The sequence below is a fragment of the Bradyrhizobium sp. USDA 4472 genome (assembly GCF_054058595.1).
In genome coordinates this window covers 1-57,165 of record NZ_JBSSAM010000002.1, presented here as the reverse complement: position 1 = coordinate 57,165, position 57,165 = coordinate 1, and the positions used below count along the sequence as shown (strand labels likewise).

Sequence of the window (57,165 nt, the reverse complement as noted above, 5' to 3'; positions counted from 1 at the left end):
GCGGAAAGCCGGCTGCGCCCGCCGGCTAAGTAACGTTCGAACCGAAATCGAGCCCGGCAGCCGATCTCTGTTGACGTCGATCGTGCTCACAACCCGCACCAATGCTGTGGCGTTGCAACCCGCACGCCGAGCTTCGTTCGATCGCGCGTGCCGGCGGAATCACCCCGGACTCGGCGGCCGGCAAGTCCAGCGACGCTACCATCTGTCTCACGCCTCGCCGGGCGGTCGCATGGATGCGTAGAGCGGGGCGTTGAATCCACCTGGCGAGACAGGTCACTAGCCTCTTTATCGATCTTGCGACGGCAACTTCGACAGGGGCGCCGACGTTGCTGACAGCGACAAGCTCCATCGCGGGTGATGACTCGGCGCCGAGCTGGCCTGCTCAGGGTGATCTGCGCTTTGTTACTACGCCGTTGCCTTGAAATCCGAATGGCCGGACCGACTCGGGCCGCCTGTTTTCATTCCACGTGTTTTCGCGAAGGGCGCACCCATCTGCGTCCTCGATGGAGGCTGGTCTGACCGAAGGTCGATCCCGCTTTGCGGGCTCTCGATCTTGTCCCTGCAACGCCCGCCCTCGACTTTCTTCCCCTGGCGCTGCCCGCCATTCCTCGCGGTCCAAGAAAGTCGCTGCCGGCCGCCCTCCATTCATTTCGGCCCTCCGGGTGCAGGTCGATCGCCTCCGGTCTCACGACCGCCATCGAGGACGCGATAGGCGCGCCCGAGAAAACCAAGGGAATGAGACAATGGCTACCATCGGCACCTTCACCTCCACTGGCAATGGCTTCTCCGGCGCGATCAAGACGCTAAACCTCAACGTCAAGGCCAAGCTGATCCGCGTCGAAAATCCTTCTGACAAGGGACCGCACTTCCGCATCTACTCGGGCAACGTCGAGTTGGGTGCGGCCTGGCAGAAGACCGCCAAGGACACCGAGCGTGACTACCTCTCCGTCAAGCTGGACGATCCGAGCTTCCCCGCTCCGATCTACGCCACCCTGACCGAGGTCGAGGGTACGGAACGCCTCCAACTGATCTGGTCCCGGCCGAACCGGGACTGAGCCTCCCAAGAGGGCTCCGCTGCGAGGCGGGGCCTTCTTCCCTTCGAATGGAGAGAAGCTCATGACGGTCGACACCATCGAGGAACTACGCGCCGAACTGCGCGACTGCCTGTTCGGTCCCGCGGAGCGCAAGGCGCTCGAAGCGCAACTCGTCGAGCTGATCCGGCAACGCAACCAGCCAACCACGTCCGGCGACGCATGGCCCGCCGATCAGCGGTTTTCCACCGCCGGGGCATAGCCACGGCGTCGCTTTGTTCGCTCGAGCCGGTCAAACGCCTCGCCGAGCATCAGCAGGTTGATGTCGCATTTGCGCCCGAGGGCGCCGCGCGGTTCTTACCGTCGTCCAGCTTTGGTCGGCGTCGGCTCCGTCTCGTCTCCCAAACTATACGGAGATTGCGAGGTGACGCTGCCTCAGAACGTGTTGGTTTGAACCAACAGGGCTAGTGGCACACGCATTTGGCTTTCGTTGTCTTGCGTCAACTCCGGTGTGCGCCTGTCCAATCATGCGAACTGACTGCGCGCCCGATGTGGCTCGGTCCCACCTGACTCTTCTGGCAGGGGATTTTGTGCCTGCTTTCAGGATTCTGCTGGTTCGCCATGGGCGTTGGTTCAAACCAACACCCAGGATGAAGAGGCCGGTCAAGTCAGGACCGAGCCGGCAGCCGAAGCACGGTCTGGAGGAACATGGATGGAACGGGCGCAGATGGTTGCACCAAGGTCGGCCCGGTGAACACGATCGTCATCAACAACCAAAAGGGCGGCGTCGGCAAGACGACCCTTGCCGTGCATCTGGCCTGGTTTATGGCGGAAGCGGGCCGCCGGGTTCTGATGATCGATGTTGATGCGCAGGGCAACGCGACCGACACGCTCAAGCAGCATACAGGGTCGATTTCGGCGGCCGCCCTCTTCAAGCCGGCGACCCGGTTTGTCGCTGGGGAAAACAACGGCATCACACTGGCGCCGGCCGACAGCTCTTTGACGGATATCGATCGCGGCAATGCTGCAGCTGTCATGACCCTGCAGCAGAATCTCGCTGAGGCCGCCGGCCGCTTCGATGTCTGCGTGATCGACACCCCGCCATCGCTTGGCCTTCGCAGTGTCGCTTGTTTGGTCGCCGCCTCGCATGTGTTGGCGCCGATTTACCTGGAAGATTATTCCGTAAAGGGCGTCAAAGCCCTGATGCAGACCGTGATCGGTGTGCAACGACGCTACGCTCGTCAGGACACGCGATTCCTCGGCCTGCTGCCGTCGAACTTTAATACCAAGTCGCCGCGTCAACGAACGCACCTAGAGCAGTTGTTGCGCGAAGCGGGCAAGTACGTGTTCCCAGGTCAGATCGTTGCACGGGACGGCTATGCCGAAGCCGTTGCGGAGCGGGTGCCGGTGTGGAGCTTGAAGCGTCGCTCGGCGCAAGAAGCCGGTCGGGAAATCCGCGCGGTTCTCGCCAAGATCGTGGAACGGCTTGATCAGGAGACGACGAATGACGCTTGATCTCAGCTTCAAGGAGCTCGTCGACGTCGCTGCAAACCCTGGCGGCGTAACCGGACGGCCGCTTTTGGTCGCAATCGGCTGCATTGACGAAGACCCCGATCAACCACGCCGCACCTTCGGCGAACAGGAATTGGAGGAGCTCTCCCAATCGATTGCCGAACATGGCGTGCTGCAACCCATCGTGCTTCGCCGTTCTAGTCAAGATGGACGCTACGTCATCGCCATGGGCGCGCGCCAGTACCGCGCCGCGCAGCGCGCCGGGCTGCGAGAAATGCCCGCGTTCATTCAAGACGTCGATTTGCCAGACCGATACGCTCAGATGATCGAGAATATCCAGCGCGATGATTTGCGCGTGCCTGAGATCGCGAGGTTCATCGCAGACCGATTGGACGCCGGCGATACCCAGGCGGAGATCTCGCGCAAGCTCGGCAAGCCAAGAGACTGGGTGTCGCGTTACGCATCGGTCCAAGGTATGCCGGACTTCCTTCGGGCACGGCTTGAGGGCAGTTCGATCCGTGCTCTTTATGAACTCTATCAGGCCTGGCGCACGCACCCCGACGAGATCGAGCGCCGATGCGCGACGCAGGACAGCTTTACCGACGCACAGGCTCGACAACTGGCCCGGGACGTTCGCGGGGAGGGCGTCCGGGCCAATCCACGGAACGAATTACCGGGTGGGCGACTTCGATCCGAAAACTCCGCTCCCCTCCCGGAAGCACTGCTCACGCGCAACGTGGCGGACGACCGCGAAGCGGCAACGGAGCATCAGCCAAAAACTCGCGTCGTTTCGCAATCGAAACCGGCAGCGTCGCTGGCAATCAGGGTTCGGTATCAGGATCGGACCGGGCAGCTCGTTGTCGATCGACCCGCGACCCAGGGCTCCCGTCACGCCGTGGTGTTGGTCGATGGTGCGGACAAAGAAGAGGAGTTTCCGGCGTCGGCGCTCAGCATCGAGGAGATCCTGTCGAGATGAACTCGTTCGACACTTTCGCTGCCGCGGCGACAGACTATCGGCGTGCGCCGGCGGAGCGACTTTCCGATCCGAAGGATGGCGCGTTAGCGCGGCAGCCGAAGGCCGAACGCGCTCCCCACAGCGCCGTAGAGAGGCCGCAGGCTGCTGGAAAGTCGCGGTCCACAGTGCCGGTGTCAGTTAGTGCCTTCGTTTCCTGGCTTGCCGGCGGATCGGTCTTCGCGATGCCTACTCCGCCAAACGAGCGCCCCGAGCAGAGTTCGGCACAGAGGGCAGGGGCCCTCGATCGCCTTACATTGGCGAGCGTTGAATGCAGAGAATGTTGGTTTGAACCAACATCAAGGGACAAATTTTTTGGCTTTCTAGTGCAGGATAGGCTTCGCGCCAGCGATGTATTACATCGCAATTGGGATTGAAGTGCATGGCTCTGATCTCGCTTCGCGTCTCCGACGAAGTCGCGGCGCAGTTCTCCGCTTTTGCGGCTACCCAAGGCGGCAAATCCGCGCTGCTGCGGCGTCTCATTGCTGAGGCCCTAGCTGCACCAGCGCCGCGCATCCTGGCGTTGCCTATCGGACGACCGGAGAAGGTGACGGTGCGGTTTCGCGAGAGCGAGATGCGGCAGCTCGCGGAAGTCTCGCATCAGCGCGGCATGACGCGAACCGGTTGGATCGTCGCGCTGGTGCGCTCACGGCTGGGGTCGCCCGTGCAGCATTCCCCGAACGAGCATGAGGCGCTCCGCGCGATCGTTCGCGAGCTCAACCGGATCGGCGGCAACATCAACCAGATTGCGCGTGCCGCAAACACGAGTGTGCTGCAGGGCAAGGCGGTTGAGCCGGATCTATCAGCAATTCAAGAGGCCAAACTGGTCATCGAAAGAGAGCTCGCGCAATTGCGTGGCACGCTGCACGGCAACGCCGATTATTGGGATGGACGGCGATGAGCCGGCGCTCGCCGCGGCCGACCGGGCTAGCCTCCGATCTTCCGCCGATCTCGTATGTCTGGGAAACGCCCAATCGGCGCCCACGGCGGGCCGAGTGGGATATCCCCGATCCGGCGGTTCCCGGCCGCTTTACGCCGGCGATGCGTGCAAAGCTCGAGCGCCTCGTGCGCCGAGCACCAGAGGTGATGGTCAAGATCACCGGTCGCACCAAGGACGTGGCGCATCTCAAGTCGCACCTTGCATACATCACGCGAAACGGCGAGCTCGATGCGGAAACAGAACAGGGCACGTCGCTGACGGATCGTGCCGGATTGAAAGACCTGCAGCAACGCTGGGAGGATGATGCCGGTCTCGACGACAAGCGCCGCCGCGATGGATCGCTTTCGATCAACATCATTCTGTCGATGCCGGCCGGTACTGATGCCATCGCACTCAAAGATTCGGCCCGGGCGTTTGCCATTGAGACATTCGGCTATAATCACGACTATGTCTTCGTCCAGCACCTCGACAACAAGCATCCCCATGTGCACTTGACCGTTCGGTCTTTGGGCCAGGACGGCAAGCGCCTCAACCCCCGGAAGGCGGATCTTCAGGCCTGGCGGGAACGGTTTGCGGGCGAACTCAGGCTTCGAGGGATCTCGGCGGAGGCAACGCCGCGGCGCACCCGTGGACGGATTCGAAAGGCCGATCGCGGGGCGGTCCGCGCGATGCGCAAACGTAAGATCACGCCCGAGGTTGATCGGCTCGCCCGTAAGGAGGTGCTTTCGGAAGTGAGGGGTGGCAGGGCCGCCAAGCATCCTTGGGACGAACAGATTAAGTCCCGTCAGGACGTCATCCGGCGTCGATATCTCGATTATGCCGCCGAGCTGCAGCGCTCTGAAGCGCCAGCAGATCACGAGTTGGCTCGCCAGGTTCGCCAATTCGTCGACGACATGCCTGCTCTCGAAACCCGACGACATGCACTGAAGAACGAGCTTTCGGAGTTGGCCGCTAGCCGGCGTCGAGACGCGAAGCAGGACGTTGATGCAGTGGGGCACGACAAAACACGAGGCGACGAGCCGACCCGATAGGCGAGTGGGGGAATGATAATCCGGGGTAGGAGGTTCCGGTCCCTCCCCGACCAGATCCAGCGTAATCCCTTGATTCCCAGACTTGGTCGCGATCGACGCTTCGATGCGAGCGATGTCCGTTGACGTTCCGGAAGCTTGGTCAACCAATCGCGCTTAAACCGCGGTCAGTGTCTTCCTATGCGGGGAGGACTTGGGCGGTGTTAATTCGTCAGGCTCATAACCTGAAGGTCATAGGTTCAAATCCTATCCCCGCAACCAAATAACCCACTGATACAACTGGATTTCTTGAGAAGGCCGCTCAGAGAGCGGCCTTCTTGTGTGTGGGCGGTAGCCACCGAGTAGCCACGGAGCGGGTGTGCGAGCCATCTGCCCCCGTCCTCACTGCTGCTTATGGGGTATTGGGGCTCGGCTCGTTCAGGATTTGAGAGCCACGTAGTCGTCGGAAAATCGCCTCTGGTTGCCATTCCGCTCGCAAGGCGAAAGCTTCGAGTCTCAGTTTGAATTTATGCCGTCCAAGTGCGGTGGCGCCTTTCCGGAGGGACGGCAAAGGAAAGCAGCTTTGGCTCGCACTCCGAAATTTTTACGTGAACGAATTTCAGGCAAAAATCGAGCTTGTCTAAAAGCTCTTCCGCCGCTGCTACTACGTCCGACATCCCGGAAAGTGAGCGATGATGGTAAACCGCGTTTCTTGCCTCGCGCACCTTCTCAAACTTCGCACTGAAATCAGCGGTGCTGAGGGGATGGAATCTCGATGAAAAAACTGACCAATGGTCCTCAACAAGCTGTCTGATATGGTTCAGATGGCAATCATGCATGAACTCATATCCATTCAACATCCCGTCGATAGGGCCATTTGGGAATTTCTTCCCTTCAATGTCCAAGATTACGGCGCCAATCCGGAACGCTGCATGTCGCGCCAGCGGGACGGTTCCGATGTGGGTAATATTTTTAGCCCGACCACCCCGCTTAAGCTCTTCGTAAATGGCCCGCCACCATCTGGCATGCTTGTAATGATGCTCCAAAGTAACCGCGACGGTGGAGCGCAGCGCGTTTTCAAACGAATGAAAGACAGGGAAAAGCTGCGCATGAACGTCAGCTCCGGCGCGCTCTCCAACTGCAACGCCTCGAGGAGCTGCTCGCGATCAGCATCATCCGGTATTGTATTTTGCGCTACAATCCCTTATCTTGGGCGTGCATGGAAGGAGGTGGCAATGGCTAGTAGCGTAGAGCGTAAGGAATACCCGATCTCGATGCGTCTGCCGGAGGCAGACGTCGCGATGATCGACCGTGCTGCGAGCTTGCGTGGACGCTCGCGCACCGACTTCGTGCGCGATGCTGCGGTGAGGGCCGCCGAGGAAGTCGTGATGGAAAACCGCCTCATCCGCATGACCCCCGAAGGGTTCGAGGAATTCATGGCGGTCCTGTCTGCCCCCGCCGTGCCGGTTCCCGAAATGGTGGAATTGGCCAAGAGGCCTGCGCCCTGGGAGCCCGGCTACATCGCAAAGCAGTGAGCCGTGGTCCTATCGGCTCCCGAACCACTGACTGCCAGCCACGATGTATCCGAATTTTCGTGCGGCAAGCCGACACTCGACCATTGGCTTAAGACCCGCGCGCTCTCCAATCAGGAGAAGGGTTTCACCGCCGTGCTTGTCGTTCATGAGGCGGGGCGTGTCGTTGGGTACTACGGTCTTGCACCGACGGCGGTCGTACCATCGGTGCTTCCACGAGCCATTCGCACCGGACAGCCGCCTGATCCGGTTCCGTGCCTGCTGCTCGGACAGCTTGCCACTGACACCCGCTGGGCTGGACTCGGCATCGGCACGGGTCTCGTAAAGCACGCGCTCCAACGCTGCGTGCGGGGTGCAGCGTTGGTCGGCGGTCGCGCGCTCATGGTCAACGCCGTCGATGCCGAAGCCGCCGAGTTCTGGAAACGGCGCGGCTTTGTCGCGTCGAGGGACGATGCTCTCATCCTTTTCCGATCGATCGCAGCGATCGCCGCTTCGGTTGCGGCTGAACAGTCATAGGAGCGCAGATTGAACGATCCAATCGTGCGGGGCGACTATGGGACATCATGAGTCCCATGTTCGCGTTCAATATCGGCATGAGCCTCTTTCTTGAACGCAAGCAGCGGAAGCTAGTCCTGATCGATAACAAGACGGACACGCCATTCCATCACCGGGGATCAGCCAATCATAAACTTGCGCGGAGACGGCATCCGGCCTCCGACTGAGCTCTGTTTTTATTATCCGGTCTCTCCCCGTTCGGCCCTTCTGCTGCCGGAAGCCAATGAACAGCCCGCCTTCTCGTCCGCGAGCCTGACTGCGGCGCAGGTTGGAGAGCTAAATCAGGAGATGCGTCGAGCCTCTCACAGTCAGCTCTTTGGGCAGACCAGGGATTCGTTGCTTCTCGTAAAGGCCTAGCATCGTTGTTGGAGCTGTTTAAAAGTGAATGACGAGAGGGCAAGGTTCGGCGTGCAATGCGACCGCGAACTGCCCGCTTCTGGTTACGCGCTTGACGTGAACAGCCGGCCGAAGTCTGCATGCGATCCTGGGCGGCTCGCGCGCGGATGCACTGTAAACAGGCTGGGAGAGGGATCATCCAGCTTTTCGTTCGACCTCAACAGCGTTCTCCAACAACGGAGTATCTAGGCTGGGAATATCCGGCATGGCCTTACCGGCAATTGCCTGCAGGTCGCCGACCATGCCTACGGTCGAATCGATGACGGCCAGGATTTGAGTTTCCCGCTTGGCCCATTGCCGGCCCATAAACTTGCGCTCCTTGTCGAGATCCTCGCGCATATCGTTGAATTTCTCGACGACAGCTTCGACCCGCTGCCGAAACTTCGTGCCGGTCAAGTAGTGATAAACCTGCTCCATCTTCGTCTGTTGTCCCTGCTGCACCATGCGGGAACTGCAGACATCGATGAGTGCCTGACGAAGAGCGACCGCTACGGGGAGGGCGCAGCGTGGATGCGCAACCCACACACCGTCGACCAAGTCGAATTGCTCGACATGCTTCGGCAACGTATGCGAGATGATCAGAGCGACGTCGGCGCCGGAACGACGCTGGTCGTCGCGCAATTTGGCGAGCCACCCGTCACTCCACGCCTTGGTGCGCTTGGTTTCCCAAAGGATGATGCCGGCAGATTGGCCAATAGCACCATTCACCTGTTGGATAACGTCCGCCCCAAGCTCACCTTTGCCAACCGGCTCAATCGAATCGGTTGGAAAACGTCCGCGGAGAAGCTCTTCGAGCTCGACCTCGAGAACCTCCCCTTGAGATTGCTGTGATCCCTGTTCGGCCTTGCGCTTAAGCTCCTCGATCGTGCGTGTCATCGACTCGATGGTCTGGTCTTTTTCGGCAACGCGCAAGCGCGCAGCCTCGTCGGCTTCCTGCCTGGCCTTGATCTGGATTTCACTGATTGAGGCCTGGACGCGCTTCTCTATCGTCAGGTCGAACTCGCGCTTTTCCTCTTCGAGCGCCCGCTGCTGCCGCATCAGTTCAGCCTGCTGCTTTTGGGCCTCGGCGAGCTTCGCGTTGTTGGAGAGCAGGGTGGCTCGTAGCTCCGCAGCTTCGGCCTCCTTCGCCTGCAGCTCGGCCGCGGCCGCCTCCCGCGCCTTCTTGCTTTCGGTCGCGACCAGCTGGGCGCGTTCGGAAGTCAATCGCTTCGCAACCTGGCCTTCGATTTGCTCGCGGTCCTTCGCTACCTGCTCGCGTTCCAGCCGCAGCGCCTCGGTCTTGCGCTCCATCTCGGCATCTTTGTTGGCCAGTTGTTGTTGAAAGCGCTGACGGGTTTCAGCGAGGAGGGGGGCCGCCAGCGACTCAGTCAGCCGGATCTCGTGATTGCAGTTGGGGCAATGCAGGGTCGCCTCGTGCGAAGCGCCGGTTGCTTTGAAACTCATGAATTCCCTTCCATCATTGCAACCGGATTGAACATGATCTGTGCGCGATTGCGATGTCGCTCGGCTCAATGTCCACATACGCGTCGTCGATTTCGACTTGGCCGGCGGGTTTTCCACCGACATGTCGATCTACCCGAACGCTTTCACGGAGGAGCTCAAATTAGAACAAAAAGGGAACAGATGTCAATTTTGTATCCGAATGAGTTTGTGTTTTTGTGATTTTACTTAGTCTGACTGCGGAAAATTGACGTAACTTAAACCTCGCGTGCGGTTTGAAAACAGCTAATTTTACTTAGTATGGCTGAGCAAAACGACAGAAAGCTAAACAAACTCGAACGAACCCTCCCGCAGGGGCTTCTCGTCGATGCCGCCTGGATGGAACGGCATGGATACTCCACCAGCCTGCGCAGCCAATACGTATCGGCCGGCTGGCTCGTTCAGCCGGCGCGGGGAACCTTCAAGCGCCCGCTCGGCGAAGTCTCCTGGCAGGGTGTGGTCGTTTCGCTCCAGCGACTGCTCGGCTCCGATCTCATCGTCGGCGGACGTACCGCCATGGAAGCGCAAGGCCTCGGCCACTACTTGAGCCAGAGGGGCGCTACGACCGTACATCTATATGGAACGCAGTCCGCTCCCGGCTGGCTCGGCAAACTCCCGCTCGAACAGAAATTCCGCGTTCACCGCACACAAAGTCTATTCAAAACGCACGGGAGCAAACCCGGATCAAAGTCGGGGACGACGCGGGAAATACAGGGACCATTCGACTGGCCTCTCACGGTATCGACGCCCGAACGTGCGTTCCTCGAACTGCTTGACGAATTGCCCCGCCACGAAAGCTTCCATCAGGTTGATGCACTGGCGGAAGGCTTGAGGAGCCTGAGTCCCCGGCGGCTGCAAACGCTTCTGAACGACTGCAAAAGCGTCAAGGTCAAACGACTGTTCTTCTGGTTCGCGGAGCGACATCAGCACGCCTGGCTCAAACAGATCGACAGGTCGAAAGTCAATCTCGGCGCGGGAAAGCGCATGCTCGTCAAGGGCGGCAAACTCGACACCAAATACCTCATAACCATCCCAGACGACCTCAATGCCCCTGTCTGAAAAATTCCGGCATCAGGTAGCCTTGTTGATCGAGACGATTCCGTTCGTCGCGGCGGAGCCCGATTTTGCGCTCAAGGGCGGCACCGCCATCAATCTCTTCCACCGCGACATGCCGCGCTTATCGGTCGATATCGACCTGACCTATGTGCCGGTGGCTCCGCGCCCCGAATCTCTTGCCGCGATCGATGCGGCGATGAAGCGCATGGCGGCGGCCATCAGGAAAGGATTGCCGGGCGCACGGGTGACGGAAGTCGTCAACGCTCGTGAAAAGATCGTCACCAAGCTGACCGTCCAGAAAGGCGATGCGCAGATCAAGATCGAGGTCACGCCGGTGATCAGGGGCCGCGTCTTCGAGCCGCAGCTGCGTGACGTGTCGCCGAGCGTCGAAGAAACGTTCGGCTTCGCACAGACGAAAGTCGTTTCGTTCGCCGATCTATACGCCGGCAAGCTCGTCGCGGCGCTCGACCGGCAGCATCCGCGTGACCTCTTTGATGTCCGCGATCTGCTCGCCAACGAAGGCATCACAGACGATCTCCGCAAGGCGTTCATCGTCTACCTCATTAGCCATGACAGGCCGATTTCCGAGGTCGTGGTTCCTCGTCGCAAGTATATAGAGCACGAATTCACGCACGGCTTTGAGGGCATGACCGCCGACGAAGTAACCCTGGACGAGTTTCTCGAAGCCCGGGAAACGCTGATCGGCCGAACTCGCAGGAAAAATGCCGCAAGCTCACAAGGATTTCCTCGTAGAGTTCAAACGCGGCGAGCCGGATTGGAGCCTGCTGGGCGTCCCCGGCGCGGCGGAGCTGCCGGCGGTGCGCTGGAAGCAGATCAATCTGGACAAACTTCTTGCCGAGCACCGGGCGAAGCTCGTGGCGCAGCTCGAGCAAGTCTTGCGCAACGCCTGAGGTCGGAGGAGGGGATCTCCATCAAGTACGCGCGGCATCTTGTTCAGAGAACATCTCCAAGGAGGCGCCGCCACCCAACAAGCTTGGAGCTTGGGAGCTCAGTTGAGCCGGTTATCGCCTGACCTCGGCTGTCTCGGAGCCTGCATAAAAATTCTGAATCGTTGGCCCTGATCGATTCATTTATTTAATTGGACGGTCGATTCGGTAATTGCGATTCTGGCGCATGTCCGAACTCACCGTGCAATACCTCGTGCTCGAGCGTCGCGATCCGGCTCGTAACATGGCGCGCTTCTATGTGCTCACGATCGAGCCGACACTCTTTGGCGATACGGCATTGGTGCGTGAATGGGGCCGTCTCGGCGGGCGTGGCCGACGGCGGCTGGATCTATTCGATGGTCACGTGCAGGCCGTCGAGGCCCTAGAGTCCTGGCTAAGACGGAAAACCCGTCGTGGTTACGTCCAGCGCCATTCGCCATGCTTGGAGCGAACGCGCGATCCGGCGTGAAGAGATGGCTGGGATGGACGAAGCGCCGAAGAAAGTATATCAAAGTAATCCGAAGTCGTCTTCGGTAGCATTCCAAGAATTGAAAAAGTATTCCATGATCTATGTTATACGGCACCAATAGGTAGCCGCGAAAGCGGCGTGGCCATCCTCTTCCCCGGGCAATCCGTGTGTCACACTCAGGAGATGATTCGCCGGTGCATGGACGCGTGACATGTGGTCCTGGTAAATACTCGGAACAATTCGCCGCTCTCTAATGAGGTTTCGGTGACCTCCGTCCAGAGCCTGTCCATTATCCGGCGAGAAAACCGCCATCTACGGCAACGACCGTCCCGGTCGCGTATTGCGAGGCCGGCATGCACAGGAAGGCGACTGCGCCAGCGACATCTGCCGGCTGGCCCCACCGCTTGAATGCGGTGCGCTCGGCGATGCGCTGGTAGTGCGCTTGATCGGTGCGGCCGGCCGCATTGATCGCCGTCTCGATGTAGCCTGGCGCGACCGCATTGACGCGAATGCCTTCCTCAGCCCACTTCAAGGCCAGCGCCTTGGTCAACATCACGACACCGCCCTTGCTGGCGCAATAAGCAGGAATCCGTGGCAGGGCCAGCGTCGCATTCATCGAAGCGATGTTGACGATCGAGCCCTTCTGCACGGCGAGCAGCGGGCGAAACGCCATGCAGGTTCGAAACGTGCCGGTGAGATTTACATCGATCACCTTCATGAAGGTTTCGATCTCGAATTCCTCGTCGCGCGCGAGAATCCCGGCGCAGTTGACCAGCGCATCGACGCGCCTGTGCTGCAGGGCGAACGACGCAACGGATGCATCGTCGGTCACGTCGAGCTTCGCGAGCGTCAGGCCCGTGCGCGGCTTGAGGAGCGTGCGGGCGAGATCGGCCTCATTGGCGCCCGTGGCCGTCACCGTCGCGCCGAGGTCGCAAAACTGGTTGCTGATGGCGGCTCCAATGTCGCCGGCGCCGCCGATCACGACGGCATGGAAGCCGGCAGCGAGGGAAAAGTTCGAATTCATCGGCTGGATCTCACTTCAGGGACTTCGGAGGCGCAGCCGTCGATTCTCGTACCACCAGCGAGAAGTCGATCTCGCGATGCATGATGGTTTGCTCGCCGGCAAGGCTCCGCACCAGATATTCGCCGGCGCGCTGCCAGGTCTCTCCGGTCGGAACGTGGATCGTGGTGAGGCTCGGCCGCAAATGGCGGCTCCAGTCGAGGTCGTCGAAGCCGACCACCGACAGGTCGCGCGGCACGGAGAAACCGTCGCGCTCGGCCTCCAGCAGCACGCCATAGGCGATGACGTCGTTGCCGCACACCACGGCTGAGGGCCGATCCTTGAGGGTGAGGAGATATCGCGCCGCCTCGCGCGCGTCGTCCAGCGTATAGGGTACCTCGACATGCCATTGCGGAGGCAGCTCGAGGCCGTTCTCGGCAAGCGCGCGCCGAAAGCCGGCGACGCGGGCGCTGGCGCGGTCGTTGTTGCGCTGAAGCGCCGAGACGATCCCGATGCGGCGATGGCCGAGCTCGATGACATGCGCGGCGGCGCGATGGGCGGCGGCTTCATTGTCGGTGCCGACGCAAGGGTAGGGCCGGTCGGGCTGGTAGATGCCGACATTGATGAAGGGCACCGCGTTGTCCGCGAGCAGCTTGCGCAAGCCGTCGTGATGGCAATCGCCCCGCAGCACGAGGCCATCGACCCCGCGGCTGATCAGGTTGCGCGCCTGCTGCAGTTCGACGTCGAGATCATAACCGCTGGTGGTGAGGAACAGCATGTATCCGACCGAGGACAGATATTGCTGGAGCGAGGCGATGCCGCGCGCGAACATCGTGTTGTCGATCGTCGGCACGATCGCGCCGAGGGTGCGCGAGCGCCGTGACGACAGAAGGCGCGCCGGCGCGTGCGGGATGTAGCCGAGTGCGTCGATCGCTTGTTCGATGCGGGCGCGCAGGGAAGGGCTGACCGCAGCCGGATCGTTGAGCGCGCGCGAGACCGAGGCGGTCGAAACGCCGGCCCGGGCCGCCACGGCGCGGATGCCCTGTTTCACGGATTTGGCGTTGGTCAGGCTCATGAATGTAACGTTACATTCTGCGGCGTGGCCGCGTCGTAGCGGATATGCACATGTCTGCCGGAGATTTCGTTGCTTGTCCATCGCTTGACACACCGGATTCGAGGTCTATTTTGTAACCGTTTTCAATTGATGCTCAAATGTTCAAAATGGTCCGCCAACCAAGGCGGCCAGCCGGGAGGAGAGTTCGATGAAGGCCAGGATGCTCGCGACGCATGTCGCGCTACCCGTTCTCGCGATTGCAGCGGTCAGTGCGCCGGCGCGGGCGGCGGATTTCGACTGGATGAAGTTCAAGGGCAAGACCGTCACCTTTCTCGCCAACAACAATCCGGTCTCCCAGGCGCTGCTGACCTACAAGGCCGATTTCGAGAAGCTGACCGGCATGACCCTGAAGGTCGACGGCTATCAGGAGCAGCAGATGCGCCAGCGTCTGGTCACCGTCATGAATGCGAACAGCGACGAGGTCGACGTGTTCATGACGCTGCCGTCGCGCGAGGGCGAGCAGTTCGCCGCCGCCGGCTGGTATGCCGACCTCACCGCAATGGCCAAGAACGAGGTGGCCAAGGACTATGATCCGGTCGGGCTGAGCCAGGCGTTGCTGAAAGCCGCGACCTTCGGCGGCAAGCTGACGAGCATGCCGATGAACATCGAGGGCCCGATCTTTTATTACCGTACCGACATCTTCAAGAAGTGCGGTGTCGAGGCGCCGAAGACCATCAAGGAAGTCGAAGCCGCCGCTGCGAAGATCAAGTCCTGCGACAGCGCGGTGACGCCGTTCGTCTCGCGCGGACTCAAGCCGGCGATCGCCTACACCTTCAGCAACATGCTGCACAATATCGGCGGCAGCTATATCGCAGGCGGCAAGTCGAACCTCTGCTCGGCCAAGGGCAAGGAGGCGCTCGATACCTATAGCCGCCTGCTGCGCGATTTCGGGCCGCCCGGCGTCGTCAACTACAGCTTCCAGCAGATCTCGGCGCTCTATCGCAGCGGCCGCGCGGCGATGGCGTTCGAATCCTCGAACGAATTGCGCACGGTGATGGAAGGCGGCGCGCGGTTGAAGGACACCGGCCTGTTGCCGTTCCCGGCCGGCGAGGCCGGCACGGTGCCGACCACCATCGGCTGGGGCATGGCGGTGTCTTCGCACAGCAAGCAGGCGGATGCGGCCTGGTATTTCGTGCAATGGGCGACGAGTCCCGAGGTGCAGAAGAAGATGGCGCTGCAGGGCATTGCCCCGCCGCGTCCGTCGGTCGCAAAGGACCCTGAATATCGCAAGTGGATCGACGAGGAGCCGGTTCGCAAGGAATGGCAGGCGGCGCTAGACGTGCTCGCCACGAAGGGCTCCTCTGAGGTCGGCTATCCCATCGTCGCCAATCCGGAATCCCGTGAGTTCATCGGCCAGGCGGTGCAGGATCTGATCCTGAAGCAGAAGCCGATCGACCAGGCTTGCGCCGATGCCGACAAGGCACTCGATGCGCTGATCGCCCAGAAATAATGTTCGGTGCTGGCTGGCCTGCGGCCGGCCGGCACGCGTCACCCCCAAGGAATCGCACGCATGTCTGATGCGGCTGCGACGCTCACGCAGGATCGACAGAAGCTGGAAATGTCGGCGCTTTCGGCACCGGCCGTGATCTTCACGGTCGCGATGATCGCGTTTCCCCGTACTCTATACGGTCTGGCTCGGTTTCCAGAGCTTCTCCTCGACCGGCAAGCAGTCCTTTGCGGGCCTTGCCAATTATTCCAGGCTGGTCTCCGACTACGAGTTCTGGCACGGCCTGTGGGTCACGATCGCCCTCTATGTGCTGTCGCTGGTGCTGCAGCTCGTGTTCGGCGTCTGGCTCGCGCTGGTGCTGTTTCATGCCAAGCGCCTGCCGGGCATCGTCCGCTCGCTGTTCATCTCGCCCTTCATGATGCCGCCGGTGGTGGCGGGCATGATGTGGCTGGTGATCCTCGATCCGTCGCTCGGCGCCGCCAACTACATCCTGCAAGCATTCGGCCTGCCGCCGTCGGACTGGCTGGCCTCGCCATCCCTGGTCATTCCGACCGTGGCGCTGATCGACAGCTGGCAGTGGACGCCTTACGTCGCGCTGATCGTGTTGGGCGGATTGCAGTCCCTGCCGCCGAGCGTCTACGAGGCCGCGCAGATCGACGGTGCATCCCCATTCAAGACTTTCCAGCGCATCACGCTGCCGCTGCTGCTGCCGACCATCGTCACCGCGGCGATCCTGCGCAGCGTCGATCTGCTGCGCTTCTTCGACATCATCTACATCACCACCCAGGGCGGCCCCGGCAACGCCTCGAACACGCTCAACATCTACGGCTTCCGGGTCGGCTTCGAGTTCTTCAACATCGGCTATGCCAGCGCCTTGATGCTGACGTTGACGGCGATCGTGTTCGGCGCCGTGCTCGCCTTCAACCGCCTGCGCGGCGCAGTGGCGTGGTGATGTCATGAACGATGCCGCCCACACCGACCGCTGGATCCGCCGGCTCAACACCCTGCAGCTCGTGCTCGCCGGCGTGCTCATCATGGCGCCGACGGTCTGGATGGTGCTGTCCTCGTTCAAGCCGTCCTTCGAGGTCACCGCCTATCCGCCGACGCTGATCTTCACGCCGACATTGGATAATTATGTCGAGCTGACCAGGACGACGCCATTCCTGAGCTACGCGCTCAACAGCCTGATCGTCACCGTCGGCTCGACCGCGCTCGGATTGCTGTTTGGAATTCCTGCCGCGTTCGCGGTCTCCTGGACGCGGATTTCGTGGCCGGCGATCCTGACGCTCGCTGCGCGCATGGCGCCGGGCACGCTGTTCCTGCTGCCCTGGTACGTGATGTTCCGGCAGGTCGGCATGATCGGCTCCTATACCGCACTGATCCTCAGCCATGCCGTGATCACGCTGCCGATCGTGATCTGGGTGCTGCTGCCGTCCTTCGACGGCATTCCACGCAGCGTGTTCGAGGCGGCGCAGGTCGATGGATGCAGCGTCACGCGCATCCTCTGGCGCATCGCGCTGCCGTTGGTGGCATCAGGCGTCGCGGTCTCGGCGATCCTCGCCTTCGTCTTCTCGTGGAACTACTTCCTGTTTGCGCTGGTGCTCTCCAATGGCGACACCAAGACGCTGATCGCGGCGGCCTTCAACTTCATCGGCGAAGGCTCGACGCAATGGGGCGCCCTCATGGCGGCGGCAACGCTGATCGCGCTGCCGCCGCTGGTGCTGGCTGCCCTGGTCCAGCGCTGGCTGGTGTCCGGACTGACGCTCGGCGCGGTGAAAGGTTAGGTATCCGATGAACGTGTCCCCCCGTACGAATTCGATCATGCAGGCCGCGGTGTTCCACGGCAATGACCGCATCACGATCGAACGCGTGGCAATGCCTGATGTCGCCACCGGCGAGGTGCTGGTCCGCGTCTTGCGCACCGCGTTATGCGGCTCGGACTTCAAGCTGTGGCACAAGGGCTCCGAGTTCACCGCTGGCCATGAGATCTTCGGCGTCGTCGAGCAGCCCGGTCACCGACTGCATGGCCGGCGCTGCGCGGTCTACATTCCCCTGCATTGCGACCACTGCGCGGCCTGCAAGCGCGGCGATACCCAGATGTGCCTCGAGGTCTCCAGCCTGATCGGCTGGAACAGGCCGGGGGGATATGCCGAATACGTGCCGGTGCCGGAAAACTGCCTGCTTCCGGTGCCCGACGACATCGAGGACAGCCTCGCGCCGCTGCTGCTCGATACCATCGGCACGTCAGGCCACGCGGTGCGCTTCGTCAGCCGCGTGGTGCCGTCGGACGAGGCGGGGCCGGTTCTCATCATGGGAGCAGGGCCGGTTGGCCTCGGCGTCGTGCTGGCGCTCCGCGCGCTCGGCTACGATGACATCCATGTCGCCGATCCCAACGCGGCGCGTCTCAGAATCGCGCAATCCTTTGGCGCGACGGCGCATCCGGTGGGCGACACATCGAAGCGCTTCGCCCTCATCATGGAATGTTCGGGCGCGCATGCTGCGCGCAATCTCGGCATCGAGCTGGTCCTGCCGCGCGGCGCATTGGTGCTGGTCGGCGAGAACGCTGCGCCCTGGACCATCGAGGAAGGCAAGGTGTTTCGCCGCAAGGATTTCTACATGATCCGGACCTTCTATTTCCCGGTCCAGGATTTCGAGCCGAATGTCGAGCTGCTGCGCAAGTACAGGGACGAGTACCGCGTCCTCGTCGACGGCGAGTTCGGCCTGTCGGCTCTGCCCGAAAATTTCGTCCGCTTCGCCAAGGGCGAGCTGATCAAGCCTGTGCTGGCGCTGGACTGAGCGATCATGGCCTCGATCTCGATCCGCAATCTCGTCAAGCGCTACGACAATTTCACCGTGATCCCCGATCTTAACCTGGAGATCGCGGACCACGAGTTCGTCGTGTTCGTCGGCCCGTCCGGCTGCGGCAAGTCGACCTTGCTGCGCATCATCGCCGGCCTCGAGCCGATCTCGTCGGGCGATCTCTATATCGGCGACAAGCGCGTCAACGGCGTGCAGGCCGCGCAACGCGACATCGCGATGGTGTTTCAGGACTACGCGCTCTATCCGCACATGAAGGTGTACGACAACATGTCGTTTGCGCTGGAGCTGCGGGGCGTGCCGAAGGCGGAGATCGACGCCCGCGTCAAGCGCGCCGCGGCGCTACTGCACATCGAGCCTTACCTCGACCGCAAGCCGAAGGAGCTGTCCGGCGGCCAGCGGCAGCGCGTTGCGATGGGCCGCGCCATCGTGCGCAATCCCAAGGCGTTCCTGTTCGACGAGCCCTTGTCCAACCTCGACGCCAAGCTGCGCGGGCAGGTGCGCGCCGAGATCAAGGCGCTGTCGCAGGAGCTGAAGACGACCATGGTCTTCGTCACCCACGACCAGATCGAGGCCATGACCATGGCCGACCGGATCGTCGTGCTCCAGAGCGGCACGATCCAGCAATACGATACGCCCGAGGCGGTCTATGAGCGGCCCGCCAACCAGTTCGTTGCCGGCTTCATCGGCTCGCCCGCGATGAATTTCTTTCCGGTCGAATGGCGTGACGACCGGGCCATTCTGTCGCAAGGCGGAACGGTGGTGCCGCTCGACGGCGAGACTGCGGGTCGCCTGCGGCAGGCTGGCAATGCCGTGCTTGGCGTTCGTCCCGAACATTTTGCCGTGGCGACGGATGCCGTCGACGGTATCGCCATCAACGTCAAGCTGGTCGAGCCGCTCGGCTCGGATACGTTAATCCATTTCGATCTTGCTGGCGCCCCTGCCATTGCGCGTGTCGATCCGGCGCTGCGGCCGAAGGTCGGCGATCGCATCACATTGCGCCCGCAAGCCGGCAAGACGCATTTGTTCGATGCCGCCAACGGGCAGGTCTTGCGATGAACGCCTCGGTCAACATCGCCGATGTCTCGGCGCTGGCGGATGTCGCATCCGGGGCGAAGCCTGTGCACGTGATCTGCCTCGGCTTGTCCGCGCTCGACCAGGTCTGGCGGGTCGACCGGCCGTTCGCGGGCGGAAGCGAGAAGATCAAGGCCGTGGAGTACGGCACGCTCGGCGGCGGCATGGCTGCCAATGCGAGCGTCGCGGTGGCAAAGCTCGGCGCGTCCGTCGCGTTCTGGGGGCGGGCGGGGGCTGACGCCGCCGGTCACGAGATGAAGTCGGCTTTCACGGCGGAAGGCGTCGAAGTCGAGAGCTTCAGGCTGTTTGCCGACGGCCGCTCGTCCGTCTCCGGGATCATCGTCGATGCTTCCGGCGAGCGGCAGATCGTGAATTTCCGCGGCCAGTATCCAGAGGCTGCGGACTGGCTCCCGCTCGAAGCCGTTGCGCGCGCATCGTCCGTGCTGGCCGATCCGCGCTGGGTCGAGGGCGCTGCGACGTTGTTTCAGCAGGCGCGGACGCGCGGCATCCCGACGGTGCTCGACGGCGACATGGCCGATGCCGAAGTGTTCGAGCGGCTGCTGCCGCTGACCGACCATGCCATCTTCTCCGAGCCCGCGCTTGCGGCCTTTGCCGGCTCATCTGAAGACAAGTCCATCGCGGGCATCGCGCGCTTCGGCTGCCGCGTCATCGCCGTCACGCGCGGCGAGGCGGGCGTGAGCTGGCACGCGAATGGCGAGCTGCACCGCCAGGCCGCCTATGCCGTCGACGTCGTCGACACCACGGGCGCGGGCGACGTCTTCCATGGCGCCTATGCGCTGGCGATCGGCGCCGGCCTCGAAGTGCGGGCCGCCATGACGTTTTCCGCGGCGGCGGCCGCCATGAAATGCCGCCATGCCGGCGGGCGGAACGGGATCCCCACCATCAACGAGTGTCTTGCATTCATAAGGACGAAGTCATGAGAACGATTGGAAAGAACCGCGGCCTGGCACGGCTTGCTGACGCAGATGGCCACTTTCGCATGGTCGCGCTGGACCAGCGGCCGCCCTTGTTCGATGCCATCGCGAAAGCCAAAGGCATCACGCGAGATCAGGTCGAATATTCCGACGTCACGGCGGCCAAGCGCCTCCTGGTCGAGAACCTCGCGCCGTATTGCAGCTCCATGCTGTTCGATCCGAATTTCGCGGTGCCCGCCGCGATCGATCTATTGCCGCCGCGCTGCGGCCTGATCATGACGCTGGAAGAGCACCGCGTCGAGGAGACCGCCGGCGGCCGCAAGTCGCGTGCGATCACCAACTGGAGCGTGGACAAGATTCGCGCCATGGGCGGCGACGCCGTCAAGGTACTCGCCTGGTACCGGCCGGACGCCGATGCCGCCGTGAACGAGCATCAGAAGCGCTTCGTGCGCGAGATCGGCGAGGATTGCGCCCGCCATGACATTCCCTATGTGCTGGAGCTCCTGGTCTATCCGTTCCTCGGCAGCCCCAATCATACCGCCGACTACGTGGAATCGCCCGGCAAGCTTCCAGGCCTCGTCATCGACAGCGTGCGCGAGTTTGCCAAGCCCGAATACGACGTCGATCTCCTCAAACTGGAGAGCCCTCTGGCGGCCAACAGCCTGCCGGCCCGTGACGGCAGCGCGGAGGCGAAAGCCGCGCAGAAGGAGTTCGATGCGATCGGCGGTATCTGCCGCGAGCGGAGCATCCCCTGGGTGCTGCTGTCGGGGGGCGCCGCGCCGGAGAAATTCGAGCGCGTGCTCGAGTACTCCTATGCCGCAGGGGCGAGCGGATTTCTGGCGGGCCGAACCATTTGGCTCGACGCCGTCCTGAAGAATTTCCCGGACCGCGCAGCGGTGTCGGCGAGCCTGCGCAAGGATGGCCTCAACGTGCTCGAGCGTCTCAATAAGCTGACCACGGCCAAGGGCGCCGCGTGGAAGGCTCGCTTTCCGGTATTCACCGAAATCAAGCAAGAAGGTGACTTCGCGCGCGCCTACTGAGATGGTCGCGGCTCCGCGTGGTCTCGCAGGATCTGCAACATGACTGACAGCTTTACCATCCGTTCGATCGAGGCGTTCTGCTATCGCTATCCGCTCGCAGCGCCGGTGGTGACGTCGTTCGGCAAGATGCTCAACCGTCCCGCCGTCTTCGTTCGCGTCGTCGACGAAGACGGCGTCGAGGGATGGGGGGAAGCCTGGTCCAACTTTCCTGCTCCAGGCGCGGAGCATCGTGCCCGGCTCATCAACGAGGTGCTTGCGCCGGGCCTCCTCAGGCGCAAATTCGGTGGTCCGGCTGAGGTTTTCGAGACCCTCACCAGGGGAACCGAAGTGCTGGCGCTCCAATGCGGTGAGCCGGGCCCGTTCGCGCAGGCGATCTCCGGCATCGATATCGCGCTGTGGGATCTCTCCGCACGGCGGCAACGTTCGCCGCTGTGGCGGATGCTCGGCGGTCAATCGAGCACGATCAAGGTCTATGCCAGCGGCATCAATCCAGGCGGCGCCGCGCAGACGGCGGAAGCCGCGCTCGAGCGCGGCCATCGCGCATTGAAGCTAAAGCTCGGGTTCGGTCTCGAAACCGATCTTGCCAATCTCGGCGCGCTGCGCGCCCTCGTCGGCGCGGGTATGCTCGCCGCCGATGCCAATCAGGCCTGGTCGGTCGGGCAGGCATTGGAGATGCTGCCGCGCCTCGCCGCGTTCGATCTTCGCTGGCTGGAGGAGCCGATCCGCGCCAACCGGCCGTGGGAAGAGTGGTGCAGGCTCGGGGGCGCCGCGAAGATGCCGATTGCCGCGGGCGAGAACATCTCCAGCGTCGAGGGATTCAGGGACGCTCTGGCCAAAGACGTGCTCGGTGTGATTCAACCCGACATCGCGAAATGGGGCGGACTCAGCGTCTGCGCGGGCGTCGCGCGTGATATCCTGAGATCGGGCAAGACATTCTGCCCACATTATCTGGGCGGCGGCATTGGACTGCTTGCCTCGGCGCATCTCCTGGCCGGTGTCGGAGGCGACGGTTGGCTCGAGGTGGATGTCAACGACAATCCATTGCGCAATTTCTATTGCGGCCCGGTTCTTAGCGTCAGGGAAGGCACGGTTGAATTGGATCAGGGGGCGGGGCTCGGAATCGTGCCAGATCTTTCCTCTATTGAGCGCTATCGTAGCGCCTAGAACCAGAACCCATCGCTTATCAGGGCGCGATGCTGGATCCTGCCGAGGTCCCAATGATTTTGCTACATCCATGAGGAAAGAGCGCTCAACTCGATCCAATCTCGGTTAAAGGCGGGGATGGTGTCGATCCCATCAGGCAACGGACGCGCTGGGCAACCGTTCATTGTTACACTTGAGTTTTGTCGGGGCAAGGCAGAAATGACACCCGGCGTGCAAAGTAGAAATGTCACCCGAACTGACAGCAACCGGGGCGCATGGACGTTATTTTTGGCCTGAAGACGCGCCTGCGCTCGTTAGAAATGTCACCAGGAAATCGGTGAGGAGGGCGCGCGGACGCGGAGCTGGCCGGGGTTGCGCAGCGGCCGCGCGACCGGATGGTACGCCCTGGAAGGTCAGGTTGGCTTGAACATGTGCCGCTCGGCCTGGCCTCGACGGCGTGGCGCCTTGGCTGAGCGCGACATGTCCAGCTGCTTCTGCTGCTCGGCAATGTAGGCCAAGACCTCGCCCAGCCGCTTGTTCTCGACGATCGCCGCCTGATTGACCTTCTGCAGCTTGTCGAACGTTCGGTAGGGCAAATCCCGCCCGTTGTGCCGGATCGCCAGATGGCCATCCGGATAGTCGATGATCGTGACGCGCTGGCGGGCAAGCCGCCGCGTGACCTCGTTGTTCTCGAGCATGAACAGGATCTTGTCGTACTGAATCGTCAGATTGTTCGTCAGCGTGCGCTCTTCCTTCCAGGCAAAGACGTCGCTCAGCGGCGCCAGGTCCTCACCGGGGCGATGGGCATCCTGGTCCGACTTCGCAGTCTTGCCAAAGCGAGCATTGTAGCTCGCCATAAACGCCGGCAGGAACGCGTTGCCGGCCGCGATCGTCGAGATCCCGGCAAGCCGCATCTCCTTCACCAGACGATCCTGCAGCGTTCCGAATGAGCGCTCCACCCGACCTTTGGCCTGAGGGGAGTTGGCACAGATGATATCGATGTTGAGTTCGCTCAGAGCGCGGCCGAATTGCGTCATCCCGTTGCCACCGGCCGCCTCGCGATGGTTGACCCGGAAGATCGAGTGCTTGTCCGAGTAAAACGCAACCGGGCGGCCATAACGCTCCACATAGACCCTGGTCTCGCGCAGATAATCCAGCGTCGATTCCGAAGGTACGAACGCCGCATGCAGAATCTGGCTGGTCGCATCGTCGATATAGGCCAGCAGCGAGCACTCCGGGCCACGTCCTTCGAACCAGTAATGCTTCGAACCGTCGATCTGGATCAGCTCACCAGTCCGTTCACGCCGGTTGCGCGGCTGATGCACCGAGGGCAGGCGGCGCTTCCGATCAATCCATAGCCCGTCCGCCAACATCCACTTGCGCAGCGTCTCCCGCGACACCAGGCAGGCGTGGTTCTCTTTGAGCTTCTCTGCCGCCAGCGTCGGGCCGAAATCCGCATAACGCGCCTTCACCAGCGACATCGTCAGCTCGCGCACCTGCGCCGGCATCCGGTTGTTGCTGGGCTTGCCACGACGCTTGGAGGCCAAGCTTGCCGCTCCATGCTCGCGGAGCGAACGGAGCAGCCGGAACACCTGTCGCCGTTGCAACTGAAGCACCGTGGCGGCTTCTGACACCCGCAATCGCCCGGCTTGTACCTCCATCAAAATATTGAGCCGCGAAAACTCCTTGTCGCTCATAGACACCACCACGATTGCCGTCCCCCGCAACTGCATTCCAACCGCGGAGTGCCATCTCAACTTTGCGGAGGGGTGTCATCTCTATATTGCGCTTACAAGTTTGATTCGCATAATACTCATTATGGAATATCCGAAGTGAGATGCGTTGTCAAAAGCCCGTCTGAGCCTTAGCACGTCAACCGTCTCAATCTATCCCGCAGCTTGCATCACGAGCAAGAGCTGCGCCCGCGTCATTTCCGGTTTCTTGAAGCGTTCGCGCATACGCCGAATGGCTGCAACAGCGCGAGCTTCGTCAAGTGCGATAGTATCTGCAATGCGGCTTGCGCCTTGGCCGCCGCAGCAAAACGTGGTGATCGTTGGGATCGGGCAGACCCGCGGCAACCGGCAAGAAGTTATCGAAATCTGTAACCATGGCGTCTTCAAAGGCAGCTTCCATGCTGGCGCGCGCGAAATCTGCGCGCCGGGGCATCGGCGAAGGCCCCTGCCGGACAAAATTTCCTCGATAGCTGTTTCGGTCTCATCCAGGACGGGGCTCGACCAGCGGAGACGAAAAATTCCACCTCGGCCAGGAGCGAAGCACGTTCCTTTTGAGCGCGCTTGAAAGCGAGCACGCATCGACGAATGCGGTGAAGCGGTTTGCAAACAAGCGTACAGGTGCTCCGCGTCCTGCTCGGCGAGATTCGCAAGCGCTTTGCCCCGCTTCTCATCACGCGTGCGCTAAAGTTCCTGACCACCGTTGGACTTACGGGCGCGATCAGCTGCGGAAGACTACGAACACCCCGCGCCCCTACCCGTCTGAGGTCGCGAGAACCGGCTAGGAGACACCCGCAGGAGGGTCAGCATAGTGCGCCGACGCGTAGCATCGGGACCCGGGAGCGAGTGCAGTCGCGCGACCGGTTAAGGCGGCACCCGAGCTCGGGGGTTGCGAAGCGATCACCCAGCGGAATGCGCGCGGGTGTGCAGGGCCCAAGCTGCTGGCCCATGTTCTGTTTGTCAAGTACGCTCTGCACCTGCCGGTTCAGGTCAACGCGAGGCATCGATCTCCCGATTTCGCTGGCGCCGGTCAAGCCGGGGCCAAGAATCGAGCCATAGCATCGATGGCGAGCTCGTATCCGTTTGCTCCAAAGCCAATCAGGATGCCAGTCGCGGTGCGCGAGATAAGGGAGTTGTGGTAGGTGCTCTCCCGTGCATGAACGTTCGAGATATGCAGCTCGATCTTGGGACCGCGGAACATCTTCAGCGCGTCCAGCAGCGCGATTGACGTGAAGGTGTAGCCGGCCGGATTGACGATGATACCTGCGGCCTCTTGGCGCGCCTGATGCACGCTTTCAACCAGTTCGCCCTCGAAATTGGTCTGACGGAAGTCGATGTCATAGCCAAGCGGCCTGGCGCGGGCAATGCAACGGTCGCGAATTTCGGCGAGCGTGGTTCGCCCGTAGATCTCGGGTTCGCGCTGGCCAAGGAGGTTGAGGTTAGGTCCGTTCAGAAGGAAGATTTTCTTCATGTTTTTCCTTTTTTTAGGTTGCTTCTAATCGACGAGAAGCTGGCCGAGAAACGCCTGCGTCCGCTTGTGTGTGGGCGCCGAAAAGAACTGTTCCGGAGATGCCTCTTCGACGATTTCACCGTCGGCCATGAAGACCACTCGGTCCGCCACCGCCCGTGCGAAGCCCATTTCGTGGGTGACGCAGACCATGGTCATGCCGTCAGCGGCAAGGCTGATCATAGTGTCGAGCACCTCCTTGACCATTTCCGGGTCCAGCGCCGAAGTCGGCTCGTCGAACAGCATGATCTTTGGATTCATGCATAGCGCGCGGGCGATCGCTACGCGCTGCTGCTGGCCGCCGGACAACTGAGCTGGGTACTTCTGTGCGTGCTCGCCGATCTTGACGAGAGCGAGTAGGCGTCTCGCTGTTGCCCGCGCTTCTTCCAGAGATACGCCCCGGACCTTCAACGGCGCGAGCATGCAGTTTTCGAGCACGGTCATGTGCGGAAAGAGATTGAATTGCTGGAACACCATGCCGACTTCCATCCGCACCGCGTCGATATTCTTACCTCCTGCCGTCAGATCTATACCATCGACGACAATCATGCCGCTCTGCACGGTCTCCAACTGGTTGATGCAACGCACGAGCGTCGATTTTCCGGAACCGGACGGTCCGCACAGCACGATGCGCTCGCCGTTACCGACTGTGAGATTGATGTTCTTCAGCGCGTGAAATCCGCCAAAGTACTTGTTGACGCCATCCATGACGATGGCGGTTTGGGAATCGACTGTGGGCGGCATGGAGCGTCCTGCTTATTGCACGGTAAAGGGAACGCCCTCGATCTTGGTCGGGAATTCGGGCAGCGGCTGGTCGATCCACTTCTTATTGATCGCAGCCAGTTCACCGCTGGCCCGGATTTCGTCGATCAGGGTGTTTAGCCAGACGTTCAGATTGCTCTGGCCGGGTTTGGTCGCAATACCCATCCACTGCTCGTTGAAGACCAGCTTCTGCTCGAATTCATTATTGGGGAATATCTTGTTGATGTTGATCATGTAGGTGGTATTTGCTCCGATGGCCTGTACCTGCCCGGCAATTAGGGCCTGGATGACAGCCGAGTCATCGTCGAAGCGGCGAATGTCTGCGGACTTGGGCAGACCGTTGGTAATGGCAATATCCTGGGCCCCGCCGCGCACGACACCGATTCGAAGAGCGGCTGCGTCTTCGAGCTTCGTGATCATCTGGCCCTTCCTGGCAAGCAGGATGATCTTCATTCCGGCATAAGGCTCGGTGAACTGCACCACTTTGGCGCGCTCCGGATACATGCCCATGATCGCAAGCATCATATCGACCTTACCGGTCATGACTTGCGCGATACGCGCGGCAACGGTCGTCCCGACGAACTCCGCCTTGACGCCTATCTTTTTGGCGATCAGCTCGCCGACCTCCACATCATAGCCCGCAGGCTTGCCCGACGCATCGAGGAAGCCCCACGGCGGCAACTCCGACAACACACCGATCCTGACTATGCCACGCTGCTTGATTTCCGCGATCGTCTGAGCGCCTACCATCTGTGGGGACATGGCTGCAAATCCGAGCGCTAAGCCACAAACAATCACGCGACGATGAAAATATTTCGATATCACATTTCCTCCTTGGTGCATTTTGGCTTATTGGCTTCTTACTGGCGAGAGGCGACGTTCGATAAGTCGTCCCAGCTGCGATAGCGGCCAGCAGACGATGAAATAGATCAGGCCGACAATCGTGAAAATTAGCAGCGGCCGGTACGTGATGTTGGAGAGCAGCGTTCCGGTCCGGGATAGCTCGGTGAAACCGATGATCGCCGCCAGCGACGTGCCCTTGATAAGCTGAACCAGGAAGCCGATGGTTGCCGGCAGCGAAATCTTTAGGGCTTGCGGCAGGATGATGTAGCGCATCCGGAACCCATAATGGATGCCGAGAGCCTTGGCGGCTTCGGTCTGGCCGCGCGGGATTGATTCGATCGATCCGCGCCAGATCTCGCCCAGAACGGCGCTCGCGTGAAGCATGAATGCAATCGACACCGCAATCCAGGGGCTCACCGAGATGTTGAGCAGCCCTATACCGTAGTAGACGATGAACAATTGCAGTAGCAGTGGAGTGCCGCGGAACATCTCGATGAACGCGGCGGCAAACCGCTCCAGCTGCCTCAAACCGCAGGTCCGGCATAACGCCACGGCGAGTCCACCGAGGGCTCCAAACAGGAAACCGACTGCCGACAAGGCCAGCGTCCACAGGGTACCGACCAGCAGCAGATGAAACTGTGCGGGCCCAAGTGAGGTGATCATGGCTGGACTCGCATGCGTACCTCTTACCCTGCCGGATATGCAAAACAGATGCGCCGGATCAGCGTAGACAACTTGGACAGCCCAAAGGACATCCCAAGGTAGAGCCCGGCGATCGTGAAGTAGATCTCGAAGCTGCGGAAGGTCACGGCCTCGAGCTCCGCACCGACGTGCGTCAGCTCGGCCGCGGTAATGGACGAGGCGATACTCGATGTCAGCATCAGAAAGATGAACTGGCTGGTCATCGCCGGATACACGGTGCGCAGCGCAGGTTTGAGAACGACATGGCGGAAGATCTGCGTCGGCCTGAGACCGAGGGCGAGCCCCGCCTCGATCTGGCCGCGCGACACCGCCTCGACGCCGGCGCGCAGGATCTCTATCGTATAAGCGGCGCCGTTCAGGCTGAGCGCGATGATCGCCGCGACATTTGGATCGAGCCGCACGCCGATGCTGGGTAGTCCGAAGTAGAGAAAGAAGATCTGCACGAGAAACGGCGTGTTGCGCACGATCTCGACGAATGCTCCGATGAGCCAGGTGCTGATCGTCTCCCGCATCTGCAGCATGAGCACGGCTGCGACGGCAATCGCGAGCGTGACCGGCATCGCGAGCAGCGACAGTTGCAGCGTCAACAGGCAGCCCTTCAGCAGTTCGCGCCAATGCGCGACGACAGCAGTGAAATCGAAGGCGTATGCCACGCGTCCTCCCGGTAATAGGCCAGGGTCCCCCCATGGCGCGCGCTATTGATGAACGACTCACAGGATATCGCCGGCGTTCTCGCGGAAACGCCAGTCTTCTGGTTCGTCTAATCGCAATTGTGTATGGAGTGCTCCAACTCTCGATTTCGCGGGGCGCATTCTTCCTCGCTTCGAAAGTTGTGGGAAACGAGACGATGGATAGGATTACCGTATCGCGGAGGCTCGCTGTTGACCCGCAGCAGTGTCAGTTCGCCATCGCAGCCGCCGATCATGGGAGTATCCGGCAAGCTGCCGAGTTGCGGTCGGTTCAACATTCGATCCTTAACCGATCTATTCGTCGGTTTGAGCACAGGATTCGCGTCACCGTATTCATTGCGCAAAGGCTCGGTTGCGATACTGCAGACTGTTTCGATTAGCAGACGTACCGCTCGTCCTTCCCAAGTGATTTGATCGATCGGTGCTTCCCAGTACTTCGGTACAACATAGGCCAAATGGCGGGCCTTAACGGCCAAGCCTGCTATCGTGTGTGCCGGGGTCTCCATGATCGCTCGTTCGATAGGATCGAGGCAGGCCAGTAGTGCTTCATCCTCCATCGTGGAGTAGCCGTCGGAAAGCTCAAGATTCCCATCCTGGCGTTCGAGTTCTGCTGCGATCTCGATGAATTGCCTCTCAAGCCCCAAAAGAGCTGCGTCTGACGAGGTGTCACAATTCGGGCAATGGCTCCCAAGACGCTCGGCCATCAAATTAAACTCCAATACACGAAAAACGTCGGCTCTAAACGGTTACCGTTGAAATTCGCGGATGTCAACGCTTTTCGTGGCTGGTAGACGCAAAACGTGTCTCATGAAATGGCGGTTGGATGACCCCCGATCAATCTCGGGCAGCGCGTGGACTGCTCGACTGGTCTCAGGCCGAATTGGCTGCTCGGTCCAATTTGAGCGAGAGCACCATTCGTGACTTCGAAAAAGGCCGCAGGATCCCTTCCATAAATAACTTAGCCGCGGTCAGACGTGCTTTAGAGGCGGCAGGGGTTGAATTTATCGACGGCAACCACCCCGGAGTTCGACTCACGCGCTAGACTAACGACGTTCGACGACCGGCTTACTTAATTATAAGAGAGCCATGACTGGAGATGACTGAAGGGCGTCACACCGTGTCATCCCTGAGGCGCGCCCCCTGTCCAGGAACGCAACGATCGCCCGATGTCGGCAGTGTGCACTAGCTGCGGCCTGTCTCGCGTCTGAAGAAGAGCAAGTTCATCTTGCGCGTTTTATGTAGGTTGACAGCGCATAATCTCGGACGCTGAGCTTGAGGGGCTATCGCAAGGGCGCCAGGCCGCGCGAAGGGAGCAATCTCAATGATCGATTGTATCAACACCCCCTGTTGGTCAACATGCGCTCGATCTTGATGTCCAGCGTCGGCGGCTATCGAAGGCGGGCCTCAAGATGTGATTTCGGCGCGGCGTCACTCTGCTCGTTGATTTCAGTTTTGAGAGGTCCGACGACTTTCTGACGAGTTCGTGAGGATGGGAGCCGGATCCTAGCTCAGACGTTCACCTGACGACGAAGCCGTAAGCGTAGGGATCGCGATCGTCGATGAAGATCGTATTGAAGCCGGTCATGCGAGCCCAGCCGGAAACCGAGGGCACGATCGCGTCTCGGTGCCCCACCCTGGCAGCGGCCTCGACCCGTCCCCTGAACAGCGAGCCGATGATCGATTCATGTACGAATTGATCGCCGACCTGTAGCCGGCCTTTGGCGGCGAGCTGCGCCATGCGCGCTGAGGTGCCGGTGCCGCATGGTGAGCGGTCGATCGCCTTCTCGCCATAGAAGACGGCGTTGCGCCCATGCGCCTCCAGTTTCGTCGGCCTCCCCGTCCACTGTATATGGCTGAGACCGTTGATCTCGGGATGCTCGGGATGGACGAACTCATACTTCTCGTTCAGCGCTGCACGCAGACGCGACGACCACCCCACCAGCTCATCGGCGGTATGGTCGGCCATGTCGCGAAAAGATTTTTGCGGTTCGACGATGGCGTAGAAATTACCGCCATAGGCGACGTCGACGACGATTTCACCAAGACCATTGACCTCGGCCGTCAGACCCTCCGCGTAAAGAAAACCTGGAACGTTGGTGAGGCGCACCTCCTCCACAAAACGGCCTTCCTGTCGGTAGGTGATATCGACCTTGCCGGCCGGTACGTCGATCGACAGCTTTTCTGGTTCGCGTGGCGTGATCAGGCCATTCTCGATGCCCATCGTGATGGTTCCGATGGTGCCGTGGCCGCACATCGGCAGACAGCCGGATGTTTCGATGAACAGCACTGCCACATCGCAATCAGGACGTGTCGGTGGATAGAGGATGGAGCCCGACATCATGTCGTGGCCGCGCGGCTCGAACATCAGGCCGGTGCGGATCCAATCATAGTCACGCTGGAAGTGGGCGCGCTTTTCAAGCATGGTCGCGCCCTCCAGATGCGGCCCCCCGCCGCAAACGAGACGCACTGGATTGCCGCAGGTATGCCCATCGATGCAGGAAAATGTGTGGGTGGCCATGGTCAGAGTCTCCGAAGCGAGCCTAGCGGACGCTGAAGGGAAGAGGGTCCGCCATTCCGGTGCCGACGATCAGCACGTTAGCCGCCAGCGACAGTTCTTCAAGCGACGACGAACCCACCATGTGCCTCAGCGATTCGATATCGACCGCTCTACCCCGGAACAGGCGCTTCTGTGTCCAGCAGGCGCGCGGCCTTTAGATCGCTCCAGAGTGCGGCTGGCACGGAGGCGGTCAGCGCTGCTACGTTGCGCTCGACCTCCTGCGCATCATGCGCCCCGAGCACTACGCTCGCGACAGCGGGATGACCAAGCGCGAAATGTAGAGCGGCCGTCGGCAGCGGTACTCCATGAGCTGCGCAGATACACTGGATTTCGACGACCTTCAAAAGGACGTGCGGTGGCGCATCCTGATAGTTGTACTTGGCGCCCTTGATGGCGCCCGTCGCCAGAATCCCCGAATTGAACACTCCGCCGAGCAGAACCGCAATGCCCTGCTTCAGCGCCAGCGGCATGAACTCCTCGAGTGCCGGCTGCTCCAGCAGCGAATAGCGTCCGGCAAGCAGCATCACGTCGAAGGACCCGGCTTGCGCAAAGCGCACGCACATTTCGGCTTCATTGACCCCGATCCCGATGCCCGCGACCACGCGTTCGGAACGAAGCTTGTCGAGCGCTACATAGGCCCCGGACATCGCCTCGCGAAAGCGGTCTTCGATCGCGTTCTGTCCGTGGGTCCACACATCGACATCATGGATCAGCAACAGGTCGATACGGTCGGTGCCAAGGCGCAAGAGCGATTGCTCGACCGAGCGCATGGTACCGTCGTACGAATAATCAACGACAGCCCGGTGCGGCTGTCCGCCTACAAATCCAGACCGAGTCTCCGGCTGGTGAAAGGGATCCATCCAGCGACCGGTCTTGGTGCAAAGCACCACATTGTTGCGTGGCACACGTCGGAGCGCCGTTCCACAGCGATGTTCCGACAGGCCATTGCCGTAGTGAGGCGATGTATCGAGCAAATTGATGCCGAGCTCGAACGCGCGGCTTGCGGCAGCAATCGCAGTCTGGTCGTCGAGCTCAAGAAAGAGGTCGCCCAGTGGCGCGGTTCCGAATCCGAGGATGGAAGCCTCAAGTCCGGTTCGGCCAAGGGTGCGACGCGGTAAAGCCGATTGCGAAGCCATGATTGATCCGCCCTTCTCCGCGGTCTCAATGACGCGCTGGTCTCGTAAGTGGTCATGCGCAGCCTATGTATTTGCCGCGACGTGTCAACGCGAAGGAAGAGCCTCCCCTGCGCAAAGCACCTCCCGTAACCAAGCGCACGAGCTTTAACCTCGGCGCCCGGGAAGATGAGCTCACGCTCGCCTCGGATTCTCGCTGCCCGCGACCGCAATCACGGCTATGATAATCAACCCGGTCATGACCAAGCGCACGCCGGGGCTCGCTCCGAAGATGTTGAGCATCGTGACCAGAAGATACATGAACAGCGCGGCGCCCCAGATGCCGGGAACATTGCCGCGGCCGCCCGCGACCGACGTTCCGCCGATCACGACAACGGCGATCGACGCCAGCAGGAAATCGTCTCCCATGTTCAGCGCAGCGCCGCCTGAAAACCCCGATTGCAAGATGCCGCAGAGACCGGCGAGCATTGCACTGAGCACGTAGGTCGCAAAGCGCGTGCGACGGACGTTGAGACCAGCGAGCCATGCGGCCCGCTCGTTCTGCCCGATCGCAGCAACCGTCCGGCCATAGATCGTGTGTTTGAGTGTCAGGCCGATGATCACCGCCAGAGCGGCTACCGCAATCGCCGCGAACGGGACGCCGAAGGCCCGGGCCGTCGCGAAGTCCGCCAGAGGTGCCGGCGGCTTGATGCGAAGGCCTCGTCCGATGGAGATCGCCGTCGATAGCACGAGAAAGCTCGAGGAGAGCGTAGCGATGATCGGTGGAATGCGAAGCAGCCGGATCAGGCCGTAATTTGCCACTCCGACCAAGAAGCTGGCGCCCATCGCGGCTGCGGTCCCGACCAGGATGAGCGCGCTCTCGGAGTCCATCAGTTTCATCGCGATAACGCCCGACAGGGTCATCGTCGCCGGAATGGACAAATCGACGTTTCCAGGTCCCGTGGTGATCACCATCATCTGGCCGAGCCCGACGATGACCGTGAACGTCGCGAAGGCGAGCGCCGAGGAGAGAATTTCGCCACCGCCGCGTCCTCCGGCGAATACGACAGCCAAGAGCCAGACCAGACCGGCCGCAAGGAAGGAGCCAACCCAAGGTTGACCGACGAGCCGGCTTAGAAGGCCTTTCATGAGCTTTTCTCCCGGCTGCCCGCGAGTGCTCGCAGCGCCAGCACGATGATAAGAACCGCGCCTTGCGCTCCAATCTGCCAGTCGGGTGAGATCCGCAGGAAGATCAGGAAGGCGCCCGCCAGCGCCAGCGTGAGGGCGCCGGCCACGGCACCAATGGGATTGATCCGGCCTCCAATGAACTCGCCACCGCCGAGAATGACGCCGGCAATCGAATACAGCGTATATCGGTCGGCGACATGGGCATCTGCCGAAGTCGTGAGGCCGAGTAGCGCCAATCCGGCCAGCAACCCAAACAAGCCGGCGAGCATGTACATGACGACTTTGGTGCCTAGCATCGACCAGCCGGCTCGGGCGAGCGCCTTTGGATTGCCCCCGGCGCCGCGCGCGACCACGCCAAAGCTTGTAGTCATGAGCGCAAGGTGAACGACGAGTCCAATCGCAACCGCCGCAAGGATCGGAAATGGGACATATGGCGTCTGCACCGTCATTATCGTCTTCAATACGGCGGGTGCCTTACCGCCCGGCGAGGGCAGCATCGTGACAGCAATTCCAAGCCAAACGAAGGAGAGCCCCAACGTCACCACAATCGAAGGCAGATTCCGCACATGGATCAGCGCACCGACTACGCCGTACGCCAGCACGCAGGCCATGAGCGCCGAGGCACCCCAAACGGGGTTGGAATTGAGCACCGTCGCGGCAATAACGCCGACCAGGCCCACGAACGGACCGATGGAGAGGTCCAGATCGTTCACGGTGATGATGAACATCTGCGCGATCGTTGCGAGAGCAATCGGAACGGCATATTGCAGCATAAGGTTCAGGCCGAAATAGCTCATAGTCCGCGGCTGCACGTAGAAGGTGGCCGCGAGCACGATTGCAAGCGTTAGGAACGGCAAGGCCGCGCGGAGCAAACGTGGGTTTTTCATGTCCCGCTCTCCGCAAAGGAGGCTCGCAGGACGCGTTGCTCGGAGAAATCGGCAGCCTCGATGGAATCGGAGATCTTTCCATTCCAGAAGACGTAGACCTTGTCACAATGCGTAAGCTCATCGAGCTCTGTCGTGTACCACAGGAAGCTGCGGCCCGAGGCGGCCTCGGCGCGGATCATGGCGTAGACTTCCAGCTTGGTGCCGATATCGACGCCGCGCATGGGGTCATCCATCAGGATGATCCTGGCGTCCGAGGCGAGCGCCCGGGCGAAAAGGACCTTCTGTTGATTCCCTCCGGACAGGGTCAGAATATTCCTGCCCATGTCGGAGGTCCGAATGCCGATGCGCTCGCGCCAGGCGTGCGCCAGCTTCGCCTCGGCAGCCACGTTGATGAAGCCGCGCTGAATGAGAGAACGCAGCGAAGCGACCGTGACGTTCTCGGCGATGGACCAAAGGTGGAACACGCCTTCACTCTGTCGGTCGCCGGCAACGAAGGCCACCGGCCGGTCGATATCGGCCTGGCCCGCGAAAATCTGCAACAGCAGCCTGGTCTGGCCATGCCCGGCAAGGCCGGCAAGCCCTACGATCTCGCCCTCGCGGACGACGAGCTCGCCGCCACCATCACGCTGCGGGCTTGCACGCACCACCACGGCAGAATCAGCTTTAGGGGATTGCCGCCGATCTCCGCTCGCCTCCACCTCCTTGAGGTCCGAGCCCATTGCGGCCATCAGCGATGAGCGATCGAAGGCAGGGGCCGGACGCGCCGCAACTTGCTTGCCGTCCTTCATCACGACGATGCGGTCGGAGGTCGCAAGCACCTCACCGAGGATGTGCGAGATCAGAATAATTGCGGTACCGCGCGCCGTTTCCTTCCGGATGTAAGACAGCAACTGGCCGGCGGCGACCGCATCAAGCGAGGAGGTCGGCTCGTCCAGGATCACCAGTCGTAGCGGCGCCCTCGTGACCGTGAAAGCGCGCGCGATCTCGACCATCTGGCGCTGGCCGATCGGCAGATGCGCGATCTCGTCGTCGGGAGCGATGCGGTGTCCGGGAAAAATCTCGTCGAGCTTCGCACAAATCAGCGCGCGTGCGCGCCCTTTCCAGCCAAAGCCCCGCAGCGATGCGTGCGTGATGCGGGCATTCTCTGCGACTGAAAGATTGGGGCAGAGCGACAGCTCCTGGAATACGCAGCGAATGCCCGCCGCTTGCGAGGCGGCGGCCGACCATTGCGCTTTTGGCTCCGCGCCTCCTACGGTCAACCTGCCGGCGTCAGGCAGCAGTGCGCCGGCCAACACATGCATCAGGGTGGATTTACCAGCGCCGTTGTGGCCGACCAGTCCCAGGCATTCGCCGACGGCGACCACGAGATCGACGCCCGCCAGCGCACGAACGGCGCCGAACGATTTTTCGACGCCGTCCAGTCTAATGGCTTCAGTGCTCAAGGATCAGATCTTACTTGCTCGCTCCGGCGACGACCTTCGCGGCGTCATCGGCTGTGTACTCGACATTGGCGACACCGCCCTTCTCCGTCGTGGCCAGCGACTTCTCAAGGTCTGCTTGGTCGATCTGAAGGAAAGGTACCGTCAAGTCCTTCGGCACTTGCTTGCCGTCGAGGATCATCTGCGCGACCCAGAACGCGAGAGTCGAGACCCCCGGCGCAATCGAAACGGACATCGTCTCGTATCCGTTCTTGTCCTTTTGTTCTTTCCACCATTGCAGTTCGTCCTGGCGATTGCCCATGACGATGAGTGGGGTCGGTCGTCCGGCCGCAGCAAACGCTTGCGCCGCCCCATAACCGTCGCCGCCTTGCGTGACGACCGCCTTGATCTCAGGAAGTGAAGGCAGAATGCCCGCGACCTCCTTCTGCGCCACTTCCTGCGCCCAGTTGCCATGCACCGATCCGACGATCTTGTACTGCGGATTGGCTTTGACACCGTCCTCGATGCCGGAGTGAATGGCATCATCCACGAACACGCCGGCAAGACCGCGAATTTCGAGCAGGTTGCCCCCCGCCGGCATCTTCTTGGTCAAGTAATCGACCTCGACGCGCCCCATCTTCTTGAAATCGACCGCGACACGCCAAGCGCATGGCTCGGTTACAATGCCATCAAACGACACCACCGTGATCCCTGCGTCACAGGCCTGCTTGATGACGCCGTTCAGCGCGTCGGGAGAGGCGGCATTCACGACGATCGCGTTGTAGCCCTGTAGAATGAGGTTCTGGATCTGGGCTGCCTGCTCGGTGACCTGGTTCTCCGAAGTCGTGTAAGCGTCGGCGGCTGCCACGATGCCGGAGGCAACGGCGGGCTTCGTCACCTTGTCCCAGCTCTTCAACATCGCCTGACGCCACGAATTGCCGGCGTAGTTGTTCGAGAGCGCGATCTTCTTGTCCTTGGTGTCGGCCACTGCGGCGCTGGCGGCGACCAGCAGACCCACAGAAACAATGCCAAAAAGTGTCTTCCTCATGCGCTGCTCCCATATTGTATCCGGCCCTCGTTCTTTATGCCGAGTGGGGCACACGCTAACATAATTTATCGAGCTGACAATCTCGACCCGCTATATCCGGCTGAGGTGAACACCTCACGGGCGAGCGTCGTTCCAGCGGCATCGCGAACTGCAGGCAGCTACCGCTGCCTTCACGGCCTTTGCGCCGCGCGAACGAGCTCTGCCTTCCGCCGTGCCGTCTCCAAACCGAGCGCAATGAACCGACGAGCATGACGCGCCAGCTCCATGTTGTCGGTCCACAGATTGCGCCAGATGGCGGCTTTCCTGGATAAATTCTCGTCGACGATCTCGGAGGAGAACGATTCGAAACTGAGATCGTCCTTGTAGCCGATCGCCGTGAGCGCGTCGAAAACTGCAGCGAAATCGATGTTGCCGGTGCCGAGGAAGCCACGATGGCTCTCGCCGATATGGACGTAGCCGATCTTGTTCGCGGCACGGCGGATGGCGAGCCCGATATCGGCCTCCTCCAGGTTCATATGGAAGGTATCGAGATGAAGGAAGATGTTGTCAGAGCCGCTGTCCTCAATAAAGGCTAGCCCTTGTGCGCTGGTGTTGAGCAGATTGCTTTCGAAGCGATTCACGATTTCCAGATTGAGTGTGACACCGGCCGCCTTGGCTCTTTCCGCGGCCTCGGCAAGCGTCGCCGCGCTGCGATTCCACTGATCACGGGTGGACGCCGTGGTCTGCAGTCCATGAGCGGATGAGAGGATGCCGCCGAGCTTCCGGCCACCGAGATCTCGCGTCAGCGCTATGGTTCTGTTCAGGATTTCAATGCCGCGTGCGGCGATCGCGCTGTCGGCGCTGGAAATATCACCTTCAGCCGGCAGACCGATGCTGATCACCACGCCGAGGTCCAACTCAGCAATGCGCCCGGCGAGCCTGTCGATATCGACATTGGCGGGATCGAGATAGGAGAACTCGATGAGGTCAAAGCCGGCCTCCTTGGTGTTGGCCAAAGTCCGTTCGAGGTCGGTTTGCGCCGAACTGGCCGACCAGACGAAAGAGTGGATTCCAATGCGCGACATGATCATCTCCGGTGCCTGGAAATTGAGTGCAGCCGCAGCGAAGCGACCGCAGCGACGTTTAGAGCAGCTCTAGCGGGCTGCCGTCCAGTCGTTGCAGTCCTTCAGGTTCTCGGCAGTGATCAGTTTCGGGTCGAGCAGCACGACCGGCTCGCTGCTTTTGCCCGCGAGCACGTCGGCAGTCATCCGCAGCGCCGGCGGCGATAAGCGCTAATCCGGGAGCTGGACATTCCGTTATCGCTGGGCCAGCCGTGAGATGTCCGCGACGGTCACCTTGACCGTGCGGGTTTGTCCAGCACGGTCGATGGTCAGCTCCAACTCCTTGCCGATCCCCATATCATCAAGAATCGAGGTCAATTCCTCCATGCTGTGGACCGGCTTCCCGTTGGCCTCGGTTATGATGTCCCTGATTACCCCCTCCTCGCTCACACCTTCAATTCCCGCCTGCGCGGCGGGAGAACCGGGCAGAGTGCGCAAAATGATCACTCCGTCGATCCCGAGGCTTGTGGCCTCATCTTGCTTGGCAGCGACGATACCGATACCCGCCAACGGCACGTGACCATTGCGGATCAACTCGGCCGCGACGCGGTTGACGATATCTACCGGAATGGCGAATCCAATTCCGGCAGAAGCGCCGGAACCAGAAAGAATGGCGCTGTTCACCCCGATCAGCCGTCCGGCGCTGTCGAGCAACGGGCCACCGGAATTCCCCGGATTGATCGGCGCGTCAGTCTGAATCATCCCTTTGACCTCGCGCGCAGTGACCGATGGCAGCTTTCGGCCAAGCGCACTCACGATGCCGGAGGTCAAAGTCTGGTCGAGACCGTAAGGGTTGCCGATTGCGAACGTGCTTTGCCCGACCTGCAGGTCAGCCGAACGGCCAACAGCAATGGGACGCAACGCCGATCTTGGCCGCTCCAACTGAAGAACGGCGAGGTCGTAATTTGGAGCGGCACCCACAACATGCGCGCCGACAAACTCGCCCGACGTCAGCCGAACTCCGATCTGGCCCGTGCCACTGATGACGTGATTGTTGGTAATCACGTGTCCGGCGACATCCCATATGATGCCGGAGCCAGATTGCACGACGCTGTCCTGATCGTCGGAAAACATCGTTGTGCTCGGCTTTCCGCGGGCGAATACGTGCACCACGGATGGAGATACTTCCCTGAAGAGACGAATCGTCGCCTGCTCGTTTCTAGCGAGGTCGGCCCGAGGCGTGACAGTGCGAGGAGCGGAGGCAGAAAACCATAGTGCTGACAGGTAGGGCTGTAACACCCAGAGGGTGGCCAATACCAGCACCCAGGCGATGACCACGCGCAGGAAACGAATAGGCACCCGTATGCCTCCTTGCCGGCACCTCAATCACAGGAGCGCCCAATCGTTCCGAGTGGTCGTTCAGACGCCCGGGGCCGAAGCTGCACGCCCGGGGCCTCTCCCCCCCAATACTGCACCCGCTGTGCCATGCTGGAGCGCAAGCAACACACCCCCCTCAGCCTCGGTGGATATATGCGCTACTTCCGCCTTCCGGAGCGTCTTGGAAGCTGGCGAGCCACACTATGCGGGCCGATCGTCGAGGCCACGGAATTACCGTCCCTCGTTTTCGCCCGCACTCGCGACGATCGGCGTGCCCTCCGATAGGAACACTTCTTTTCTCCCCGATTTCTGCCTCTAGGAGAACTGCACATGACTTATCCCAACGACAACAGACCCGCGAACCAGTATCGACGGAACAACCGAGGAGGCTGGGTGGTTTTGGCCATCTGTGTGGTCCTCATCATTGCTGCTGGCGTCTACTACTCAGGCCGGCACAATACGACCGCGTCCAACCAATCCACTTCGCCGACAACGACAACTACCGGATCGAACACAGGAAATCCAGCAGCGCCCAAGAAATAGCGAACCTGAGCAAGCAGGTCGGTAAGCCGGTCGAGTCACCAAAAAAGCTACGCCCTGCGTCATCCGAACTGGCTGAAGAGCTGGAGTTGGCCGATGATGCTGCCGGTGTCGGCGCGAGAGGCAGAAGTGCGTTAACGGTTCCGTCCGCATCACATCAAGCTGCGGCCTCGGCTTTGCCTCGCGGTCCGTACGTCTGGGTGCGCCAAAACACTTGATCTCCATGAGGCCGCCCACTCCAACGATCGTTCGCGAGAACCGGCGTCCGATGGGGACATCGTGCGGGAGTATGGCAGCTTCGACGATCCCGAATGGTAGGGTGGATATGAATGGGAGCCCCAGGCCACTGATCACATCGAGAATGGCTTTCGCAAGAAGGTCGCGCCTGCCCCTACCCGGCCTGAGTTGGTGAAAGACGGCCTGGAGCCATGCTTTCTTTTCGGTCCAAGCGGTCACGACTATCGCGTCGAGATTAGCCCAGTCGCTGTCGCAACTATCCAGCGATTACCCCAACGCACGATAGAGTCGATTCGTCCGATGCCAGGGACCACGTCGCCCTGTGCCGCCATTCGAATCCCATCGGGCCCTTCGAGTACGGCCGTTCCGCCGCGAACCTCGAGGACTGCCCAACCCGCAATGGTCGCTGGTCTTGTTTCGGGGACCGACAGGAGCGGCCCCGCAGGCGCGAGCGAGCCAGTCACAGACACGTCCGCGTCGAGAGACGGAGAAGCCAGGCTTGAAGCTTCCGCCGATTGCGTTCCACTCGACGGTTTAGCCAGGGGTTTCTGAACAATGCCAGCGATGACTGTGGAGGGCTGACCTAAAGCAGGCGGCGTCCGCGAGGCTGATATTGCGGCCGATGCAAACTTTCGGGCGCTTTCAGCCTTACTGACTGACTTTACGTCCGGCATGCGGCGCGAACCCGTTTCCATCTGGGCAATTGGCTTGAGAGCTGAGATAGCTGCAGGACCATACCAAGCAGCAGCCCAACCCAGTCCAAAGCCCCCCGCCAAGGCTGCCAGGACGAGCCAACTAGTGGGTATCGAATGACTGCTTGGCGCCAAAAGCGCGAGGACCTCATCTCGAGTAGAGGTCGAGAAATCAAGGTGGTCGAGAGTGACGGGCCGCGTCGCGACCTCGCCGCTGCCGTGATCCGCGACGGTCACGATCCTTTCCAAGGTATTCGCATGGTGCAATTGCATGCTCGGGTCCCTTGCGGTCCCCAATGATCATGCCGGAAACTAAACCAACCCTTAACAGACGGCGCACTCGGCACGTGCAAGAGAGCAGTCGCTCGCGAAGGGCTGCCAGGGGATAAGACCGGCCCGCGTGCTGGGCAGCGACCAAAGGGCAGAAGGGGACTACCACGGCTGCGAGATCGCAGAGCGCGGGGATTGCCACCTGCAGCTTTGCCGACCAGACTTGCGGAGCGAAACCGATCCGAAAGACAAGCGAAAGCAGCGGAGTGCGACAACGGTCCAGCGTCGCCTACGAGCCGCTCCGGCGAGAAGGATTGGCACCAGGACGAGCCGTATCCCCACGGCGAGCCGTCGAATGAGAGCGCTTCGGCGGAGCCAGTTGTCGCGAGCTCGCAGAGCGTTCAGGTGATGACCGAGCTTGCCACTTCGACATGGTTGGGAAGCTCGCGGCAGATCGCGTTACCTCCACCTCATTGTCCAGTGCGCAACCGAAGCATTGGAGCAACAGTCTCACAGCCCTTTGAACAGTGCGCGATTCTTAATTTGCGTCGTGTGCGCGATTCAGGCCTGCTCTCTGGCGAAGCAGATAGTGGCACGGGGGACGCCGAGAATGATCGTACGGGTGGCTATTGTTGCGTTGTTGCTGATCCCGCTGGGGTCCGAAGCCTTCGCTTCGCGTCACTACAGGCCCGCGGGGCGCATCTCGTGCAGCGAGGTCAGATACTACGTCGCGAAATATTCGGCACAAGTGGCTGAGATGTACGCCCGTTCTCACGGCGCTACTGACGCACAGATCGATCGAGCGCGACGTTGCTTGGCCTCAAACGAGACTGCCGAAACTGAGCGAGCGCGCGCTTATACCGATTGAAGTCGTAGATCGGCTCTCCAACGGCGTGATGTGTGGCCTCCGGCAGCAGCTCGTCGCCATGACCGTTCGACTGTCCTTTGCAACCGCGAGCTGCTGGCTCGTCCTTGCATTCGGAGCCGGATCTCGTGGCACGAGCACAATGAATCCATGACGCCGCCAGATTTGAGCCGCATAGGTGCCCAGGTCTGCCCGAATGGTCATGGCGGGCGGGGCGCAACACCGGGAGTTTTCGATGTCCGGTTATTTGCGATTGTACTTCGTCAGTTTCGTTCTTATTGAAGCTCTTTCGACCGCGCCTGCGTCGTCCAATCCTCTTGCGGATCTCTTCAATACTACTGAACCCGCACCCGCGGTGACCTCTCCTCCACAAGCGGAATGCGTGGGACGCCCCGGCAACTCGACCCCCGACGGCCAGCATTGGGTCTATCGAGTGGACGGGCATCGCAAATGCTGGTTCCTGACCGAGGGTATCGCGAAGGTGAAGAAGGCCGTTCGTCGGCGCGTGACCAAAGAGAGTATCGCCAGTTTGGACGAGAGCGGGACCGCGCGGCCCAGGCAGAACGGAATCCTTGATGCGCGCGCGGAGTTGCTGCGCTCAATGTCGGTCGCGCAGACTCATCCGGAAGTCAACGTTGCCGATGCTGGATCCGATGTCAGTGCGACCACCGCTCTGCCGTCGGCGACCATCATCGCCGAGCACAGCCCCCGGCCCACGCTCTCGGTGTCGAGCCAAGATCAAGTCGATGTTGAGCAACTTCTCGCGGCCGCGCCGGCCAACGACACACTGACTTCGTCCGGACCGCCGACTATGCCGATCGACGTGCTTATGCCCACCGCAGAGGCCCGTAACGAGGCGCCGAGCCGGACGGCAACTTGGCTGGGCGTACTACTGATGATGCTGGGAATGCTCTCCATCTTGAGTTCGAGCCGCTCGCTTCGGCACGCGGTCAGATTGCACTTCTGAGGCGCACTGCACCGGGGTGGGATCACCGTTGCGCCATGCAGGCGGCGAGACCTCGAGCCGAACAAATGTATAGCTAGGACGAGGTTGAGGCTTTGAGACCGCGATCGGCGTGCCGCAGTGTTTTCGACGCGCAGCGTCGAACGAAAATCCTGGCGGTGGGGCAACACCGTCAGAAACCTTCCACACGCCAGCGGCAGCCACTCGCAATCGCGGTTAGTGGTCGTCTCGGTCTAGCTCTCGCAACAGTCGATGAAGGAAGTCGCTGGCGTGGTTATATTGTGCGCCGCCGTCCAGGATCTGATGAGCGAGTGGTGACACTATGTTGCCAACAGCCTCAGGGCCAATCAGCTCGGTCCGCGATGACCACAACTCCAACAGCCCGTCGGGGATGTGTTCGCTCGATCCGAACAGCTTGAGGAGCCGGCCTTCAGCCACACCGTTATGATCATGGTGGGCCTTGGCCGCATAAAAAGCGAACAACCCTCGAAAGGCTTCACGGGAAACCGAAGGCCTTGCCATCGCAATGTCCCCCAGAAATTTTGCAAAGGTATTTCCGAAATCTGGAACTGAACTGAGCCTATTCTCTCGAAATCCTCACACGAAGACTCTATTTACAACATACCGGGAAAAAATGGCAATCCCTTAATCCATGTTAGAGGGGCTCACTGCCCGTGGACGTATCGCAACCGGCTTTGTTCATTTTCTATGAGCTTAACCGAACCTGCCGCTCAGGTCGCGGAGACACTATGGGCCCGAAGCCGGGCTCGCTCTCCACGCGGGCGTGCCTCTCGTGGCAGTATCACGACTTTATACTCTGAGGGGCCCCTCGGCCTTGAGAGCTTTCCGCACCCGCTTTTGTGGTCGCCACGAGCCCTCTTCCGCCAGAAATGCGAAGACGATGGACAACCACCATCAGCGCCAGCACGAAGCCGCCGACGGCGTCGCGTCATATCCCGGAAGCTACCCAACAATCGGGACGAGATTTTAGGAAGTCGAATTCACTGGCCCTGCGGCCTTCTTACATCTTGACCGTCACTTTACGGTTTTCGCCGAGATTCGGCTGCTGGCCGGTCAACCTGGCCTTGGCAAGCTCAAATGCCACCACGGCGGAGCTCGCCGGCCCGTCCCACAATTCTGCGGTGACAGGCTCTACGCGCAACAAACATACGTCAGGATCGTCGGGGCCGCCGGGCCACCATACCTCGTCGGTCCTGCGCCACACCACCTTGGTCCTTTCGGCATCGCGCACAACCGAGGCGCGGCCGGTGATCGATAGATAGACGTTGCTGCTGGAATTGATGAAGACGAGACCGACGTCAGGCGCAGCTTCGATTTCATCCTCCTTGGGACTATGAATGTCCGTAACGAAGAAGATCACACCGGCATCGCGGTCGGGTCTCGCTTCTAGCGGTCGCGCGCGTAGCCCGCCGCCGAATTGCGTGGTCAGCATGCACACACCGACCGTTCCGATGATGTCCCAGACCCGGTCGATAGGATCTTTCTTGCTCATGACAGGAACCAAACTGCGTGGACCCGAACCGGCTATGTGCGGTCATTCGCGGAGGCGATAGCAACGCGCGCAGGCATCTGTGAAACCGGCATCGCCGGTATCCGTTCCCTTCCTTGCAATACCGTCACGTCGCGCGACCAGCGCTCGGCGGTATTGAACGCGACGATTTGCGCTGGATGGGCTATACGGGTCTTCCAGAAGGCGGCAAAGAAGCGACGCGGGACTGTTTTGTTCGTGAGCCTCGCAGCAGGGGCGCCCGACCGCGCCTCTGAGCGGAGGCCTTACTCAAGGTTTTCCGTCCTTCCGATCGGACGAAGCACTGGCTCGGCGTTCGTATTCTTCCGCCATTGCGGTGAGCCGCTCGATCACCTCAGGATCGGTGATGGAAGCAGCCAAGCGCCTGCACCTCTGGGCCTCGGCAAGTAATCGGGTCTTCTCGTCTTCCATTGCAGTTTCCAGCCCGCTTTCCTTAGGGCGGGGCACGGCTCCTGCGCAGGTGCCCGTGCGTCAGCCGTCCTTCGGCGCATCCTTTTTTGTATGTCGCGGGCCAACTCTCGCCGAGGGACTCGACCCGCACCTCCCGCCGCCGCCCGCCATCGGCGACCGTCAGCTCGGTCTCGGGCTTGCACAGGTCGAGCCGTCTTCGAGCTCTACGCCGTGGCTCCCGGACCGGGAGGGAATCTTCCACCGGCGCGTCCCTGACGTCCCGGTCGGCGGTAGCTACTTCTGCCCGGAGGGCGCCTGCGCATTCGAATCGTTCGGGGTCTTTTGTTTGTTGGCTTCATGATGCCCGATCGCGCATCCCGCCGCAGCGCCAAGCTTACCGTGACCGGCCATGTGGCCCGCGACACCACCGACGATGGCTCCCTTGATGCAGCCCTTTGCGTCCGCGCCGGAGGCCGAAGCCAGCGCCATTGCGGCCACGAACGCCGCCGTAAACAGCAATTTCATGTGCTTCTCCTCGCTCGTTTTCGCAAGATCAATTCGATCGGGAGGCGGTCGTTCCCGCTGCGAGCACGTTCCTGACTGCAGATTCGCAATTTGGTCATCCGGGGAAATCGGCCCCGTCAGCGAACCATCTCGCCAAGGAGCAAGTCGCTCGCCTCCGAGTTTTCCCATCTGCTGCAGCGGATCGTCCATGCCTGGAGAGGTTATGCGCGGGATCAAGGAGAGCAGACGGTCCAGGAGGTCCCGCTTCCTCCGCGATGCGATGGTCGACGTGCAAATTGCCAGCCGCGGCATTTGCAGCAGGCAGGTCCTGCTGGCGATGCGGCAGGTGCCGCGCGAAGTCTTCCTTGATCGGCGGTTCGCCGAAGCCGCGTACGAAGACAGCGCGGTACCGATCCCGAAAGGGCAGACCATTTCTCAGCCCTACATCGTCGCCAGGATGCTCGAGGCCGCCGCGATCGCCAAGTCGGACCGGATTCTGGAGATCGGCGCGGGCTCGGGTTATCTGGCGGCACTCGCCGCCAAGCTCGGGCGAGAGGTTTGCGCGATCGAGCGCCACGAGGCATTGGTGCGCCGCGCCCGATCGCGCCTTCGGCATCTCGGCTGTCTCAATGTGGATCTGCGTCATGGCGACGGGACCGCAGGATGGCCGGAAGGCGGCGAGTTCGACGTGATCCTGGTGTCGGCCGCCAGCGCACAGACGCCCGTGATCCTCAAGACTCAACTGGCTCCGTCGGGACGACTTCTCATCCCGCTCGGCGATCCTGACGGTGTGCAGTGGCTGACCAAGCTGACAAGAGAGGCGAACGGTCAATTCGTCGAGGAAAGGATCGAGGAGGTCCGCTTCGTTCCTCTTGTCTCCGGCAAGGAGCTGCGGACGTCATGACGGCCAACCTCGACCTTGCGAGACCTTCGAACTCAAGATGCGCTGGCCCGTGCCCGTTCACGAGCTTCCCGGCGCCGCTCGCAGCGTTCGCGCCGTCGTTTTGCCCGCTCGGCGGGCTGCCGCAGCACAGACACCAGGGCTGCGGCAGCCTCGGGCAAAGGCTCCTCGAATATCTGGTCGGTCCCAGAGCGAGCCTCCATGAATTCCAGCGCTGTCCGCCCCTTCGCGGTGATCTTCCAGCCGCCGCTTTCGCGCTCGACCAAGCCTTGCGAGAAGATGTCGAGATCCGGCATGCGGGCAGCGAGCCGCTGGGTGCGCTCCGCCCAATCGCGGCCGCTCGTCGCCAGAATCGCCATGTCGCGCTTGAGGTCGGCCATCACGGCGAAACCAGCCGGATAACTCACCAAAATCTTCAGCACCGTCACCTGGAAGTTCACCGCGATCCCTGCCCGGTTAGCGCCACATGGTCGGCGCGCGAGAGAGTGCGTGGTGACCGACGGAGAGCTTCGGGCGAGATTTGCCCCTTGCTAGCGGCTTCCAAGATCTTCGACGCGACGTGCGTGCGTGCCCCGATGTCGCGCTGCGAAATGCCCTCGCTGACTTCATCGAGGACCGCGCGCAAAAGCGCGGTGCGGTATCGAACATGAATTGCCCCCAGACGGGAAAACCCAAGCAGCATAGCGGCCTTTTCAGGTCTTGGGAGTCATATATGTTAAGACCGCCGCCACCACTGCGAAATCGACGTCTACTGTGAGTTGATGGATGCCCTCTATCAGGCGCGCCGGGGTGGGCTTCCTGAGAACAAGCATGCGTGGTTGCGTGGGCTGTCCAATGCGCCCTTGTAGGCAAGGAAGCCGCCTGACGATTGTGGTGGGTCCGCGCCCCGCCGACGTCGCGCCAACTTGTTGTGCGGTCACTTGTTCGGTATCGCGCCACGCCATATTGAACGCCTGTCGACGCTCGGATCGCAATGGGCGTTACGCCATGCCGATTTTTCCCGCAGCCTGGCGGAAAAGGCCCGCAGTTTCGGCGGAGAACTGGAAGGCGTTCAAATACTCGTCGACATTAAACCGAGGCCGCGCAGCGCGGATTGCCCGGACAAACACACCGGCTTCCTCGATCCTGCCAGCAAGCACCTGACAGAAGGCGGCGGTCGCAAGGATAAAGATATGGGCGTTCGGCTGCATCGCCGCCTTGACCGACCAGGCCGCAGCCTCATCGAACCGGCCCAGTCGCATGTAGGCTATCCCCTTGCTTGCCAGCATGCCGAACATGAGCGGATCGAAGGGGCTTAGAACGCGTGATTGGTCAGCGGCCTCGATCGCGGCAAGCGGATCGCGCGACTGCGAATGGACGAAAGCCAGGGTGTAATGGCCGAGCGCGAAATTCGGACTAAGGTCCACCGTCTGCCGCAACTCGCCGATAGCCTCGTCATGTCGACCGATTAGCCAGAGGGCTCGGCCCATTGCCCAATGCGCGGCGGGATCGTGTTCGTCGACAATGAGGGCGCGCCCGGCAGCCTCTAAAGCGTGGCTAGTGTGTGATTTTCGATCGTCCCACTGCTGAAACGCGCTTTGCCAATGGGTAAACGAAAGACCTGCATGAGCGCGAGCGAAGGTCGGATCGAGTCCAACGGCCATCTCGAAAAAACGTCGGGCGGCGTCGTTCTCCGTTTGTGTGAAGCGGTACATATGCCAAAGGCCGCGGTGATAGGCCTGCCAGGCATCGAGCGAGTCGGGCGGCTTCAGCACCGCGCGGTTGCGCTCGACTGCTTCAATCTCGCTCGCAATCGACGCAACGATTCGATTGCCGATGTCGTCGATGACCGAAAACACAGCATCCTGCTTGCGATCGAAATCGTCGGCCCAGAGAATTCTTGCCGTAGCGGTTTCGATCAACTCTACGCTCACGCCGAGCCGGTTCGGCCGACGGCGCACCGATCCGGTGGCCACATAATCGACGTCGAGCCGACGGCCGGCATCTTCCGGCCCGACTCGTCGAGGGCCGAGGGCGAAGACAGATCCCTCGGCGATGACGAAGAAACTCCGCAGCTTGGCGAGCCGCGTAATGATGTCGTGCGTGAGGCCGTCGGCCGCCTCGCCGGCGCCCTCCCGCCGGTCTGGCAACGCATGGAAGGGCATCACCGCCAGTGAGGGGCGGCACGTCGCTCTCGACTGGGCTGCGGCATCAGCGCGAGGTCCGGGAGTTGCCAATTGCACCACGGCGGCGCTGCCTGGAGCTCCTGCATGCAGCGCTTCGCATACTTTCAGCCAAGCCTTGCGGACGGGCTCAAAATCGAGAGCCTCAGCCTCGTAGAGTCGAGCCGCGACATTTAGCTGGCGCTTGCATGCATCAATCCGGCCGCGCTCGGCGAGGCGGCGCAGAAGTTCAGTCTGCGCCTTGTCGTCGAATGGGGCAATCTCGACCCATTTTTGGACCGCCGCGAATCCCTCGCTGGAATGCGCAGGCAGGCTCTCGGCCAGCCTTTGAAGAAGCGCCGCGCGAAATGCCGCGTATCGGCTTTGCTGTGAGGTAAGCCAGACGTTGAATTCGGGACAGCGTTCGATCGCAAGCCCTTCGAGCAGTTCGCCGCTGTAGTGCTCTGAGAGGGATTGCAGCTGGTCCACCGTGAGCGTCTCGACCCCCTGTTCCATGGCGGAAGCGACTTCGATCGCGTCCACTAACCAGCCGTCCAGTCGCAGCGCGACCGTATCCACGGACGTGACGACCATATTGCTGTGGGAGTCGCCGAGAAGGCTCCTCAGCTTGCTGAGGCACCAACGAAGCTCTCCTCTCGGGTCATTGGCAGCCTCGTCCCAAAGCAACTCGCACAGCCGGCCACGTTGCGTTGGGCGTTGTGTGAGGGCGAGATAGCCGAGAAGGCCGCACGTTTTCCGTGAGGCCGGCAATACCAGCGGCGCGCCATCCCGTTCAATCGCCAGCGGCCCCAGCATCCGAAGCCGAACGCCGACGGGGTGGGCATGGCATCCCGGGGATTTCGATTCCATGGCCATTTCCACGGTCGCTCCAACGGACGCGGCTCCCAAATGCTTGTATCATTGAATTTATTCGACCGCATCTGGCATTGCACCGGATGTCTCGCCGGGCAGACGGGAGGACAACCATGCTGACCGCAGCAACCATCAGAAGCACACAGGGCCGTGGCCGCCTTTTCGACAGCGTCCTCGATACGGTCGGCGATACCCCGGTGATCAGGGTCAATAATCTCGGAGTCGAGGGCAGGACGATTTACACCAAGGCGGAATTCTTCAACCCGGCGTCGTCAGTCAAGGATCGGCTCGCGCTGAACGTGATCGAGGCAGCCGAGCGCGCCGGCATTCTAGATCCTGGCCAGACAGTGGTAGAGGCGACCAGCGGCAACACCGGTATCGGGCTCGCCATGGTTTGTGCTCAGAAGGGCTATCCGCTCGTGGTGACCATGGCCGACAGCTTTTCCGTCGAACGGCGCAAGCTCATGCGCATGTTGGGCGCCAAAGTGGTGCTGACCCCTCGGGCGCAGAAGGGCTTCGGCATGTATCAGAAGGCGGTTGAGCTGGCGGAGACCCACGGCTGGTTCCTCGCTCGGCAGTTCGAGACCAAGGCTAACGCCGATATCCACGAGAGCACGACTGCACGAGAAATCATCAATGATTTTACCGGTCAGCGGCTGGACGTCTTCGTCACCGGATACGGAACGGGCGGAACGATCACCGGCGTCGCCCGCGTGCTCAGGCGTGAGCGGCCGGAGACACGCATTATCCTCTGTGAACCCGCGAACGCCCAACTGGTCGGCAACGGCGCCGCTCAGCAACGCGCCGCCGGCGGGGCGCCTGCTGCAAGTCATCCGGCATGGGAACCGCATCCAATCCAGGGCTGGACGCCGGATTTCATCCCCGCCGTCCTCCAAGAGGCCATCGATTCGGGCTTCTGCGACGAAATCGTGCCAATCGCGGGCGCCGAAGGCATGGCTTGGACAAGGCAGCTCGCCCAGAGGGAAGGCATCTTCACAGGCATTTCCGGCGGATCAACGTTCGCGGTCGCGCGCCGCATTGCGGAACGAGCGGCGGCCGGTTCGGTCATCCTGTGCATGTTGCCGGACACTGGAGAGCGTTACCTCAGCACGCCACTGTTCGACACAATCGAGGAGGACATGAACGAGGAAGAGCTCGCTTTGTCTCGATCGACCCCGAGTTGCCAGTTCGCGGTCGCGGCCGCCTGAGACTCCAGCGATGCGACACCAATCCCAGCGAGCGGGCACATCCCTGGAAGAAACGCTCGATCCGAAGGACTGGACCGATGCGCAATCCGTGGCACACCGCGCCGTCGACGACGCGATCGCTTATCTCCGAGACGTTCGCGATCGTCCAGTCTGGCGAGACATGCCAAGCGAGGTCAGAAAGACGTTCAAGTCGCCTCTGCCGCATTCCCCCACGCCGCTCTCCGAGGTCTACCGCGAGGTCTCCGAAACGTTGATGCCCTATCCAATGGGCAACATCCATCCACGCTTCTGGGCCTGGTACATGGGGGCGAGTAACTTCACCGGAGCGCTGGCTGACTTTCTGGCTGCGGTTCAAGGGTCCAACCTGGGCGGTGGTAATCACGCCGCAGCACTTGTCGACGAGCAGGTCGTCGACTGGTGCAAGGAGATGATCGGCTTCCCGGCTTCGGCGAGCGGCACTTTGGTAAGCGGCGGATCAATGGCCAACATTATCGCCTTGATCGTCGCGCGCAATGTCAAGGCGGGCATCGACGTGCGTGAGCACGGCGTTGGAGCAACCGAGCGGCCGCTCCGATTTTATGCATCCGACCAGATCCACAGCTGCCACCGCAAGGCTATCGAAGCGATGGGGCTTGGAAACTGCGCGCTTCGACGTATCCCAACTGGCGATGATCTGCGCATCGACCTCGGCGCACTCGCTATCGCAATCGAGCGAGACCGCGCCGCCGGCTTTCAGCCAGCCTGCGTGATCGGGACCGCAGGGACCGTCAACACCGGCGCGATCGATGATCTTGAAGCGCTCGCCGACCTCGCGGCACAGGAGAACCTGTGGTTCCACGTCGACGGCTGCATCGGCGCTCTTATCGCCATAGCGCCGGACAATGCCCATCGTGTTCGCGGCTTGGAGCGCGCCGATTCCGTCGCACTCGATCCCCACAAGTGGCTGCATGCGCCGTTCGAGGTCGGGTGCGTAGTGGTCCGCGACGCCGCCGCCCATGTGTCGAGCTTCTCGATGGACCAGGAATATCTCGAAAAAACTCCGCGTGGAATTGCATCCGCACGGTGGCTCCACGAGTATGGCTTGCAGACGAGCCGCGGGTTTCGCGCGCTCAAAGTCTGGATGGCTCTAAAGGAGCATGGTGCCGAGAAATTCGGGCGGCTCATCGATCAGAATATCGCCCAAGCTCATTACCTCGACGGTTTGATCGCCTCGGAGCCGTGCCTCGAGATTGTCGCACGAACCTCCATCAATATCGTTTGCTTCCGCTATCGTGCGCCGGCCCTCGGCGAAAAGGCCTTAAAGGGTCTAAACCTCGAAATCATGATGCGGCTGCAAGAGGACGGCATTGCGGCCATCTCGGACACGACCGTCCGTGGAAAGCACTCTTTGAGAGTTGCGATCAACAACCATCGCACACGGCGTTCTGATCTCGATCTTCTGGTGCGGGAGATCGTCCGCCTCGCGGGACATCGAACTTTGCTATGAGAGCGGAGGAGCAATAGGTCAGCGTCTGCATAGCATTGCGAGGGCATGACCATGGATATTGGCGATTGGCTGCGAAGCATCGGGCTCGGACAATACGAAGTTGCCTTTCGCGATAATGAAATCGATGACAGTATTCTTCGAAGCCTGACGGCTGACGATCTGAAGGACATCGGAGTAACTTCTGTCGGGCACCGCCGCAAGATTCTGACTGCGATCACGGAGCTGTCAGGGGCGGTCACGGATTCCCCGCCAGAGGCGAAAGCCGAGGGCCGGCCTCTCATCCCAGATGCGGTCGAGGCCACGGCAGAGCGCCGCCAGTTGACGGTCTTGTTCTGCGACCTGGCCGGATCGACCGCCATGTCAACTCGCCTCGATCCCGAAGACATGCGTGAAATCATTCGGGATTACCAGGACGTCTGCTCAGGCGTGATCGCGCGGTACGACGGCTTCGTCGCGAAATTTATGGGCGATGGTGTACTCGCATATTTTGGCTTTCCTCGCGCCCACGAGGATGACGCCGAACGAGCTGTGCGGGCCGGGATCGATCTTGCCGATGCAGTCGCCAGGCTTCAGACGTGCGGTGGAGAAGCATTGAAGACGCGCATCGGCGTCGCGACGGGAATCGTCGTGGTTGGAGACCTCGTCGGTCAAGGATCTGCACAGGAGCAGGCCGTCATTGGCGACACCCCCAATCTGGCGGCGCGCCTGCAGATCTGCGCCGGGGTCGGCGGCATCCTGATCGCCGACCAAACGCGTCGTTTGCTCGGCGACGCCTTCGAGCTGAAGCCGATCGAGCTGAACGATGTCAAAGGGTTCGATGCGCCCGTCCGCGCCTGGGCGGTGTTGCGCGAAGCCGAGACAGAGACCCGGTTCGAAGCGTCCCGATCCAGCCCCATGACGCCGTTCATCGGACGTGAGCCCGAAGTCGCGCTGCTCATCGAGCGATGGCGGGACGCGTGTTCGGGCGAAGGCAAGGTCACCTTGCTTTCGGGGGAGGCGGGGATCGGCAAGTCACGCATCTTGGCCACGCTGCTCGAACGCATCGCCGAGGAACCACATCTAGCGATCCGCTATCAATGTTCTCCCCACCACATCAACGATGCATTCTACCCGATTGTCAGCCAGATCTGGCGGACCGCCGAACTTGCGAGCGCAGAGTCTTCCGAGGTGCGACTTGAGAAGCTGGAGACAATGGCCCGCCGTTCGCGGCTCGAGCCGAAGGAGGTCGTTCCGCTTGTGGCGTCGCTATGTTCGGTTCCGCTCGAAGGCCGCTATGTCGAGCTTGAGATGACGCCTCCTGAACAGAAAGAGCGTTTGATCAGTGTATTGCTCGCGCTTCTTGAAGGTCTGACCAGAGAGGCACCGATGCTCGTGCTGCTCGAAGACGCGCATTGGATCGACCCGTCGTCGCTCGAAGTGTTCAATCGTCTGGTCGACAGGACGCCCGGCCTGCGAGCGCTGCTGATCATCACATTTCGCCCGGAATTCGTCGCCCCGTGGCTTGGTCAAGCCCATGTCCATTCGCTGGCATTGAGCCGCTTAGGACGGCGACACGCCCTTGCCCTAATAGATCGCCTCACCGGCGGCAAGGCGCTGCCGGCGGAAGTTCTGGAGCAGATCGTTGCGAAGACGGATGGCGTCCCGCTTTTTGTCGAGGAACTGACAAAGACCGTGCTCGAGTCCGGACTTCTTCGCGAAGCCAACGGCGCCTATGTGCTGACCTCCGTGCTTACGCCGCTCGCGATTCCATCGACCCTTCAGGACTCGTTGATGGCACGGCTCGATCGTTTGGCTCCGATCAAGGAAATTGCACAAATCGGCGCGACGATCGGCCGTGAGTTCTCCTTTGATCTTCTAGAAGTAGCGTCGCCGGTTCAAGGCGTTGCGCTTCAGGATGCGCTTGGCCAGCTAGTGGCTGCAGGGCTTATCTTTCGGCACGGAGCGCCGTCCGAAGTGACCTATGCGTTCAAGCACGCACTTGTCCAGGAAACGGCCTATGGCTCTCTCCTCAAGAATCGCCGGCAGCAGATGCATCAACGGATCGCTGAAAGCCTTCGCGACCGCTTTCCGGAGCGAGCCGAACGCGAGCCGGGCCTCGTGGCGCATCACTTTACCCGGGCGGGATTGCCGAAGATAGCAATCGAATGGTGGAGTCGCGCCGGAAATCGGGCGATGCGGCGCTTTGCCAACCAGGAGGCCGCCCTGAGCTACGTAAACGGCCTGAACCTGATGGCGGAGCTGCCGCCTGGTGAGGAACGCAATCGGCAAGAACTGGGGTTCCGGCTCTCGTTGGGCCCGGCGCTGCTCGCAGCGCGCGGCTACGCGTCGGACGAGGTCGACCGAAATTACCAGGAGGCCAGCCGGCTCGCCGAGTCCTTGTCAGACAGGGAGGCTGAATTTACGAGCGAGCGCGGGCAGTGGCACTACCTGTACGACCGGGGCCAACTCGATCGCGCCTTGGCGATTGCCGAGCGCTTGTGTGCCATTGGGAAGGAGGATCCGAGCGCAGAGAAAAGCAGCCTGGCGTTTCGGGCTTTGGGCTCGACCCTTATGAGCAAAGGCGAATTTGTACGCGCGATCGAAGCGTTCGAGCAAGTCATGAGCCACGGCCGCCAGGCGCCAATTGGGTCGTGCTTTGCGCATCACGGCGAGGAGCCGCACGTCGTCGCGTTGCAGTACAAGGGGCTGTCACTCGCGGTTCGAGGTTATGCCGACACGGGCCTTGCCTCGGCACAGTCGGCGCTGTCGTTGGCCAAGACCTTGAATTTTCCCCTCATGGTAGCTTTCGCTTCGGGCGTGGTCGGCATGGTCTTTATACTCCGTCGTGACTACCGGTCCTGTGTCACCCTCATGCGGGAGCAGATCGACTATTGCTCCGAGCACGGTTTGGTTTTTTGGTCCGCCGCGCACGAGATTCTTCACGGCGCTTCACGGGCCTGTCTCGACGGCAACCCGGAGGGCGTTACGCAGCTAGAGGAAGGTATCCAAAGCTGGAAGAAGACTGGCGCCGCGCTTCATATCCCGACGTGGTTGTCCTATCTCGGCGAGGCGGCGCTCTGTGTTGGCAATGTCGAGAGCGCTGAGGAAGCCGTGCGCAAGGGGATCGACATGTCCGAGAAGCATGGCGATGCCTTCGCTCTTGCGGATCTGAGAAGGCTCGCCGGCCGCGTGCTTCTGCGGCAGGGGCGTCAGGATGAGGCGCGTCATTCGTTCGAGGCGGCCGTGGAGATCGCGCACCGGCAAGACGCGGGATTATATCTGCTGCGGGCCAGCCGTGACCTGGCCCGGCTTGTTGCTGATGGCGACAGCTTAGCCGGTGCTCAAGAGATCCTGTCGCCGATCCTCGCGAGGGTCCCTGAACATCGGGCCGGCTCGGATTTCCAGGAAGCTTCCGAGCTGCTCTCCACGTTGTCGATCAAGCCAGCCAAGGCCTCTTGAGAAACCAAGTGTGGTTCGCTGCTTGGTTTGAATCGGCGCGGCTTTGACCCCGCGTATTACTGCACCTGCAAATGTTACCCTGACGGTGCCATTGCCTATGACGACCGCAAAGACAAGAAATGGTTGGGGCAGGACATCGCTGGTGGCCGAAATCCAACCCTCCTTGAGTCCTTGAGGGACAAGTTATGAATGTAAGGGTCTTTGCTAGGAATGGTCGCTATATCAGTTGTAGTCGCGACATTGGTTCTCACTTGCACCAAGGATGCGAACACCTTTGGTTTCGTTGGCCTCCTTATTGCAACCCGGCCATCGTTGTGATCACGGTTTACCGTTATGCTGAAAGAATGCGATCGTATTCGGTGACCAAGTCCGTCCGGGGTCAAAATTCGAAGAACTCAGGTCGAGCAAAATTGGTCCGCTCTGATGCGATGAGCGGACGCTTCTCAGAGGCGGCGCAGCTTCGCTGATGGCAGAAGCGCACTATTGTGGCGGCGAGCAACTTGATATGAGTAAGGCGTGGCACTCTAGAATGGGAGGGCCGAATGACCATCCGGACCGTGTTATTGGCTATTTGCGTTCTGCTTAGTAGTGCATTCCCGTCGTTTCCAAGGGCAGTTCTCCGGTCAAAGACGACGCCTGGAATCCTGAGCACATCAGCGTTCTTCCCCTTGAAGTGCGACAATACATCTCTGGAATTTGCAAGGGGCCGGCCCAGGCGCAGCATGACTTTGCAACGTACCTTCCGTCCGACAAGCGCTGGCGCATTAACCTCGAATACCTGCGCTGCGATGGCTTGGGTAAATTTCGCCACGGAAGCCTGTGTCTGGACGTCGATTTCGTTGCGGTAGGCGGTCATTTCCGGCTTGCCAACAAACAAATTAGAGGTTGCGGCTTCTGAAGTCGAATGGCCTAGAAATTGACGTTGAAGCCAAGCCTGCTGTCGCTCGAAAACGATGAGTCGAGCGAACCGCCGCCTGCGGTGCGGCAGGCGAGCACCATGCCGTGCGCAAGCTGGATATAGAAGGACCAGCGAAGCGTGCCTGCCCGGATAACGTATCCTGGTCGATGCCGTCATAGGTGCGCAGAAGCTGCAACAACGATTGCTCGACCGAGCGCATGGTGCCGTCGTAGGACTAATCGACGACGGCTCGATGTGGCTGTCCCCGACAATCCGGACCGCGTCTCCGGCTGGTGAAAGGGATCCGGGTGTCACCTGGCCCCACTCTACAGCCTAGTCTTCCTTTCGGATTCCTAGGTCTTGTCGTTCGACCCCTTTCGCGACGGGGAGTTGCCAACCGCGCCTGATCGCCATGACGCGGAGCAGGAAGCACGAAATCAGCGCGATTGTCGTCACCGCGGCGATCGGGAGCTGCAGCATATGACCGATCACCACGATGGCTGCCGCGACCAGCGCCGCGACCGCGTAGAGATCGGCACGCAGCACGGTCGGAATCTCGGCGAGCAGCACGTCTCGGATCATGCCACCGCCGATCCCCGTGACCACGCCGAGTACTGTCGCCATCACCGGATTGAGTCCGAACGACAGCGCCTTCGATGAGCCTGTGACGGCGAACAGGGCTAGTCCCGCCGCGTCGAAATACAGCACCGCGTTGGATAGGCGCACGATGAGGGGCGAGAAGTAAAAGGTAACAAGACCAGCGAGGAACGACACGCCGAGATATCGCCAGTCACCCATGGCTCCCGGAGGGACGGCGCCGATCAGGAGGTCACGGGTGATGCC

The 57,165-nt window shown here is 61.2% G+C and carries 51 protein-coding genes and 1 tRNA gene; 26 read left to right on the top strand and 26 right to left on the bottom strand.

Annotated features, from left to right (window positions below):
• The first annotated feature begins 743 nt into the window (after positions 1-743).
• The 9 genes from ACVWZ4_RS35790 to ACVWZ4_RS35750 all read left to right on the top strand — a co-directional run bounded on the left by ACVWZ4_RS35790 (position 744) and on the right by ACVWZ4_RS35750 (position 7,550).
• Positions 744-1,055 carry a DUF736 domain-containing protein gene (locus ACVWZ4_RS35790; protein ID WP_456705416.1) on the top strand — a complete coding sequence of 104 codons (312 nt, stop codon included), beginning with the start codon at positions 744-746 and terminating at the stop codon, positions 1,053-1,055.
• Between the two features lie 61 nt (positions 1,056-1,116).
• Positions 1,117-1,293, top strand: a complete 177-nt coding sequence (locus ACVWZ4_RS35785; RefSeq protein ID WP_456705417.1) for a hypothetical protein — start codon at positions 1,117-1,119, stop codon at positions 1,291-1,293.
• A gap of 446 nt (positions 1,294-1,739) precedes the next feature.
• Positions 1,740-2,546 carry a ParA family protein gene (locus ACVWZ4_RS35780; protein ID WP_456705418.1) on the top strand — a complete coding sequence of 269 codons (807 nt, stop codon included), beginning with the start codon at positions 1,740-1,742 and terminating at the stop codon, positions 2,544-2,546.
• Positions 2,536-3,519, top strand: a complete 984-nt coding sequence (locus tag ACVWZ4_RS35775) for a ParB/RepB/Spo0J family partition protein (protein WP_456790526.1) — start codon at positions 2,536-2,538, stop codon at positions 3,517-3,519. The genes ACVWZ4_RS35780 and ACVWZ4_RS35775 overlap by 11 nt, the downstream gene beginning before the upstream one ends.
• Positions 3,520-3,937: 418 nt before the next feature.
• Positions 3,938-4,456 carry a plasmid mobilization protein gene (locus ACVWZ4_RS35770; protein WP_456705420.1) on the top strand — a complete coding sequence of 173 codons (519 nt, stop codon included), beginning with the start codon at positions 3,938-3,940 and terminating at the stop codon, positions 4,454-4,456.
• Positions 4,453-5,526, top strand: a complete 1,074-nt coding sequence (locus ACVWZ4_RS35765) for a relaxase/mobilization nuclease domain-containing protein (protein ID WP_456705421.1) — start codon at positions 4,453-4,455, stop codon at positions 5,524-5,526. The genes ACVWZ4_RS35770 and ACVWZ4_RS35765 overlap by 4 nt, the downstream gene beginning before the upstream one ends.
• A gap of 178 nt (positions 5,527-5,704) precedes the next feature.
• Positions 5,705-5,784: transfer RNA gene (locus ACVWZ4_RS35760), tRNA-Met, on the top strand.
• 509 nt (positions 5,785-6,293) lie between these two features.
• Positions 6,294-7,037, top strand: coding sequence for a type II toxin-antitoxin system TacA family antitoxin (locus ACVWZ4_RS35755; protein ID WP_456705422.1), 744 nt, complete (start codon positions 6,294-6,296; stop codon positions 7,035-7,037).
• Between the two features lie 3 nt (positions 7,038-7,040).
• Complete coding sequence (locus ACVWZ4_RS35750; RefSeq protein WP_456705423.1) at positions 7,041-7,550, top strand: GNAT family N-acetyltransferase; 510 nt, start codon at positions 7,041-7,043, stop codon at positions 7,548-7,550.
• Between the two features lie 570 nt (positions 7,551-8,120).
• On the opposite strand, the gene ACVWZ4_RS35745 is transcribed toward ACVWZ4_RS35750, so the two are convergent.
• Positions 8,121-9,428: a DUF2130 domain-containing protein gene (locus ACVWZ4_RS35745; protein ID WP_456705424.1), complete on the bottom strand. Its 1,308-nt coding sequence runs from the start codon at positions 9,426-9,428 to the stop codon at positions 8,121-8,123.
• 297 nt (positions 9,429-9,725) lie between these two features.
• Between ACVWZ4_RS35745 and ACVWZ4_RS35740 the strand changes: the two genes are divergently transcribed.
• From ACVWZ4_RS35740 to ACVWZ4_RS35730, 3 genes are all read left to right on the top strand, one after another.
• Positions 9,726-10,523: a type IV toxin-antitoxin system AbiEi family antitoxin domain-containing protein gene (locus ACVWZ4_RS35740; RefSeq protein ID WP_456705425.1), complete on the top strand. Its 798-nt coding sequence runs from the start codon at positions 9,726-9,728 to the stop codon at positions 10,521-10,523.
• A complete protein-coding gene (locus ACVWZ4_RS35735) occupies positions 10,510-11,553 on the top strand; it encodes a nucleotidyl transferase AbiEii/AbiGii toxin family protein (RefSeq protein WP_456705426.1) in 1,044 nt (347 codons plus the stop codon). The genes ACVWZ4_RS35740 and ACVWZ4_RS35735 overlap by 14 nt, the downstream gene beginning before the upstream one ends.
• Positions 11,554-11,654: 101 nt before the next feature.
• On the top strand, positions 11,655-11,936 hold the full coding sequence (locus tag ACVWZ4_RS35730) for a WGR domain-containing protein (protein ID WP_456705427.1): 282 nt from the start codon (positions 11,655-11,657) through the stop codon (positions 11,934-11,936).
• A 289-nt stretch (positions 11,937-12,225) separates the two neighbouring features.
• On the opposite strand, the gene ACVWZ4_RS35725 is transcribed toward ACVWZ4_RS35730, so the two are convergent.
• Positions 12,226-12,960: an SDR family NAD(P)-dependent oxidoreductase gene (locus tag ACVWZ4_RS35725; protein ID WP_456705428.1), complete on the bottom strand. Its 735-nt coding sequence runs from the start codon at positions 12,958-12,960 to the stop codon at positions 12,226-12,228.
• A gap of 10 nt (positions 12,961-12,970) precedes the next feature.
• The gene (locus ACVWZ4_RS35720) at positions 12,971-14,011 is read right to left on the bottom strand and encodes a LacI family DNA-binding transcriptional regulator (protein WP_456705429.1); all 1,041 of its coding nucleotides are present in this window, start codon (positions 14,009-14,011) and stop codon (positions 12,971-12,973) included.
• A 187-nt stretch (positions 14,012-14,198) separates the two neighbouring features.
• On the opposite strand from ACVWZ4_RS35720, the gene ACVWZ4_RS35715 reads away from it, so the two are divergent.
• The 8 genes from ACVWZ4_RS35715 (at position 14,199) to ACVWZ4_RS35680 (ending at position 22,527) form a co-directional block, all read left to right on the top strand.
• A complete protein-coding gene (locus tag ACVWZ4_RS35715; RefSeq protein WP_456705430.1) occupies positions 14,199-15,500 on the top strand; it encodes an ABC transporter substrate-binding protein in 1,302 nt (433 codons plus the stop codon).
• A gap of 304 nt (positions 15,501-15,804) precedes the next feature.
• Positions 15,805-16,449: a carbohydrate ABC transporter permease gene (locus tag ACVWZ4_RS35710; RefSeq protein ID WP_456790525.1), complete on the top strand. Its 645-nt coding sequence runs from the start codon at positions 15,805-15,807 to the stop codon at positions 16,447-16,449.
• Positions 16,450-16,453: 4 nt separating this feature from the next.
• Positions 16,454-17,281, top strand: a complete 828-nt coding sequence (locus tag ACVWZ4_RS35705) for a carbohydrate ABC transporter permease (RefSeq protein ID WP_456705432.1) — start codon at positions 16,454-16,456, stop codon at positions 17,279-17,281.
• 7 nt (positions 17,282-17,288) lie between these two features.
• On the top strand, positions 17,289-18,293 hold the full coding sequence (locus ACVWZ4_RS35700; RefSeq protein ID WP_456705433.1) for a zinc-dependent alcohol dehydrogenase family protein: 1,005 nt from the start codon (positions 17,289-17,291) through the stop codon (positions 18,291-18,293).
• A 6-nt stretch (positions 18,294-18,299) separates the two neighbouring features.
• Positions 18,300-19,373, top strand: a complete 1,074-nt coding sequence (locus tag ACVWZ4_RS35695; protein WP_456705434.1) for an ABC transporter ATP-binding protein — start codon at positions 18,300-18,302, stop codon at positions 19,371-19,373.
• On the top strand, positions 19,370-20,329 hold the full coding sequence (locus ACVWZ4_RS35690) for a sugar kinase (RefSeq protein WP_456705435.1): 960 nt from the start codon (positions 19,370-19,372) through the stop codon (positions 20,327-20,329). The genes ACVWZ4_RS35695 and ACVWZ4_RS35690 overlap by 4 nt, the downstream gene beginning before the upstream one ends.
• Entirely contained in the window at positions 20,326-21,363 is a 1,038-nt protein-coding gene (locus ACVWZ4_RS35685) for a tagatose 1,6-diphosphate aldolase (protein WP_456790524.1), read from the top strand. Before ACVWZ4_RS35690 ends, ACVWZ4_RS35685 begins: the two co-directional genes overlap by 4 nt.
• Before the next feature lie 39 nt (positions 21,364-21,402).
• The gene (locus ACVWZ4_RS35680; RefSeq protein WP_456705437.1) at positions 21,403-22,527 is read left to right on the top strand and encodes a mandelate racemase/muconate lactonizing enzyme family protein; all 1,125 of its coding nucleotides are present in this window, start codon (positions 21,403-21,405) and stop codon (positions 22,525-22,527) included.
• Positions 22,528-22,919: 392 nt separating this feature from the next.
• Here the strand turns inward: ACVWZ4_RS35680 and ACVWZ4_RS35675 are convergent, their stop codons facing one another.
• The 7 genes from ACVWZ4_RS35675 to ACVWZ4_RS35645 form a co-directional block, all read right to left on the bottom strand.
• Positions 22,920-24,203, bottom strand: a complete 1,284-nt coding sequence (locus ACVWZ4_RS35675; protein ID WP_456703560.1) for an ISNCY family transposase — start codon at positions 24,201-24,203, stop codon at positions 22,920-22,922.
• Positions 24,204-25,266: 1,063 nt separating this feature from the next.
• Positions 25,267-25,707, bottom strand: a complete 441-nt coding sequence (locus ACVWZ4_RS35670; protein WP_456739175.1) for a type II 3-dehydroquinate dehydratase — start codon at positions 25,705-25,707, stop codon at positions 25,267-25,269.
• 24 nt (positions 25,708-25,731) lie between these two features.
• On the bottom strand, positions 25,732-26,487 hold the full coding sequence (locus ACVWZ4_RS35665) for an amino acid ABC transporter ATP-binding protein (protein ID WP_456739176.1): 756 nt from the start codon (positions 26,485-26,487) through the stop codon (positions 25,732-25,734).
• Positions 26,488-26,499: 12 nt separating this feature from the next.
• On the bottom strand, positions 26,500-27,267 hold the full coding sequence (locus ACVWZ4_RS35660; protein WP_456790523.1) for a transporter substrate-binding domain-containing protein: 768 nt from the start codon (positions 27,265-27,267) through the stop codon (positions 26,500-26,502).
• 87 nt (positions 27,268-27,354) lie between these two features.
• The gene (locus tag ACVWZ4_RS35655; RefSeq protein WP_456739178.1) at positions 27,355-28,011 is read right to left on the bottom strand and encodes an amino acid ABC transporter permease; all 657 of its coding nucleotides are present in this window, start codon (positions 28,009-28,011) and stop codon (positions 27,355-27,357) included.
• Between the two features lie 23 nt (positions 28,012-28,034).
• Positions 28,035-28,703: an amino acid ABC transporter permease gene (locus ACVWZ4_RS35650; protein ID WP_456739179.1), complete on the bottom strand. Its 669-nt coding sequence runs from the start codon at positions 28,701-28,703 to the stop codon at positions 28,035-28,037.
• Between the two features lie 107 nt (positions 28,704-28,810).
• Positions 28,811-29,443: a hypothetical protein gene (locus ACVWZ4_RS35645; protein WP_456763838.1), complete on the bottom strand. Its 633-nt coding sequence runs from the start codon at positions 29,441-29,443 to the stop codon at positions 28,811-28,813.
• A gap of 119 nt (positions 29,444-29,562) precedes the next feature.
• Between ACVWZ4_RS35645 and ACVWZ4_RS35640 the strand changes: the two genes are divergently transcribed.
• Positions 29,563-29,781, top strand: coding sequence for a helix-turn-helix domain-containing protein (locus tag ACVWZ4_RS35640; RefSeq protein ID WP_456705445.1), 219 nt, complete (start codon positions 29,563-29,565; stop codon positions 29,779-29,781).
• Between the two features lie 474 nt (positions 29,782-30,255).
• Here the strand turns inward: ACVWZ4_RS35640 and ACVWZ4_RS35635 are convergent, their stop codons facing one another.
• From ACVWZ4_RS35635 to ACVWZ4_RS35600, 8 genes are all read right to left on the bottom strand, one after another.
• Positions 30,256-31,257 carry a 4-hydroxyproline epimerase gene (locus ACVWZ4_RS35635; protein WP_456763839.1) on the bottom strand — a complete coding sequence of 334 codons (1,002 nt, stop codon included), beginning with the start codon at positions 31,255-31,257 and terminating at the stop codon, positions 30,256-30,258.
• Positions 31,258-31,406: 149 nt separating this feature from the next.
• A complete protein-coding gene (locus ACVWZ4_RS35630) occupies positions 31,407-32,432 on the bottom strand; it encodes an aldo/keto reductase (protein ID WP_456790522.1) in 1,026 nt (341 codons plus the stop codon).
• A gap of 171 nt (positions 32,433-32,603) precedes the next feature.
• Positions 32,604-33,557, bottom strand: a complete 954-nt coding sequence (locus ACVWZ4_RS35625; protein WP_456763840.1) for an ABC transporter permease — start codon at positions 33,555-33,557, stop codon at positions 32,604-32,606.
• Positions 33,554-34,483 (bottom strand): ABC transporter permease, encoded by a 930-nt coding sequence (locus ACVWZ4_RS35620; RefSeq protein WP_456739183.1) that lies wholly within the window; start codon positions 34,481-34,483, stop codon positions 33,554-33,556. Before ACVWZ4_RS35620 ends, ACVWZ4_RS35625 begins: the two co-directional genes overlap by 4 nt.
• Entirely contained in the window at positions 34,480-35,925 is a 1,446-nt protein-coding gene (locus ACVWZ4_RS35615) for a sugar ABC transporter ATP-binding protein (protein WP_456739184.1), read from the bottom strand. Before ACVWZ4_RS35615 ends, ACVWZ4_RS35620 begins: the two co-directional genes overlap by 4 nt.
• A gap of 10 nt (positions 35,926-35,935) precedes the next feature.
• Positions 35,936-36,949, bottom strand: a complete 1,014-nt coding sequence (locus tag ACVWZ4_RS35610) for a substrate-binding domain-containing protein (protein WP_456739185.1) — start codon at positions 36,947-36,949, stop codon at positions 35,936-35,938.
• Between the two features lie 170 nt (positions 36,950-37,119).
• Positions 37,120-38,013, bottom strand: a complete 894-nt coding sequence (locus tag ACVWZ4_RS35605; RefSeq protein ID WP_456763841.1) for a sugar phosphate isomerase/epimerase family protein — start codon at positions 38,011-38,013, stop codon at positions 37,120-37,122.
• A 231-nt stretch (positions 38,014-38,244) separates the two neighbouring features.
• Positions 38,245-39,348, bottom strand: coding sequence for a S1C family serine protease (locus ACVWZ4_RS35600; protein ID WP_456763842.1), 1,104 nt, complete (start codon positions 39,346-39,348; stop codon positions 38,245-38,247).
• A gap of 2,857 nt (positions 39,349-42,205) precedes the next feature.
• Here ACVWZ4_RS35600 and ACVWZ4_RS35595 point away from each other — a divergent pair.
• Entirely contained in the window at positions 42,206-42,937 is a 732-nt protein-coding gene (locus ACVWZ4_RS35595) for a hypothetical protein (RefSeq protein ID WP_456763843.1), read from the top strand.
• Between the two features lie 213 nt (positions 42,938-43,150).
• Here the strand turns inward: ACVWZ4_RS35595 and ACVWZ4_RS35590 are convergent, their stop codons facing one another.
• The 4 genes from ACVWZ4_RS35590 to ACVWZ4_RS35575 form a co-directional block, all read right to left on the bottom strand.
• A complete protein-coding gene (locus tag ACVWZ4_RS35590; protein ID WP_456705456.1) occupies positions 43,151-43,456 on the bottom strand; it encodes a hypothetical protein in 306 nt (101 codons plus the stop codon).
• 499 nt (positions 43,457-43,955) lie between these two features.
• Positions 43,956-44,447, bottom strand: coding sequence for a pyridoxamine 5'-phosphate oxidase family protein (locus tag ACVWZ4_RS35585; RefSeq protein ID WP_456705457.1), 492 nt, complete (start codon positions 44,445-44,447; stop codon positions 43,956-43,958).
• A 285-nt stretch (positions 44,448-44,732) separates the two neighbouring features.
• Positions 44,733-44,894 carry a hypothetical protein gene (locus ACVWZ4_RS35580; protein WP_456705458.1) on the bottom strand — a complete coding sequence of 54 codons (162 nt, stop codon included), beginning with the start codon at positions 44,892-44,894 and terminating at the stop codon, positions 44,733-44,735.
• Between the two features lie 273 nt (positions 44,895-45,167).
• Positions 45,168-45,398 (bottom strand): hypothetical protein, encoded by a 231-nt coding sequence (locus ACVWZ4_RS35575; RefSeq protein ID WP_456705546.1) that lies wholly within the window; start codon positions 45,396-45,398, stop codon positions 45,168-45,170.
• Between the two features lie 202 nt (positions 45,399-45,600).
• Between ACVWZ4_RS35575 and ACVWZ4_RS35570 the strand changes: the two genes are divergently transcribed.
• Positions 45,601-46,281, top strand: coding sequence for a protein-L-isoaspartate(D-aspartate) O-methyltransferase (locus ACVWZ4_RS35570; RefSeq protein WP_456705459.1), 681 nt, complete (start codon positions 45,601-45,603; stop codon positions 46,279-46,281).
• A gap of 32 nt (positions 46,282-46,313) precedes the next feature.
• Here ACVWZ4_RS35570 and ACVWZ4_RS35565 read toward each other — a convergent pair whose 3' ends face one another.
• Positions 46,314-46,718 (bottom strand): hypothetical protein, encoded by a 405-nt coding sequence (locus tag ACVWZ4_RS35565; RefSeq protein ID WP_456705460.1) that lies wholly within the window; start codon positions 46,716-46,718, stop codon positions 46,314-46,316.
• Positions 46,719-47,258: 540 nt separating this feature from the next.
• Positions 47,259-49,289, bottom strand: a complete 2,031-nt coding sequence (locus tag ACVWZ4_RS35560) for a transcriptional regulator (RefSeq protein ID WP_456705461.1) — start codon at positions 49,287-49,289, stop codon at positions 47,259-47,261.
• Between the two features lie 116 nt (positions 49,290-49,405).
• Between ACVWZ4_RS35560 and ACVWZ4_RS35555 the strand changes: the two genes are divergently transcribed.
• From ACVWZ4_RS35555 to ACVWZ4_RS35545, 3 genes are read left to right on the top strand one after another with little or no spacing between them, the layout of a single operon-like run.
• Positions 49,406-50,500 (top strand): PLP-dependent cysteine synthase family protein, encoded by a 1,095-nt coding sequence (locus ACVWZ4_RS35555; RefSeq protein WP_456705462.1) that lies wholly within the window; start codon positions 49,406-49,408, stop codon positions 50,498-50,500.
• 10 nt (positions 50,501-50,510) lie between these two features.
• Positions 50,511-51,986: a pyridoxal phosphate-dependent decarboxylase family protein gene (locus ACVWZ4_RS35550; protein ID WP_456705463.1), complete on the top strand. Its 1,476-nt coding sequence runs from the start codon at positions 50,511-50,513 to the stop codon at positions 51,984-51,986.
• Between the two features lie 45 nt (positions 51,987-52,031).
• Positions 52,032-55,424: an AAA family ATPase gene (locus tag ACVWZ4_RS35545; RefSeq protein ID WP_456705464.1), complete on the top strand. Its 3,393-nt coding sequence runs from the start codon at positions 52,032-52,034 to the stop codon at positions 55,422-55,424.
• 379 nt (positions 55,425-55,803) lie between these two features.
• Here ACVWZ4_RS35545 and ACVWZ4_RS35540 read toward each other — a convergent pair whose 3' ends face one another.
• Together ACVWZ4_RS35540 and ACVWZ4_RS35535 are read right to left on the bottom strand one after the other, a co-directional pair.
• Positions 55,804-56,280 (bottom strand): hypothetical protein, encoded by a 477-nt coding sequence (locus ACVWZ4_RS35540; RefSeq protein ID WP_456705465.1) that lies wholly within the window; start codon positions 56,278-56,280, stop codon positions 55,804-55,806.
• 375 nt (positions 56,281-56,655) lie between these two features.
• A partial coding sequence (locus ACVWZ4_RS35535; RefSeq protein WP_456790521.1) for a trimeric intracellular cation channel family protein occupies positions 56,656-57,165 on the bottom strand: 510 nt, incomplete at its 5' end.

Excerpts from the sequence above, each read along its gene's own strand:
- ACVWZ4_RS35790 (WP_456705416.1), top strand. The coding sequence starts at position 744 with ATGGCTACCATCGGCACCTTCACCTCCACTGGCAATGGCTTCTCCGGC.
- ACVWZ4_RS35785 (WP_456705417.1), top strand. The coding sequence starts at position 1,117 with ATGACGGTCGACACCATCGAGGAACTACGCGCCGAACTGCGCGACTGC.
- ACVWZ4_RS35780 (WP_456705418.1), top strand. The coding sequence starts at position 1,740 with ATGGATGGAACGGGCGCAGATGGTTGCACCAAGGTCGGCCCGGTGAAC.
- ACVWZ4_RS35775 (WP_456790526.1), top strand. The coding sequence starts at position 2,536 with ATGACGCTTGATCTCAGCTTCAAGGAGCTCGTCGACGTCGCTGCAAAC.
- ACVWZ4_RS35770 (WP_456705420.1), top strand. The coding sequence starts at position 3,938 with ATGGCTCTGATCTCGCTTCGCGTCTCCGACGAAGTCGCGGCGCAGTTC.
- ACVWZ4_RS35765 (WP_456705421.1), top strand. The coding sequence starts at position 4,453 with ATGAGCCGGCGCTCGCCGCGGCCGACCGGGCTAGCCTCCGATCTTCCG.
- ACVWZ4_RS35755 (WP_456705422.1), top strand. The coding sequence starts at position 6,294 with ATGGTCCTCAACAAGCTGTCTGATATGGTTCAGATGGCAATCATGCAT.
- ACVWZ4_RS35745 (WP_456705424.1), bottom strand. The coding sequence starts at position 9,428 with ATGAGTTTCAAAGCAACCGGCGCTTCGCACGAGGCGACCCTGCATTGC.
- ACVWZ4_RS35740 (WP_456705425.1), top strand. The coding sequence starts at position 9,726 with ATGGCTGAGCAAAACGACAGAAAGCTAAACAAACTCGAACGAACCCTC.
- ACVWZ4_RS35735 (WP_456705426.1), top strand. The coding sequence starts at position 10,510 with ATGCCCCTGTCTGAAAAATTCCGGCATCAGGTAGCCTTGTTGATCGAG.
- ACVWZ4_RS35730 (WP_456705427.1), top strand. The coding sequence starts at position 11,655 with ATGTCCGAACTCACCGTGCAATACCTCGTGCTCGAGCGTCGCGATCCG.
- ACVWZ4_RS35725 (WP_456705428.1), bottom strand. The coding sequence starts at position 12,960 with ATGAATTCGAACTTTTCCCTCGCTGCCGGCTTCCATGCCGTCGTGATC.
- ACVWZ4_RS35720 (WP_456705429.1), bottom strand. The coding sequence starts at position 14,011 with ATGAGCCTGACCAACGCCAAATCCGTGAAACAGGGCATCCGCGCCGTG.
- ACVWZ4_RS35715 (WP_456705430.1), top strand. The coding sequence starts at position 14,199 with ATGAAGGCCAGGATGCTCGCGACGCATGTCGCGCTACCCGTTCTCGCG.
- ACVWZ4_RS35705 (WP_456705432.1), top strand. The coding sequence starts at position 16,454 with ATGAACGATGCCGCCCACACCGACCGCTGGATCCGCCGGCTCAACACC.
- ACVWZ4_RS35700 (WP_456705433.1), top strand. The coding sequence starts at position 17,289 with ATGAACGTGTCCCCCCGTACGAATTCGATCATGCAGGCCGCGGTGTTC.
- ACVWZ4_RS35695 (WP_456705434.1), top strand. The coding sequence starts at position 18,300 with ATGGCCTCGATCTCGATCCGCAATCTCGTCAAGCGCTACGACAATTTC.
- ACVWZ4_RS35690 (WP_456705435.1), top strand. The coding sequence starts at position 19,370 with ATGAACGCCTCGGTCAACATCGCCGATGTCTCGGCGCTGGCGGATGTC.
- ACVWZ4_RS35685 (WP_456790524.1), top strand. The coding sequence starts at position 20,326 with ATGAGAACGATTGGAAAGAACCGCGGCCTGGCACGGCTTGCTGACGCA.
- ACVWZ4_RS35680 (WP_456705437.1), top strand. The coding sequence starts at position 21,403 with ATGACTGACAGCTTTACCATCCGTTCGATCGAGGCGTTCTGCTATCGC.
- ACVWZ4_RS35675 (WP_456703560.1), bottom strand. The coding sequence starts at position 24,203 with ATGAGCGACAAGGAGTTTTCGCGGCTCAATATTTTGATGGAGGTACAA.
- ACVWZ4_RS35670 (WP_456739175.1), bottom strand. The coding sequence starts at position 25,707 with ATGAAGAAAATCTTCCTTCTGAACGGACCTAACCTCAACCTCCTTGGC.
- ACVWZ4_RS35665 (WP_456739176.1), bottom strand. The coding sequence starts at position 26,487 with ATGCCGCCCACAGTCGATTCCCAAACCGCCATCGTCATGGATGGCGTC.
- ACVWZ4_RS35660 (WP_456790523.1), bottom strand. The coding sequence starts at position 27,267 with ATGTCCCCACAGATGGTAGGCGCTCAGACGATCGCGGAAATCAAGCAG.
- ACVWZ4_RS35655 (WP_456739178.1), bottom strand. The coding sequence starts at position 28,011 with ATGATCACCTCACTTGGGCCCGCACAGTTTCATCTGCTGCTGGTCGGT.
- ACVWZ4_RS35645 (WP_456763838.1), bottom strand. The coding sequence starts at position 29,443 with ATGGCCGAGCGTCTTGGGAGCCATTGCCCGAATTGTGACACCTCGTCA.
- ACVWZ4_RS35640 (WP_456705445.1), top strand. The coding sequence starts at position 29,563 with ATGACCCCCGATCAATCTCGGGCAGCGCGTGGACTGCTCGACTGGTCT.
- ACVWZ4_RS35635 (WP_456763839.1), bottom strand. The coding sequence starts at position 31,257 with ATGGCCACCCACACATTTTCCTGCATCGATGGGCATACCTGCGGCAAT.
- ACVWZ4_RS35630 (WP_456790522.1), bottom strand. The coding sequence starts at position 32,432 with ATGGCTTCGCAATCGGCTTTACCGCGTCGCACCCTTGGCCGAACCGGA.
- ACVWZ4_RS35625 (WP_456763840.1), bottom strand. The coding sequence starts at position 33,557 with ATGAAAGGCCTTCTAAGCCGGCTCGTCGGTCAACCTTGGGTTGGCTCC.
- ACVWZ4_RS35620 (WP_456739183.1), bottom strand. The coding sequence starts at position 34,483 with ATGAAAAACCCACGTTTGCTCCGCGCGGCCTTGCCGTTCCTAACGCTT.
- ACVWZ4_RS35610 (WP_456739185.1), bottom strand. The coding sequence starts at position 36,949 with ATGAGGAAGACACTTTTTGGCATTGTTTCTGTGGGTCTGCTGGTCGCC.
- ACVWZ4_RS35605 (WP_456763841.1), bottom strand. The coding sequence starts at position 38,013 with ATGTCGCGCATTGGAATCCACTCTTTCGTCTGGTCGGCCAGTTCGGCG.
- ACVWZ4_RS35595 (WP_456763843.1), top strand. The coding sequence starts at position 42,206 with ATGTCCGGTTATTTGCGATTGTACTTCGTCAGTTTCGTTCTTATTGAA.
- ACVWZ4_RS35590 (WP_456705456.1), bottom strand. The coding sequence starts at position 43,456 with ATGGCAAGGCCTTCGGTTTCCCGTGAAGCCTTTCGAGGGTTGTTCGCT.
- ACVWZ4_RS35585 (WP_456705457.1), bottom strand. The coding sequence starts at position 44,447 with ATGAGCAAGAAAGATCCTATCGACCGGGTCTGGGACATCATCGGAACG.
- ACVWZ4_RS35580 (WP_456705458.1), bottom strand. The coding sequence starts at position 44,894 with ATGGAAGACGAGAAGACCCGATTACTTGCCGAGGCCCAGAGGTGCAGG.
- ACVWZ4_RS35575 (WP_456705546.1), bottom strand. The coding sequence starts at position 45,398 with ATGAAATTGCTGTTTACGGCGGCGTTCGTGGCCGCAATGGCGCTGGCT.
- ACVWZ4_RS35570 (WP_456705459.1), top strand. The coding sequence starts at position 45,601 with ATGCGCGGGATCAAGGAGAGCAGACGGTCCAGGAGGTCCCGCTTCCTC.
- ACVWZ4_RS35560 (WP_456705461.1), bottom strand. The coding sequence starts at position 49,289 with ATGGAATCGAAATCCCCGGGATGCCATGCCCACCCCGTCGGCGTTCGG.
- ACVWZ4_RS35555 (WP_456705462.1), top strand. The coding sequence starts at position 49,406 with ATGCTGACCGCAGCAACCATCAGAAGCACACAGGGCCGTGGCCGCCTT.
- ACVWZ4_RS35550 (WP_456705463.1), top strand. The coding sequence starts at position 50,511 with ATGCGACACCAATCCCAGCGAGCGGGCACATCCCTGGAAGAAACGCTC.
- ACVWZ4_RS35545 (WP_456705464.1), top strand. The coding sequence starts at position 52,032 with ATGACCATGGATATTGGCGATTGGCTGCGAAGCATCGGGCTCGGACAA.
- ACVWZ4_RS35540 (WP_456705465.1), bottom strand. The coding sequence starts at position 56,280 with ATGACCGCCTACCGCAACGAAATCGACGTCCAGACACAGGCTTCCGTG.